The organism is Bacillus sp. FSL K6-1145 (assembly GCF_038003425.1).
Taxonomy (GTDB): domain Bacteria; phylum Bacillota; class Bacilli; order Bacillales; family Bacillaceae; genus Bacillus; species Bacillus pumilus.
This window is the reverse complement of sequence record NZ_JBBOPC010000001.1, coordinates 3,056,590-3,114,260: the sequence shown is the minus strand read 5'-3', so window position 1 is coordinate 3,114,260 and position 57,671 is coordinate 3,056,590. Positions and strand designations below refer to the sequence as shown.

The window sequence follows — 57,671 nt, the reverse complement described above, 5'->3', positions numbered from 1 at the left end:
CCAGTTGATCGGTTGCCTGGTGAGAATCACGATGATTTTGAACTAAAAAACGTCCGGATGATTTTATCGAATGGAACTCAAATTCCTCCAATCAATGCAAAGCCGGAAAAAGAATGGAGAATGGGAGACAGCGGTAACGCCAAAAAGGTCAGAACATTTCAATTTGAAATACCAAAAGAAGCTTATGTTTCAACGTTTATGAAGTGGGATACAAGAAGGTTGAAAGAGGGGCCGCACCTGATTGAGGCCAAAACCTCAGACGAGCATGCATCTGTACATGTGATGGTTGATAATACGGGTCCAAAAATTAAAACCAACGTCCAAACAAAGGATGCATATAAAGGAGCCTTTACGTTAAAAGCAAAGGTAACGGATCGTTGGAGTAGCATAGAAGAGATGAAAGCATATGTAGATGGCAAGCCAATTTCCTTGCCATACCAGACGTCCTCTAGCGAATTAAACCCGGGGGAGCACACGTTGATAATTAAAGCAAAGGATGCAGCGGGAAACATGTCAACGTTGAAAAAGGAATTCAAGACGGTACATGAACACCCTGAGCCACCAGAGCGTGTAGCAGATAAGACGAAAATGAAATCGTCAAAGCAAACTGTGCTCACCAAGGATCCAACGAATGATAAGCTGGATTATTCCTTTTACCGTGCGTATCAATATACATCGTTGCATCCATCAATGAACATTTTGAAATATGCAGCGGAGACAGAACCGCCAAAGAGCTTTAACGAAAAAGGAGAAATGATCTTTTCTCATGAAGAAAGGAATCGCATTGCATTTGCTGATGGTAAGTCAGTTGAAACGAAGGATTTACATCGTTTTCCCTATCATCGTTTTCAAATCAAGGTTCATCAAGATGTACGTGAAAAGGATGTCGTCGAAGCGATATGGAAAGGGAGTTCATTGACAGGGAGAAAGGTGACCATGTATGCATGGAATCATCAGCAAGAAAAGTGGGATAAAATTACTCATCATTTTGCTAAGGATCAAAAGGAATTTTACCTGAAAGGACTGCTGTCCGTCAGACAGTACATGAAGAATCATACGTTTGATTTGCTTGTACAGGATGAAATCAGTAAAGCGCAAAAGCCATATAAGATGGTTTGGATGTCTGACACACAATATTATGCAAAGAGCTATCCTCATATCTTTAAACAAATGGTCGAGTGGATCAGAGACCAGAGAGGAAAGTTAAACATTCAATATGTGTTCCATACAGGTGACATTGTGGATGATTCAAAAGATAAACAATGGCAACGAGCCGATACGTTTATGCGCGTGTTAGATGAGCATCAGATTCCTTATGGTGTTTTAGCAGGAAATCATGATGTTCGACATAAGGACGGTTTTTATGCGGAATATGGGAAATATTTCGGTGAGAAACGCTTTGCAAATAAACCGTACTATGGTGAATCCTATCAAAACAATCGAGGTCATTATGATCTCATCTCTGCCGGTGGCAATGATTATATGATGGTATACATGGGCTGGGGGATTAAGCAAGATGAAATTGATTGGTTGAACCGTGTGATTTCTGAGCATCCAGACCGTATCGTCATTTTAAATTTCCATGAGTATTTGTTGGTCAGTGGCAACCGCAGTCCGATTGGCGACCTCATCTTCCACCAGGTAGTGAAACGCCATCCCAATATAGTGGCGGTATTTAGCGGTCACTATCACGGAGCGAGCAGGAAAGTAGATGAGCTTGACGATGACAAGGATGGTAAAGTAGACCGGAAAGTATATCAAATACTCGCCGATTATCAGTCAGGGCCTGAAGGTGGACAAGGGTTTATGCGATTGATAACAGCCGATCAAGAAAAAAACCAGCTTCATTTTACGACATACTCACCTTACATGAATCAAGAGCATTTCTACGATCCTAAAACGTATGGAGATCAGGATGAATTTTCAATCGATGTGGATTTGACGCCGAAAATGAAATCTGTCAAAACCAACTATTTTGAACTCAATGTGTACACAAATGTTTTGTTAGGAGAGGCGCGCGGCGTAAAAAGCGGCAAAAAAGCAAGCTTTGAGTGGAAAGGCTTAAAGCCAAACGAAGATTATTATTGGTACACCGTAGCAAAAGATCGTTTTCAAGGAAAAGCGATTTCGCCAATATGGCAAATTCATACAAAAAATGATCGTGAAGAAACATTTCTTAGGAAATAAAAACAGTGCTCCTTTTATAAGGGCACTGTTTATCTTTCCATTGTATGAATGAGCTTGTAACGATCTCCTCTATAAACGGAAAGAACATATTCAAACGGAATATCATTCTGAAAATAAGTCGTTCTTGCGATTGAGAGCACGGGATCGCCTGTTGAAATAGACAGCACGTGTGCTTCTTCATTTGAAGCAACATTCGCTTCAAGCTCTTGTTTTGCATGAGCAATTGTAAGGCTTGTTTGAGTCTCTATATATTCATATATAGAGCCAGTTAAATGTTCCCTTGTTAAATCTCCTGCAAATGCTTCAGGGATATAGCTCGTTTCAATCGCCATCGGTTCATCATTTGCGAGGCGTATCCGTTTGAGTTCAAATATAGCATCGCCATTTGACAGTTGTAAGACAGGCAGCAAGTGATCTGGACAGACGGTTTTTTTGAAATCAATCAGCTGGCTTGAAGCTTTAAGACCACGCTGACGCATATCCTCTGTAAAGCTTGTTAAACCTTGAAGCGGCTGTTCAAATTTTTTTCGACTCACAAAGGTGCCTTTTCCTTTTAGTCGATACAAATATCCTTCGTTCACAAGGTTCGATAAGGCTTGTCTGACAGTCATTCGACTTATACCAAAGCGCTCGGCATATTCTCTTTCAGAAGGAATGAGTGTATCAGGTGCTAATGTTCCATCCTCAATCTGTTTTTTCAAGTTCTCCATAATCTGATGGTACATCGGAATAGGTGACTGCTTATCAATAAACATGTGAAAATCCTCTCGTGTTTAGCTTTAGCGTAGTGAACCAGCTTCTCGATCAATCAAAATCGTCACATCTTCATGAAGTTTCAGAGCAGATGCTGGGAAGTCTGGGTGTATCTCAGTCTGTTCTAAATATTGTATCACTTTCGCTTTTGATTTTCCTGATGCAAGAAGGAGAATCTTTTTACTAGAAAGAATGCTTGCAATGCCCATGGTGATGGCATGTGTAGGCACTTCATCAATAGAAGAAAAGTATCTTGCATTGGCCTGCCGTGTGTTTTCATCTAGTTGCACGACATGAGTCTTTGAGTTAAATGGGGTACCGGGCTCGTTAAACCCAATATGTCCATTTTGACCGATTCCAAGAAGCTGAAGGTCGATGCCGCCTATGTCTTGAATGAGCTGATCATATCTTAAGCATTCCTTTTCTAAATCAGGTGTAGCGCCATTTGGAAGGAAATACTGATTCTGTGGAAGATCAATATGATCAAATAAATGACGTTTCATATAGGTCATATAACTATTTTCATGATCTGGATCAAGGCCTGCATATTCATCTAAATTGACTGTTTTTGTTTGTTTGAAAGACAATTGTTGTGATTGATGAAGGTGAATTAACTCTTGATACGTATCAAGAGGTGTACCGCCCGTTGCCAGGCCGAGTACGGCATCTGGTTTAGAAGCGATTGTGCGCGCGATCAGGGCTGCTGCTTCTTTTCCTAATTGTTCTTTATCTTCAAATTCAATGATGTTCATTAGTGGTTGGCCTCCTTTTTCTCAAAGACGATTTGTCCATGGCAGATCGTCATCATTAGTTCACCTGACTCATCCCAGATCACAAGGTCTGCTTGTTTTCCAACTTCAATCGAACCAAGCTGCTGATCAAGTCCTAGCTGAATGGCTGCATTAGTTGAGGTCATCTTTGCGATCTCTGTCCATTCGCAATGTGTGATCTGTTTCATCCGTTTGACGCCATCTTTCATTCGCAGAATCGATCCTGCAAGTGTACCATCTGCCAGTAAAGCTTGTTCGCCGCTCACTGTGACTGTTTGACCCCCAAATTCATACGTGCCATTTCCAAGTCCTTTTGCGCGCATCGAGTCTGTGATCATCATTAAACGATCACTTCCTTTTGCCAAATACGCAAGCTTGATGGAAAGTGGGTGGGAGTGTATCCCATCCGTAATCAGCTCAGTATGGAGATCCTCGTTCGTAAGAGCAGCTCCTACAGCGTTTGGTTCACGATGCTGAAACGAACTCAGTGCATTATAAAGATGCGTGACATGGCGTGCACCATGCTTTGCTGCTAATTCAATCATGTCATGATGGGCATTCGTATGTCCAATAGAAGGAATAATGTTTTTTTCTTGCAACAAGGAAAGAAAAGCAAAATCAGGGTCTTCCTCAGGTGCGAACGTGACAATTCGAATAAGCCGTTCAGAAGCATCCAACCATTTTTCAAAAAGAGGGCGATCGGGCTGCTGTATCCATTGAACAGGCTGTGCCCCTGCTTTATCTTTAGAAATAAAAGGACCTTCAAGATGGATACCTAAACATTGTGCCTGAACGCCTGCTTGTTCTTCATTGTATTGTTTCCACTTGGCGACATTTTTAAGTGCTTGCTCTATCTCATGATGGTTTTGAGTGATGGTTGTGGCTAAAAAACTTGTCGTTCCTTCTGACGGTAAGTTGTCAGCGAGTGTATTCATGGCTTCTGATGTCGCATCCATCATATCTGCTCCATATCCGCCATGGATGTGAATATCAATCATTCCGGGAAGTAGATAAAAGTTTTCCCGGGAAATATATACTTTTTCATAATTTCCTGTCGGTGGTGTTGTTGAAATATAGTCAATCTTGCCGTCGCGTAAACCGACAAAACCGTTTGCAATCATTTCAGTCTTTGTCACAATATGAATATTGGAGAGCAATAAAGAGCTGCTCATGATTGTGCCCCCTTTAGTCATTGTCTTTGACTTAGTTTACCCTTTTTAAGTATAGTTGTCTATACCAGTAAATGAACGGAAACAGGATCAGGATAAAATACTGTTTTGGGATCATCATTGAAAGTGATAAAATAGAGCTGTATTTCTGAATCGCCTGTGATAAAAGGAGGAAGAAGCGTGCCGAAAGTTCGTACGAAGGACATAATGGAACAATTTCATCTTGAACTGGTAAGTGGGGAAGAAGGGATTAATCGTCCCATTACAATCAGTGATCTTTCCAGACCAGGTATTGAAATGGCTGGTTATTTTACATATTACCCAAAAGAAAGAGTTCAACTTTTAGGGAAAACAGAGCTTTCTTTTTTTGAACAGCTCCCAGAACGCGAACGAAAGCAGAGAATGATGTCTCTTTGTACTGATATTACCCCTGCAATTATTTTGTCACGAGATCGTGAAGTGCCGAAGGAATTAATTGAAGCTTCAAATGAAAATGGTGTACCTGTGTTACGTTCAAGCCTAAAAACGACAAGACTTTCGAGTCGTTTGACCAACTTTTTAGAAAGCAAGCTTGCACCTACGACCGCGATTCATGGCGTACTTGTTGATGTATATGGTGTAGGTGTATTGTTAATTGGAAAAAGCGGAGTAGGAAAAAGTGAAACAGCCTTAGAATTAGTGAAGAGAGGACACAGGCTGGTCGCAGATGATTGCGTGGAAATCCGTCAAGAAGATCAGGATACGCTAGTCGGAAGCGCACCAGAGCTGATTGAACATCTTTTAGAAATCCGCGGGTTAGGCATCATTAATGTGATGACCTTATTTGGAGCTGGGGCTGTCAGAAGCTATAAGAGAATTACGATTGTCATGAACCTTGAGCTTTGGGAACAAGGCAAACAGTACGATCGTTTAGGACTTGAAGAAGAGAAGATGCGAATCATCGATACAGATGTACCGAAGCTGACCATTCCTGTCCGCCCTGGTCGAAACTTAGCGGTTATCATTGAGGTGGCTGCGATGAACTTCAGGTTAAAACGCATGGGACATAATGCGGCGGAACAATTTACAAGTAAACTAGCCGATGTCATTGAAGACAATGGCCAAGATGAATAGGAGTTGTCTATATGAACGAAGCGATTCAGCCAATTGATCCGATTGCTTTTCAGCTCGGACCTCTTTCGGTTCATTGGTATGGTGTGATCATTGGGGTCGGAGCCTTACTAGGACTCTGGCTCGCACTGAGAGAATGTGAGAAAAGAGGAATCAATAAAGATACGTTTATTGATTTAATCTTATTTGCCATTCCAATAGCGATTATTTGTGCACGAATTTATTATGTATCCTTCGAATGGGATTACTATCAGCAGCACCCAAATGAAATCATTAAGATTTGGCATGGCGGAATTGCCATTCATGGCGGGCTGATAGGTGCTGTGCTGACAGCGATCGTCTTCACAAAAGTGAAAAAGGTGTCCTTCTGGAAAATAGCCGATGTAGCAGCACCTAGTATTTTACTAGCGCAGGCCATTGGACGCTGGGGGAACTTTATTAATCAGGAAGCGCATGGTGAGGCTGTTTCAAGAGCCTTTTTAGAGAATTTGCATTTGCCTGAGTTTATCATTAATCAAATGTATATTGATGGGACGTATTATCACCCAACGTTCTTATACGAATCATTATGGAATCTTGCCGGTGTTGTGATCTTGATTTTATTACGTAGAACAGCGATGCGCAGAGGCGAAATCTTCTTGTCTTATTTAATTTGGTATTCAATCGGTCGTTTCTTCATAGAAGGTATGAGAACGGACAGTTTGATGCTGACAGAACATCTTCGAATCGCTCAAATGATTTCGATTGCCATTTTTGTAGTGGCTGTTCTGCTGCTGATCTTTAGAAGAATAAAAGGTCACGCATCGATCCCGTATAAAGAGAACAACTCATCGAATTAAAGCAGGGGGGATCAAAAAGATGCAGGAGACATGGAAAAACGGCTTAAAAGCAGGGCTATCGACAACTTGGACACTTGGAAAAGTCATCTTTCCGGTTACCATTCTCGTCAGTATCTTGCAGCATACGCCTGTTATGGATTGGATCATTCAATTCATACGGCCATTTATGGGATTGTTTGGTCTTTCAGGAGAAGCAGCCATTCCGCTTGTGTTAGGAAATGTGCTGAACTTGTATGCGGGCATAGCGGCCATTTTGACTTTAGATCTTCCTGTGAAGGAAGTGTTTATTTTGGCCGTGATGCTGTCCTTTTGTCACAACCTGATCATCGAATCGACTGTGGCAGCAAAGGTTGGACTGAGAGTGTCTGTCATTTTGCTGGTCAGAATCAGTCTTGCTGTTGTTTCGGCTATTGTCATTCATCTCGTTTGGCAGGGAGGCCAGGAGCCGGCACAATATGGACTGCTGACAGCAGCCCAAACGGCTGATGTGCCTTCCAGCTGGTACATGATCGTCCTTGTCGCTTTACAAAAAGCCGTACTCGGTGTGCTCCAGCTCGCCTGTATCGTCATCCCTCTCATGATCATCATTCAATTCATGAGAGATTTAGGATGGCTCCATACGCTGTCTAAGTGGCTGTCTCCATTTACGAGAATGCTTGGAATGAAAGAAAATACGTCGATGACGATGGTCGCTGGGTTAACCATTGGTCTAGCATACGGAGCTGGCGTGATGATGAAGGCAGTGGAAGAGGACGGCGTGAGTAAAAAGGATTTAACCCTTGCTTTCATTTTCCTTGTTGCCTGCCATGCAGTAGTCGAAGACACGCTGATATTTATTCCACTTGGGATTCCTGTGTGGCCGCTTCTTGTCATCCGTCTGATATCTGCTATTTTATTAACAGCTGCCATTAGCTATATTTGGCGAAAGCGCGAGCTCGCAGTTGTTAGAAAGGAAGCCATATGAACGAATCAACTGTTAACACCGTGCTATTTGATTTAGATGGCACATTAATCAATACGAATGAATTAATTATTGCTTCATTTCAACATACGCTTGATCATTATTACCCTGATCAGTACAGCCGTGAAGAGATCCTCCATTTCATTGGTCCGTCATTATTTGATACATTCTCTGCGATGGACCCTAATCTAACGGATGACATGATTCAGATGTACCGTACGTTTAATCATGAACAGCATGATCTGCTCGTGACTGAATATGAGACTGTTATAGATACATTGAAGGTTTTGCAGGATCGAGGATTTAAGCTTGGAATTGTCACAACAAAGATACGTGACACAGTGTTAATGGGATTGAAGCTGACCGGTTTAGAGCCATTCTTTGAGGTGATTGTGACGCTCGATGATGTCCAAAATGAGAAGCCGCATCCGGAGCCAGTCCAGCTGGCATTATCCAAGCTTGGCAGTGATCCACATGAAGCGGTGATGGTCGGCGATAATTATCACGATATTTTGTCTGGTCAAGCGGCAGGGACAAAAACAGCAGGTGTTGCTTGGTCAATTAAGGGAGAAGAGGCCCTTTTAAAGCATCGCCCTGATTTTATGCTAAAGAAAATGAGTGATCTTCTGGCGATTGTTGGAGCTGATTGAGTTGAGAAAAACAGATCGATATCCTGTAAAAGGGGTCAATTCGTTACGACAAGTCTATCGGACGGTCCCCTTTTTCAAAGTGGTGAAAAACTTTATTTTCATTCAAATCGCACGGTACACGCCTTTTATGGGAATGAAAAATTGGATATACCGAACCTTTCTTCGTATGAAGGTTGGCGAAGATACAGCGTTTGCCTTAATGGTCATGGTGGATCTCATGTTTCCTGAGAAAATCACGGTCGGTCGAAATTCGGTGATTGGCTATAACACAACCATTTTGACCCATGAGTATTTGATTAAAGAATACAGACTTGGGGAAGTCTATATTGGGGATGAAGTCTTAATTGGAGCCAATTCCACCATTTTACCTGGTGTGACCATTGGGGATGGGGCGATCGTGTCGGCTGGTACACTTGTTCATAAGGATGTTCCAGCAGGCTCATTTGTTGGAGGAAATCCAATGCGCATGATTTATACGAAAGAAGAAATGAATGCACGTCAATCTACGTCTGCTGAGTAGCTCGGCAGACTTTTTTGTTGACAATATGTTATGGTGTAACTATAATGATTACAACAGAGGTGAGAAAACATGAAAATCAGCAGCAGATTTACTGTCGCTGTCCATATTCTGGCCTTGCTATCACTTGAAAAAGGATCATTACAGACATCGGAGGATATCGCGGGAAGTGTAAATACAAACCCAGTGGTCATCCGCCGTATTATGAGTAAATTAAAAAAAGCAGGCCTAATCTCAACGAGTCTTGGCAAAGGCGGTTCTCAGCTGAACCGCAGTGAAGACGATATCACGCTGCTTGATGTGTATAAAGCGGTTGAGGTGGTGGATGAGGGAGAATTGTTTCAAATCCATGAAAGCCCAAATCCTGACTGTCCGATCGGTGCAAATATCCAGGCTGTGCTTGAGTTAATCTTGTGCCGCGCTCAAAGTGCGATGGAGCAAGTGCTTGCTGAGATCAAATTAAGTGAACTAACGCAGGTGTTAATAAAAAAAATTGGATGATCTATTCAATTTTTTTTACCTCTGTTGTAACTAAAACGGTTACACCTTTGTTTATTAAATAAAATCATTTTACAGGAGGAATTCATATGAAAATCGGCATTATTGGCGCTACAGGTAAAGCAGGACAGGAAATTGTAAAAGAGGCTCAATCAAGAGGACATGAGGTAACAGCCATCGTTCGAGATGCGAAAAAAGTGACAGATTCATCCGTAGCTGTTATTGAGAAGGATGTGTTTCATTTACAAGCAGAAGACATCAAAGGCCTTGATGTCATCGTCAATGCATTTGGCGCACCTGCTGGACAAGAGCACCTTCACGTAGAGGCAGGGAAAAAGCTGATTGATATTTTGAAAGAGGTACCCGGTACCCGTTTAATCGTTGTGGGCGGAGCGGGCAGTCTATTTGTTGATGAAGCCAAAACAACAAGACTTGTTGACACACCGGAATTTCCAAAGGAGTATGTGCCTACTGCTTCACAGCAAGGTGAAAACTTAAAAGACCTTCAACAAACCGAAGGATTAAAATGGACTTTCCTCAGCCCTGCTGCATTCTTTGATCCAGCTGGCAAACGCACAGGTTCTTATGTGAAAGGGAAAGACCAACTGATTGTCAATTCTAAAGGTGACAGCTATGTGAGCTATGCCGACTACGCCATTGCGCTTGTCGATGAAATTGAGCAGGCTGCCCATGTTGGAGAACGTTTTACGGTTGTATCTGAAGCAGAATAAGCGATTCGTTGCCGCTAAAAACGATGAGTGAGGAGTTTAACGATCAAGAATTATCTCTCATTTTTATTAAAAAAGGGTTGAATGCTTCAGTGTAGGCGGAGGAGTAATGACAGCTGAAAAGCTTGAGAACAGTCTGAAGGAAATACTATCATCATGAAAAACCCATCCTCTATTCGGATAGAGGATGGGTTTTCATGTTTTCAAAGAGAAATTGTTCTATGCTTTAATGATAATCGCCTGCCTGCCCATCTGTTCCCAAGAATCTTCAAACTGATCGCGATCGACTTTTTGATTCTTTTCTCCGTATGGGTTATTTAAGTAGACATGCTCCTTGTCATAGCCTGTGATGACCACGCTATGCATATTAAAGCTTACATCTATTTTGCCATTTGGTGTATTCCATGTTTCGATGTTATCTATTTTGTCAAAGGTGGATGTGGTAATCACCCAAACAGGATACCCTTTTTCAAGTGATTGATAGATGGCCTTTTTGACAGGTTTTCCGCTTAAGTCGACGACTTGAGCGCCCGCATATTTTTTCGCAAGCTGATAAATAGGTTCATGGTATACACCAAGACCTGGTCCATTCTCCATATCGCCTACAAACCCGTCATGTGGGTCTCCTTTTAAGCCATTTTCATAATTGAGTGGAACACGTTTAATTTCATTTGCCAATGTGTCTTTCGTCACTTGCTCGTAGCCGCTGTAATGAAGAAGCATCGCTAAGCTTGTGACTTCGCATCCATTATAAAGCTTTGGGGCATCCATTTGATTGTAGAGGATGACATCCATGGCTTTTTTGCTTCCTTTTAAGGAAGAATAGGTGGTGTCTGTTTTTTTCGTTGATCGTGTTTCTTCAGCTGCGAGTGCCGTATCGTTTTCTTTTTCTTTGGCTGCTTCGTGTGGTGAAGCTGTTTTCTTGACTTGGTCGATTTGTGTCACGTATATAAAGCCGAAATAAACAAGGCATGCGCACAACAAAGTTAAGATTAATGTCTGAATGAACTTCATTGTAATCTCCTGTGTTAATCAATATTTTTAAGTATTATAGCACGTTCTTTTATCAAACATGTAGAAAAGAGATAGGTGTCACTTGAATGTAATAATTCCACAAATTTTTCATGAAAATAGAGAGAAAATAAAAATGATTGATTTAATTACTTTATTTTGTTAGCATATTATCATATTAGCGAACTAAAGGATTCGGAATTTTTTGTTTTAATGTGTTGGAGGTGCAGAAGAACATGTTTATGTTTGAGAAACCATATGGTATGCGGGATTCATTACCAGGATTGTATGAGACGAAGAAAAAAGTGAGACATTCCTTAACAGAGGTCATGAACGGTTGGGGTTACCGGTTGATGGAGACACCAACGCTTGAATTTTACGATACAGTCGGTGTTCAATCGGCGATTACAGATACACAGCTCTTTAAGCTTTTAGATCAGAACGGGCAAACCCTTGTACTCAGACCTGATATGACGGGACCTATTGCGAGAGTGGCAGCATCAAAGCTTCATGAACAGGCGTATCCGCTTCGCGTTGGGTATGCGGCCAATGTGTTCCGGGCACAGGAAAGAGAAGGCGGAAGACCATCAGAATTTGAGCAGGTCGGAATTGAGTTAATTGGAGACGATTCGATTAGTGCAGATGCTGAAGTGATCGCGCTTGTCGTATTCGCATTAAAAAATGCTGGGCTCAAATCCTTCAAAATCGCGATTGGGCATGTCGCTTTAGCAGAGACGTTATTTGTAGATGTACTGGGAAATACAGAGCGTGCCAACGTTCTTCGCCGATTCTTATATGAAAAGAATTATGTAGGGTACCGTCAGCATGTGAAGCAATTGCCACTCTCCTCCATCGATAAAACGAGGCTGTTACAGCTTTTAGAATTAAGAGGCGGCCAGGAAGTCACAGAGCGGGCAGAGGAAATCGTCGTTTCACAAGAAGGAAAAGAGGTGCTTACGCAGTTAAAGTCGCTTTGGGAGACACTTGAAGATTACGGCTGTACAGAATATATCCGTCTAGATTTAAGCATGGTGAGTCATATGAGCTACTACACGGGTATTTTGTTTGAAGTATTTGCAGATCATGTTGGGTCAGTCATCGGAAGTGGCGGCAGATATGACCAATTGCTTGCTCATTTTGATGCACCTGCACCAGCTACAGGATTCGGACTTCGATTAGACCGTCTGCTTGAAGCACTTGATGCAAAAGAAATCAATGAGCCGCAGGAGGCAGTGATTTTTAGTAAAGAACAACGGCTGGAGGCTTTTGCTTTTGCAGAAAAGGAGCGGTCAAAAGGGAAAAAGATCGTCTTGCAAGACTTAGCAGGGATTGAAAATATTGACGCGATGACCAAGGCATTTGAGCAGGTGACTTATTTTATCGGCGCTAGAAAGGGAGAACAAAATGGGTAAAGTATTGACGATGGCGATGCCAAAGGGCCGAATATTTGAAGAAGCCGCAGGGCTGTTAAGGCAGGCAGGATATCAACTGCCAGAGGAATTCGAGGATTCAAGAAAGTTAATCATCGATGTACCGGAAGAAAACCTCCGCTTTATTTTAGCGAAGCCAATGGATGTGACGACTTATGTAGAGCACGGTGTAGCAGATGTTGGCATTGCAGGAAAGGATGTCATGCTCGAAGAAGCTCGTGATGTGTACGAGGTGCTTGATTTAAACATCAGTAAATGCCATTTAGCGGTTGCCGGATTGCCGGGAGCTAGCTGGGGCGGTGTCGCACCGCGTGTGGCAACAAAGTACCCAAATGTTGCATCTTCCTATTTTAGAGAGCAAGGGGAGCAGGTGGAGATCATTAAGCTGAATGGTTCCATTGAATTAGCACCGCTCATCGGGCTCGCCGATCGTATTGTAGACATTGTCTCTACAGGTCAAACACTCAAGGAAAACGGACTTGTTGAAACGGAGCATATTTGTGATATTACGTCACGGTTTATTGTCAATCCTGTGAGCTATCGGATGAAGGATGCGGTGATCGATGAAATGGCGCAGCGCCTTGCAAGAATCATTGAAGGGGAGGAAACATCATGAACATCACCTATATACAAGAAGGTGAGACAGAGACACTCTCGCTCAAACGGACTTTAGATACAGGCACGGAAGAACAGCGCCTGGCTGTTCAGCGGATTATACAAGAAGTGAGGCTAAATGGTGATCAAGCGGTACAGTCTTTTACAAAGCAATTTGATGGGGTGCTGCTTGAAGATCCGCTTGTCACAGATGAGGAAATGACAAAAGCCTCCGAACGTTTGGACCCAGCCATGATTCAGGTGATCCAAACGGCTATCCGTCATATTCGCACATACCATGAGCGTCAGCTGACATCCTCTTGGTTTTATCACCAGCAGGATGGCTCGATGCTCGGACAAAAGGTGACACCACTTGAGGCAGTTGGTGTGTATGTCCCCGGCGGAACAGCTGCTTATCCATCATCTGTTTTAATGAATGTGATTCCCGCGCTTGTCGCTGGTGTTCAGCGAATTGTCCTTGTGACACCCCCAGGGAAAGACGGCTACCTCTCTGACGCTGTACTCGTTGCTGCGAAGGAGCTCGGCATTACAGAGATGTATAAAATGGGCGGTGCACAGGCGATTGCGGCACTTGCCTATGGAACAGAAAGCATCCAGCCTGTTGATAAAATCACAGGTCCAGGCAACATCTATGTCGCACTGGCAAAGCGGGAAGTATTTGGTCAGGTAGACATTGATATGATTGCCGGTCCTAGTGAAATTGCGGTTCTAGCAGATGACACGGCCATAGCATATGAGGTGGCGGCCGATCTACTTTCTCAGGCAGAGCATGATGCGCTAGCATCTAGTATTTTGGTGACCCCGTCTAAGACACTTGCTGAAAATGTGCGAGCTGAGGTGCAAGCGCAGCTGGACACCTTGCCAAGAAAATCAATCGCTGCACAATCCATACAACATCATGGCCGTATATACGTGACAGATTCCATGGATCGTGCAGTAGACATCGTCAATCAGTTAGCGCCAGAGCATTTAGAGGTGCTGACAGCATATCCAGAATCATTTCTTGGTCAAATCAAGCATGCAGGGGCGATTTTTTTAGGGCGTTATAGCCCTGAGCCGGTGGGAGATTATTTTGCAGGACCGAATCACGTGCTGCCAACCAACGGAACAGCTAGATTTTCTAGCCCGCTTGGTGTGACCGATTTTCAAAAGAAAACAAGCATTATTTCATATAGTCAAGAAGCCTTTGAGACACACAGGGATAGCATTGCGGCTTTTGCCAGGTTAGAGGGGCTCGAAGCACATGCAAGGTCGATTGAATCGAGAAAGCGGGGGAAATCGTCATGAGACAGGCGGAAACAGCGAGACAAACAAATGAAACGAATATTTCGTTATCGTTAGAGATTGATGGGGAAGGAAAAGCGGATATTCAAACAGATGTCCCTTTTATGACACACATGCTCGATCTATTTACGAAGCATGGACACTTTAATTTGACCGTCGATGCGAAAGGAGATACAGATGTTGATGATCACCACACAACAGAAGATATCGGCATCGTGCTTGGGCAAATGTTTAAGGAAGCGTTAGGTGATAAAAAGGGAATCAAGCGATATGGCTCCAGTTTTGTTCCAATGGATGAAACGCTTGCCCAGGTCGTGGTCGATTTAAGCAATCGTCCTCATTTAGAAATGAGAGCGGCCTTTCCAAGTCAAAAGGTCGGTACCTTTGATACAGAGCTCGTACATGAGTTTCTTTGGAAGTTTGCGTTAGAAGCTCGTATAAATCTTCATGTAATTGTTCACTATGGAACCAATACACACCATATAATTGAAGCTATTTTTAAAGCGATGGCACGTGCTTTAGATGAAGCAACAACCATTGATCCACGTGTGAAAGGGATTCCTTCGACAAAGGGGATGCTCTAATGATCGGAGTCATTGATTACGGAATGGGAAATTTGTTCAGCGTATCAAAAGCACTGGAACGAGCAGGTGCCCGTTATATCGTCTCCTCTGATGTGGAGGAGCTCAAAAAGGCAGATGCTTATATTTTGCCTGGGGTCGGTTCGTTTCGTGATGCGATGCAGCTGTTAAAACAGACAGGGCTTGAGGCGTTTATCCACCAAGTAGTGCAGGAAGGAAAGCTGCTATTTGGCATTTGTCTTGGGATGCAGCTGTTATTTAAAGAAAGTGAAGAGGCAGGGCGTACGAAAGGTTTGGGGCTGCTAAAAGGGCGTGTCGTTCTTCTAAAGGATCGTGACCAGAATGGGCAAAGGCTTAAGGTGCCTCATATGGGGTGGAATGAGCTCACATTTCATCAGCCCTCCCCATTGTTTGACGGGGTACCGGAAGGATTTGCGTACTTTGTTCACTCTTACTATGTGAGGGATATGAATCCAGAAGAACAATTAGCAAGCGCAGACTATGGCGTTCAAGTACCAGCAGTTGTTGGCAAGGGAAATGTGCTAGGCGCACAGTTTCACCCTGAAAAAAGCAGTACAACGGGCATGGCGCTGCTCAAACAATTTATTCAATTAGCAAACGAACAGAGGGTGAACAAATGAGTGAATTTACATTGTATCCAGCGATTGATATGAGAAATGGCAAATGTGTACGGCTCGTGCAAGGAGATTATGATCAAGAAACCATTTATGGAGATTCGCCGCTCGATATGGCGACGCGATTTGCAAATGAAGGAGCAAAGTGGATTCATCTCGTTGACCTAGATGGTGCGAAAGCGGGGAATCGCGTCAATCATGAGCATGTGCTGGCGATTGCTTCATCCTTAGATGTAAATGTACAAATTGGTGGCGGCATTCGGACAGAAGAAGACGTTGCCTTTTATATAAACAATGGTGTAGCTAGAGTCATCCTTGGCAGCTCGGCTGTTTCTAACCCTGCCTTTGTGAAAAAAATGCTTGCGCAATATGGGGAGAAAATAGCGATTGGCATCGATGCGCGAAATGGCTTTGTATCGACTGAGGGGTGGCTTGAAACGTCGAAAGTGAAGGCAGAGGATCTCGGCAAAGAATTGGCAAAGGAAGGCGCGGAGGTCTTTATTTTCACAGATATTCAAATGGATGGCATGCTGGCTGGGCCCAATGTGGAAAGTACAGTTCGCTTAGCAGAAGCTACTGGCAAACAAGTTATTGCCTCAGGCGGTATCAGTTCGGTAGCCGATCTCCAAAAGCTGTCATCACAAAAACAGTCAGGCGTTTCTGGTGCAATCATTGGAAAGGCACTTTATACGGAGCGGTTTACTTTAGCTGAAGCAATTGAAGGGCTTGACCGCGTATGATGACAAAACGAATCATCCCATGTCTCGATGTGAAGGAAGGTCGTGTGGTCAAAGGGGTGCAATTCCTCGGCTTAAAGGATGCTGGTGATCCAGTAGAATTAGCGCAGATATATGATGAGGAAGGGGCGGATGAACTCGTCTTTCTTGATATTTCTGCCTCTCATGAAGGCCGGAAAACGATGGTGGATGTGGTCAAGCAAGTGGCGTCCACTCTTGCCATTCCTTTTACGGTAGGCGGCGGAATTAACCACCTTGATGACATGAAGCGCATATTAAGAGCGGGTGCAGACAAAGTATCTGTGAATACAGCGGCAGTTTTAAGACCAGAACTCATTTCAGAAGGTGCCGATTTTTTTGGTTCCCAGTGCATCGTCGTCGCAATAGATGCAAAGTACGATGAAGAGAAAAAAGCGTACATGGTTTATACACACGGAGGGCGTCGTCAAACGGATATAGAGGTTAGCGATTGGGCAAAAGAAGCCGTGCTGAGGGGGGCAGGAGAGATCTTGCTGACAAGTATGGATGCCGACGGTGAGAAAAAGGGCTTTGATCATCAATTAACAAAGCTTGTGTCAGAAGCTGTCACCGTACCTGTCATTGCTTCAGGAGGCGCTGGCAATGCTCAGCATATGCTGGAGGCATTTACAAAAGGAGAAGCAGATGCAGCTTTAGCAGCTTCCATTTTTCATTATAAAGAGACTTCAATTCAAGAGGTAAAGACATACTTGAGAGAACATGGGGTGAAGGTCAGATGAAACAGGGAAACGAATTATCCTTTAATGAGGCAGGCCTGATACCTGCGATTGTACAGGATGCTCAAAGTAAGGAAGTATTGACATTGGCGTATATGAATCAAGAATCCTATGAAAAAACACTAGAAACAGGAGAAACATGGTTTTACAGCCGGTCAAGAAACGAGCTTTGGCACAAAGGCGCCACATCTGGACATACTCAGCGAGTCGCATCCATTCGATATGACTGTGACAAGGATGCTCTGCTTGTTCTTGTCACACCAAGTGGACCAGCGTGCCACACTGGCAGCTATAGCTGCTTTTCGGAAGAAGGCGTGAAGCGTCAAACGGAAGAGCAGGATCGTTTTGCTATTTTAAATGAACTTGAACAGGTGATTGCGAAACGTCAGGCAGAAATGCCAGAAGGCGCTTATACAACCTATCTATTTGAAAAAGGGGTCGATAAAATCCTGAAAAAGGTAGGGGAAGAAGCGTCAGAGGTCATCATTGCGGCAAAAAACCGGGATCAAGAAGAATTGAAATGGGAAACAGCTGATCTTCTGTATCACCTGCTTGTGTTATTACGTGAACAGCAATTGCCGCTTGATGATGTATTAAAAGTATTAAAAAAACGTCATCAAAGTGAGTGAAAAGCCGGGGGCACCTCCGGCTTTTTATTTCCCAAGTGAAAAACAAATCCTTCCTTTTCTTTTGTTCTATGTGACGACTCTTGAAGTATGTTATACTACACACGGTACACTGTTCGAAATGGAGGGTATCAGTGAGTAAATACACTTCTCAAAATAATCACACACAAGTCGTCCAGCTATTCCAAGATGGGCATTACTTTTTTCATAAAGGTCTAAAAGCTTATAGAGAAAGAAATCTATCTAAAGCGAGTAAGCTCATACAGCGGGCTATCGTACTTGAGCCTGAAAATGTAGAAATGCTGTCACAGCTTGCTATTATTTATACTGAAATGGGTCATTTCCAACAATCAAATGAACTGCTTGATTTCATCCTTGAACATATTGATGAAAATATGTCTGAGTGTCACTATTTTAAAGCCAATAATTATGCGAATCTAGGACTCTTTCAAGAGGCATATAAGTCAGCGACTGCCTATGCTTCATTAGAAGAGAACGGGGAATTTGCAGATGAAAATGATGACCTTCTCGACCTGCTCGATATGAGTGACGAAGAGGACGAAGATTTTCCTTACGATCAGGATGACCTGATTGTGAAGCAGGATCAAGCAAATCACTTACTGGAAAGCGGCAGGCTTGATGAAGCCATTGAGATGCTGGAACAGATGATTGTTGAGTATCCAGAATTTTGGTCAGCGTATAATAATCTCGCATTGGCCTATTTTTATTCTGGTCAAATCCATCAGGCAAAAGAGATGCTGAACCGGGTTCTACATGAAAATCCGGGTAATCTGCATGCCCTTTGCAACCAGCTAGTCTTCTATCATTATGAAAAAGAAGAAGAGAAGGTCAATACGTTAGCAAAGCAATTAACGCACGTGTATCCAATATTAAGTGAACAGCGTTATAAGCTTGGCGCAACATTTGCCCTAGTTGGAGAATTTGAATGGGCCTTTAAATGGCTTTATTCTTTGTACAAAACAGGCTTTCAAGGAGATAGTACATTTTTATACTGGCTCGCAAGCGCAGCTTATTATACAGGTCACAAAACGCTTGCACAGACGGTTTGGGATAAGATGGTCGAAGAAGATATCGATGCAGATGAAATCAAGCCGTGGCAGGATAAACCTGAGGAGACTGAGCCAATGGTCTCCATTGAGGAGCGGCTGACGGCGTACTATGTAAGCAAACAAAAAGGGGAACGTGACGTTCTTCAATCTGTCCTTGATGCACGCGCAGCGAAAACAGCTTTTGAACAGCAATTCATTGAACTGCTCTTATACGAAGATGAAATGGAAGAACGGTCTTTTTCAGAAGATGCGGTTTTCGCAAAACAGGCGGCATCCAGCTTGGAAGAAGCTGTTCAGCCTGACAGCCATATGCCTTATTTTTGGTTATTCCATATTATTCAGCAGGCACGTGCTTCTGGCGTAGATAAGAAAAATGCGCCTGCATGGGCAGCAGCATCCTATTATTTATGGATGCAGGAGCAAGAAGAATCTATGAGCAAAAAAGAGATTGCAGCCTCTTTTCAAATCAGTGTTCAAACACTGTCTAAATATGAACAAGTCATTTGTACATTAATTGATTAAATAGGTAAATAGATTTAGAAGATTGCAGCATGGCCGAAAAGGTCATGCTTTTTTCTTGGATAAAAAGGTGGGATTTGCAAGGATTTGGCGAAGTATGACAATCACGACATGTTTTTGAAACATAAATGTAATAAAAATATTAGCTCATTTTGTCGATGTCTCATGTATAATGAAAATCGTGGATTAAAACAAAGACATATATTTAGATATTTTACTATACATAATGAAACACCTAGTGATAGAAACAATCTGGTCAACATCTGACTGATCAATCAGGAAGAAAGACATAGATAGCACAGATTGGTCGCAGAGAATTTGCTGCTTTCTCATGTCGCTTGGAAATTGTCAAAGGAGGAACTATTCGTGAAAAAGTTTATTACTTTCGGTTTAGCTTCGGTCATCGGAGCGAGCAGTTTATTTATCCCATTTACTCATGAAGCAAACGCACAGAACTTTGAACAAAAGAAACAAGAGCTGGACAGCAAGCAATCTGAGGTCAACAAAAACCTTCAAAAGAAAAAAGATGAGCTTTCAAAGCTTGAAGCAAAACAAGAGGCACTTGCACTAAAGCTAAAAGAAATTGACGAGAAAGCTTTAAAAACAAGTGATCAAATCGAAGAAAAACAAAAAGAAAATGAACAAACGAAAAAAGAAATCAATGCACTGAAAAAAGACATTGCTGATACTGAAAAACGTATTGAAGATCGAAACAAATTCTTGAAAAAGCGTGTACGTGCGCTTCAAGAAAGCGGCGGTTCTACGAAATACATAGATGTATTACTAGGAGCGAAAAGCTTTAGCGATTTCATCAGCCGTGCAGGTGCAGTATCTACACTCATCAACGCAGACAGCGAAATCATTAAAGAGCAAGAAAAAGACAAAGCTGAGCTCCAAAAGTCTGAAAACGAATTAAACACAAAGCTTGAAGATGTTCAAAAGACACTTACAAAGCTTGAAACACTTCAAACAGACTTGAATAAACAGCTTGATGAAAAAGACAAGCTATTCAAGCAAGTGAAAAAGCAAAAAGGAAGTGCTTCTTCTCAAATTAGCGAGTTAAACAGTGAGGCTAACAGCATTGCATCTGAAAAAGACGCAACAATCACTGCTCAAAAACAAGCTGAAAAGGAAGCAAGAGAAGCAGCTCAAAAAGCAAAAGAAGAAAAAGTACAAAGACAACAGCAGCGTCAAGCTAGTGTTCAAGCAGAAGACAACAGCTCAACGAACGACAGCAGCTCGTCTTCAAATAACAGTAACAGTGGATCTTCAAACAACAACGATAATAACAACAGCAGTTCACCAAGCAAGAAGCCATCTACTGGCGGTGGATCACCTGTCAGCAGTAACGTAGGCGGAATCGAAGGTGCAATCAGCACAGGTTCTTCCATTGTTGGACAATCTCCATATAAATGGGCTGGTGGCAGATCACAAGCTGATATTGACGCACGTCGTTTTGACTGTTCTTCATTCGTTCGCTGGGCATTTGCATCAGCAGGCATCAACCTTGGACCAGTTGGCGGTACAACAACAGATACGCTTGTAGGTAAAGGAAGAGCTGTAAGTGCATCTGACATGAAACGCGGAGACCTTGTGTTCTTTGATACGTATAAAGTAAATGGACACGTTGGTATTTACTTAGGAAACGGTACATTCTTGAACGATAACAGCTCTCGCGGTGTTTCAGTTGACTCTATGAGCAATGTTTACTGGAAAAAAGCATTCAATGGCGTTGTAAGAAGAGTCGTTGAATAAATCATTACTTACTATATAACCGTAAACAGGCTTCCTTAAACAGCAGTTTAAGGAAGCTTTTTCTTTTTTTGAACATATGAGCAAATGATTCGCTTATTATCCGCAGATTTAATAGGATATGGGTAAGGAATAAAAATAAGAGTGGAATGGATGCTTTCTGTCATGAATGGAAGCATCACCCAAGGGCATTCTAATAAGAAATGCTAGCAGCAATTGAAGAGGGAGTGACAGTTGTGTCAGAAGAAAAAATCTACGATACGATCATCATTGGAGCGGGACCTGCCGGAATGACAGCCGCTGTTTATACATCTCGTGGAAATCTTTCAACATTGATGATTGAAAGAGGGATTCCAGGCGGTCAAATGGCTAATACGGAAGATGTCGAGAACTATCCTGGCTTTGAAAGCATTTTAGGGCCAGAACTTTCAAATAAAATGTTTGACCATGCGAAGAAATTCGGTGCTGAGTATGCATATGGCGATATCAAAGAAATCGTAGACGGTGAAGAGTACAAAATCGTCAAAGCCGGTTCAAAAGAATACAAAGGACGCTCTGTCATTATTGCAGCAGGTGCGGAATACAAAAAAATCGGTGCACCAGGTGAAAAAGAACTTGGCGGCCGAGGCGTCTCTTACTGTGCAGTATGTGACGGTGCTTTCTTTAAAAACAAAGAGCTCGTCGTCATTGGTGGAGGAGACTCTGCGGTAGAAGAGGGTGTGTACCTCACACGCTTTGCGTCAAAAGTAACGATCGTTCATAGACGCGACAAGCTTCGTGCCCAAAGCATTTTACAAGCACGTGCTTTTGATAATGAAAAAATCGACTTCATGTGGAACAAAACCGTTAAACAAATTAATGAAGAAAACGGTAAAGTCGGCAGTGTGACTTTGATTGATACGGTGACTGGTGAAGAAGAAGACTTTAAAACAGATGGCGCCTTTATCTATATCGGAATGCTGCCACTGTCTAAACCATTTGAAAATCTCGGCATTACAAATAAAGAAGGCTACATCGAAACAAACGAAAGAATGGAAACGAGAGTGGAAGGCATTTTCGCCGCTGGTGATATTCGTGAAAAAACACTCCGTCAAATTGTGACAGCAACAGGTGACGGAAGTATTGCCGCACAAAGCGCACAGCATTATGTAGAAGAGCTTGCTGAAAAACTTAAAGCAACGAAATAAAAGGCTGTCGTAAATCCTTAATATAGCGTCATGGGCTTTTAACTGGAATGTAACACGGGTGAAACAATTTTCCGTTATGATAAAACTAGTAATTGACCCCCTTTTATAAGGAATACATGTTTGGCACGGATGAGAATCCGTGTCCTTTTTTTTGCTTAAAATCAGAAAATTCATGAGATGTTCACAAATGACGCATGGAGAACCATTGATTGCTGTAAAATAAAGAGTAGAGAAAATGCCCGCCACTTCTTTCAGACGAAATTCGGTCTGTTTTCGGTGAAGAAGGGGCATGTTCATTGTGGGAGTCAGGATGAACCTGTATAATAAGTTAAAGACATAAAAGAGTAGGTGACAGCTGATGCAACGAGTAACCAATTGTGTGCTGCATCACGAAGATCAAGTTCTCTTGCTGCAAAAGCCAAGACGAGGCTGGTGGGTAGCGCCGGGCGGAAAAATGGAAAGCGGAGAATCGGTCAAGGATTCAGTCGTTCGAGAGTATAGAGAAGAAACAGGAATTTATATTTTAAATCCACAGTTAAAAGGTGTTTTTACCTTTATCATAAAAGAAGGCGATCAAATCGTTCAAGAGTGGATGATGTTCACCTTTATGGCAGATTCATTTACTGGAAAAAACGTGACAGAGTCAGAGGAAGGCATTTTAAAGTGGCATGAAGTAAAGGATGTGCCGCATTTACCGATGGCACCAGGGGATTCCCATATTCTTGATTTCATGCTAAAGGGAAAAGGACTTCTTCACGGTACTTTTACGTATACACCTGATTTTGAATTGATTGCTTATCGGTTAGATCCTCAAGGAGACTAATACATGAACCGTTTTTATAAAGAAGGAGAGGAAGCAGGCATGAATACGCACAAACAAGAAGATATTCAGCTTGTGATTATTACAGGAATGTCAGGTGCGGGGAAAACCGTTGCCATTCAAAGCTTTGAAGATTTAGGTTACTTCTGTGTAGATAACTTGCCGCCATCACTTTTACCAAAGTTCCTAGAACTCATGAAGGAATCGAATTCGAAGATGAGTAAGGTTGCCCTTGTGATGGATTTGCGCGGACGAGAATTCTTTGACAGCTTGATTGCAGCCTTAGATGAAATGAGTGATCTTGGCTGGATCACACCAAGAATATTATTTCTAGATGCAAACGATAAGGTGCTTGTCTCAAGATACAAAGAAACGAGACGTTCGCATCCTCTTGCGACTACAGGTTTGCCGCTCGAAGGAATCGCAATGGAACGCGATCTGTTAGAAGAGTTAAAAGGCCGGGCTCAAATGATTTTTGATACATCGGATTTAAAACCAAAACAGCTTCGAGAAAAAATTGTCGCGCACTTTGCCACGACCCAAGGACAGGTGTTTACAGTGAATGTGATGTCCTTCGGTTTTAAATACGGTCTGCCGATTGATGCTGATCTTGTATTTGATGTGAGATTTCTGCCGAATCCTTACTATATTGAGAGCATGCGTCCACAGACTGGAAATGATGAAGAAGTGAGTTCCTATGTAATGAAATGGAGCGAGACACAAAAATTCACAGAGAAATTAATTGACCTTCTCAGCTTTATGCTTCCGTCCTATAAACGAGAAGGAAAAAGCCAGCTTGTGATCGCTATTGGCTGTACAGGCGGACAGCACCGATCAGTGACGCTAGCGAACTACTTATCGGAGTATTTTAAAAATGACTACTACACTCATGTCACTCACCGGGACATTGAAAAGAGAAGCAGAAAATAGATGACGACACTTCCAAAGGTGGTCATTCTTGGCGGGGGCACTGGCTTATCTGTTTTGCTCAGAGGGCTAAAAACAAAGCCAGTGGACATTACCGCTATTGTAACGGTTGCTGATGACGGAGGCAGCTCAGGCAGACTGCGGCATGATTTGAATATTCCGCCTCCAGGCGATATTCGAAATGTCCTTGCAGCTCTCTCTGATGTTGAACCACTTGTAGAAGACTTATTTCAGCACCGTTTTAACAAAGGGAATGACTTAACAGGCCACTCTCTTGGCAACCTCATTCTTGCGGCCATGACAAATATAACCGGTGATTTTTTTCATGCCGTCACAGAAATGAGCAAGGTCTTAAATGTGAGAGGAAAAGTCTTGCCAGCAGCGAATTCAAGTGTTGTTCTACATGCTGAATTAGAAAATGGGCAAGTGGTAACAGGAGAATCAAAAATCCCAACCTATGGTGAGCGAATTAAACGAGTGTTCCTCACACCCAATACGATTGAGCCGCTCCCAGAATCGATTCAAGTCATTCGTGAAGCCGATTTGATCGTCATTGGACCTGGCAGCTTGTATACAAGTATCTTGCCAAACTTGCTTGTACCGCATATTGGCGAAGAAGTGATTCGTTCTAAGGCGAAAAAAGTGTATATTTGCAATGTCATGACGCAGCCAGGGGAAACGCTTTCCTACAGTGCAGCTGATCATGTGCAGGCATTAAACGATCATATGGTTCGTCCATTTATTGATACCATTTTTGTAAACAATAAAGAAATTCCAGAAGAGATCAAAGCAAAATATGCAGAAGAACAGGCACAGCCTGTACAGTTCGACACAGATGTACTCAAGGCAATGGGACTGGAAGTCATCCCAGGGGAAATCATTACATACGACCAGCATGTGATTCGTCACGACACGCTGAAAGTAGCCGCGCTGCTTGTCGACCTGCTGCATAAGAAAAAATAGGAATGGGGGTGGCAAGGATGTCATTTGCATCCGAAACAAAAAAAGAGCTGACTAATCTGGACGTGAAGGACTGCTGCACAAAAGCAGAGCTTTCTGCCCTCATCCGTATGAACGGTTCATTATCTTTCTCTAATCGAAAATTAATTCTAGATATACAAACAGAGAACGCAGCTATCGCAAGACGGATTTATACGCTGCTAAAAAAGAAATATGATGTCACAGTCGAGCTGCTCGTTCGTAAGAAAATGAGATTAAAAAAGAATAATGTGTATATTGTCAGACTGGTAGAACGAGCGAAAACCATTTTAGAGGATTTGAAAATATTAGGTGAGCAATTTGTATTTGAGCGTAATATTTCAGAAGAGCTTGTAAAGAAAAGATGCTGTAAGCGCTCCTATATGAGAGGTGCTTTTTTAGCAGGCGGTTCTGTAAATAATCCAGAAACGTCTTCCTATCACCTTGAGATTTTTTCACTATATAAAGAACACAATGATGCCCTTTGTGAGCTGATGAACCAATTTCATCTCAACAGTAAAACACTTGAGCGTAAAAAAGGCTACATCACATATATGAAAGAAGCCGAAAAAATTACTGAATTCTTAAGTGTTGTAGGTGCGCATAATTCACTTCTTCGCTTCGAAGACGTTCGGATCGTCCGTGATATGCGGAATTCCGTGAACCGGCTCGTCAATTGTGAAACAGCAAACTTGAATAAAACGATTGGTGCATCCCTGCGCCAGGTCGAGAACATTCAATTCATTGATGAAAAAATTGGACTTGATGCCCTGCCAGATAAGCTGCGAGAAATTGCAAAGCTGCGAGTCGACTATCAAGAGGTCACGCTAAAGGAATTGGGAGAAATGGTGGAAAGCGGCAAGATCAGCAAATCAGGCATTAATCACCGCTTAAGAAAGCTAGATCAAATTGCAGAACAATTACGAAACGGACAAGCTGTTACACTTAAATAGGAGAATGAAAAAGGGAGGCAGATCATATGGTGGAAAAAACGGTCACCATCCAGTTGAAAACAGGCTTGCAGGCACGTCCCGCTGCTTTGTTCGTACAGGAAGCGAATCGCTTTGGGGCTGAAATTTTTCTAGAGAAGGACGGAAAAAGAGTCAATGCGAAGAGCATTATGGGTCTCATGAGCCTTGCGATCAGCTCTGGGATCACTGTCAAACTGATAGCAGATGGTGCGGATGAACAAGAAGCCATTGATGCGTTAACTGATTTTATCAATCAAGAAAACTGAGTCTCTTCACAGACTCAGTTTTTTTAGAAGGGGAATGAACATGATGCAATCAGCATTTTTACAGAAGATCGGATACGAAGGACAGTCCATCACCTTTGATGACCTGCCTGCATTATTAAAAAAGATGGCCTACACCTTTCCATTTGAAAATAGATCTGTGCTGAACAAACAATCCTATGCCTTGAATCAAGAAGGATTGAAGCAGCACCTTCTTGAAGGAGGCAGAGGAGGTCTTTGTTACGATCTCAATCCTCTTTTATATTATGTGTTAAAAGAGGCAGGACTCGCTGTACAGCTCGTTCAAGGGACCGTGTATAACAAGGAAGCGGGCACATGGGCAATCGATGGCACGCACGTAGCCATGACGTTGAATCATCACAACGAACGGTATCTGATTGATGCGGGTTTTGGTGTGAATTTACCTCTTCAGCCTGTACCCTTTACTGAAGAATGGGTCGAAGGAGCGTCTATTCGGTTTCGAGTCAAAGAAGAGAAAACCGAAAAAGGTACGCATCTTGTCCAATTAGATAGAGGAGAAGGCGCTGAGACAGGCTATGCATTTACATTGGAAGAGGTGAGTGAGCCTACATTGGTCCAAATGAGAAAGCAGATTTATGAAAATGAAGCCTCTCCTTTTAACAAAAGACCGCTTGCTTCAAAGCTCACACCAACAGGACGTGTAATCGTCACCGAGGATCATGTCACCATACATGAACATGAAGAAGTGTCGAAAAAACCGCTGCCTCTGCCTTTTGAGGAATACGTGAAAACCCTGCTGCCATAAGTAGCATCAAAAAAACAGCCCTGCGTCAAATGGGGCTGTTTTTTGATTGATTATCGAATCCGTGTGAATGTCGCGTAATGGTCTGTTGTTTTGTAAATGAGCCAGTCACTTGAATACACGAGGCGGTCAGCATTGCGGAAGCCTGAGACGTAGTTGATATCTGCCTCACGCCATGTGCGGCCGCTTGCTGAAGGAAGACGTCCCTCCCGGTTAGAGAAAACATCTCCACCGATGCTTTTGCCTGGGGCAACCTCTGCTAGATTTCCCTTTGATGCCACCCATCCAAGAGCACTTGCTTGTGATTTTGTGATGTAGTTATCAGGCAGTCGTTTGTAGCGAATCAAATAATCGGCTACACCATCAAACGTATTAATGACGGCAAGGGTATGAACATCTGATGTCAGTTGAATAGAAGCTGTTTCATTTGTGGCGGTCGGTGTAAGTGGTGTTTCGGCATAGGCTTGCTGCGGAATAAAACCAGAAAACAGAATAGCAGCGATCAGAGCAAACATAGTAAAAACCGAACTGATTTTTTTCATCTTCATCCTCCTATTAAGGAAATCGGAAGCTGTCCTCTTGATGCTTGTCTACCTCATATTATAGCACCCGAATATGAAGGAAATGTAAAGAAACAGGATCTTTGCTAAAATGAGGCTTTTTTCCTGATATCCTTCTATTGAAATAAATAAAAAGACGCAGCTCTGAATCCTGCGTCTTTTCCGATTAAGATGAAGCAAGCTCCTTCACAATATCTACAGGGGCTTTGCCATCAATTCCATGAATCACATTATGAATGGCTCGTTTCAGCATAAGATCCCGTGTTGTTTCAGTAGCGGAACCGATGTGGGGAACAAGGGTGACATTGTTCATTTCTTTGAAAGGATGATTCTCCTGAAGCGGTTCCTGTTCAAACACATCAAGACCTGCGCCTTTGATCCATCCCTCTTGAAGCGCTTGAATGAGGCTTTTTTCGTCCACTGTTTTCCCGCGGGAGATGTTTACAAATAAAGCCGTTTGCTTCATTAACTTCAATTCTCGTTCGCCAATCATATGATACGTTTCATCGGTCAGCGGTGTAATCAACACAATGATATCAGCTTGCTTTAGCAGGTCATCAAGTGTGCAATATAAAGCGCCATATGCTGATTCAGCCTTTTCATTCCGGCTGCGGTTATGATACAGAACATTCATATCAAAACCATGTGCAGCTCGTTTGGCAACTTGCTCTCCGATTCGTCCCATGCCAATAATGCCAAGCGTTTGATGATGGACATCGATGCCAAAGATATCCTCTTCCTGTACAAATTTCGTCCATTTCCCCTCACGGATCAAACGATCAAGCTCGGCAATTCTTCGTGCAGAGGAAAGAATGAGTGAAAATGCAAGGTCAGCCACAGTATGGTCGAGTGTATGAGGCGTGTGCGTACCAATTACGCCTCTTTGCCTCATCAATTCTATATCGAAATTGTCATAGCCGACAGAGTTATTGCTCACTACTTTGAGTTTTGGTGCGTGATCTAATAGCTCTTGATCGATTTTCGTTCCAGACGTTAAAAGACCATCAGCATGCTGCAATTTTTGAAACAAAATATCTTTTGGAATGGGGTCCTTGGATTGCCACACCTCGTATGTACAATGTTCCTTTAGTATTTCCTCAAATGAAGCAGGTAATGGTTTGGCGACAAAAATGTGTGGTTTCATTGTCAACTCGCTCCTTTCACATGATCATCTTGCTCCTTTTATTATAAAGCAACCATTTCGGCTGAACACGTTTGAAGGTTATCTGCTCAATATTTAATATACTAAAATAACGGAAAAGAGAGACATTTTCTTAGTGAAAAAGGGTATTCATATGCCATCTGATTCATTTTTTACTTAGATGAAAATCAGCTAATGGGAGTTGTGATATATGAAAAAGCCGGTTTTTCTGAGAGATTATCTGACAAACTGGAAAATAGATCGAGATTTTTTGATAGAAAAATGATTATATTTGAAACATATTAAACGGGAAGGTCGTTTTCTACTAAACCATTTCATCGTCTTTTGGCGAGTAGAGAACGATAGATTGAAAGGAAGACCGCGTCCCCCTTGCGATGAAGCGTAAATGAGAGAAAATGATCACATTTCTTCTCATCGTTTTCTCATTTTTTTCTTTTTTTTCTATCATTTTTCATCTTTATGCTTGAGAACACACGAAAGAAAAGGAGGACAGGCAGGAGCTTACGTGACTTATAAAAAGATGGGAGATGGCAGGATGGGATCAAAATTAGAACAGATTCTTCAGCACAATTCAAAGTTCGTACAAGAGAGACATTATGAGCCTTACAAAGCGGGGAAATTTCCTGAAAAGAAACTCGTCATATTAACTTGTATGGATACACGTCTTTTGGAATTATTGCCGCAATCCATGGGGCTACGTAACGGTGATGCGAAGATCATTAAAAATGCGGGCGCCATCGTCACACATCCTTTTGGCAGTGTGATGCGGAGTATTCTGCTAGCAATCTATGAGCTAAAGGCAGAAGAGGTATGCATTGTAGGACATCATGAATGCGGAATGGCAGGTCTTGCGGCAGATCCTTTACTTGAAAAGGCGAAAGCGCGTGGCATTGAAGAGAAATGTTTGAGCATTGTGAAAAACTCAGGAGTTGATTTAAAGGGATGGCTGACAGGCTTTGATTCGGTTGAAGAGAGTGTGTCCCAAAGTGTGAAATTGGTCAAAGAGCATCCATTGATGCCAAGTGATGTGGCTGTTCATGGACTTGTCATTCATCCAGCAACGGGAAAGCTGGATGTCGTTGTGAAAGATAATCAGATTGATGCGCAGTATACCTAAATCATCTACACATACTTGAAGGAGGCCAACACATACCATGCGTTTTTATGGAAGATTTGAAGGATATGATTCATCAAAATTTAGACGTGATTTAATCGCTGGGCTTGTCGTGGGCGTTGTGGCAATTCCTTTAGGCATGGCTTTTGCCATTGCATCTGGTGTCGGACCAGAATATGGATTATACACAGTCATCGTTGCCGGCATTTTGATTTCATTGTTTGGTGGTTCAAAGTATCAGATCGGCGGGCCGACTGGGGCGTTTGTTCCGATTTTATTTGGTATCGTCAGCCAATATGGTATCGAAAACTTACTCATTGCCGGTTTTATGGCAGGGTGTATGCTTGTATTATTCGGGATATTCAAACTAGGGAAGCTCATGAAATTTATTCCTCGTCCGGTTATCATCGGCTTTACTGCTGGCATTGCTGTCATTATTTTTTCAGGACAGATTGCCAATTTCCTCGGATTAAAGGGTGTTGAAAAGCATGAAAGCTTTTTCCTCAATATGAGAGAAATTGTGGTCCATCTCGGTACCGCAAACAGTCTTGCCATCATCACAGCTGTTATTGGGCTTATTGTGATTTTGGTGGCACAAAAATACATTCCCAAAATACCTGGTGCTCTATTAGGTCTATTGGCTTCAACGTTTCTAGCTGTTCTCTTTTTCCAAGGACAAGTTGAAACGATCGGCTCGGCATATGGGGAAATTCCTCGTCAGCTGCCAAGCTTTGCTTTTCCTGAATTAACGATTGAAAAAATGATCTATCTCCTCCCTCCAGCGATTGTCATTGCGCTTTTAGGCGGAGTAGAATCGATCTTGTCCGCAATGGTTGCTGATAATATGAAAGGCTCTAAGCATGATAGCAACAAGGAGCTTGTCGGACAAGGGATCGCCAATATGGCGGCACCGCTGTTCGGAGGAATTCCGGCGACTGGGGCGATTGCCCGTACGGCAACAAACATCAAAAATGGCGGAGCAAGCCCGATTTCAGGTGTTGTGCATGGCGTCGTCGTGCTGCTCATCTTAATGCTCTTTGCGCCATATGCGTCTATGATTCCACTTGCTGCGATGGCACCGATTTTAATGTTTGTGGCTTGGAATATGAGTGAGAAAAAAGAGTTTATCAATATTGTAAAAGTGAAAAATGCGGATTCCCTTGTACTTGTTGTGACCTTCCTGCTGACGGTCATCGGTGATTTGATTATTGGCGTCACCGCAGGTCTCATTTTAGCCTTTATCGCGTTCATCAAAAAAATGAGCCAGACGACCAGCATTCATCCAAACGTTGCGGTTCCCCAGATGGAAACAGCAGCTGCTTTAGAAAAACAGACAGACCAGCAAGGCATCAGTATGTACGCCATTGAAGGGCCGCTGTTTTTCGGAACAACAGATTCACTCGAAAATTCGATTCTTGACCATGTTCAGACAAAGCCGAAAACGCTCATTCTGCTCATGAATAAAGTCAACTATATGGACACATCAGCAGAAGCGGTGCTGATGAATATCTCCAATCGGTTAAAGCATCATAATGGTAAGCTGATGATTGTCGGACTTCAATCACAGCCGAAAGAGCTTTTGCGCAGAACAGGTCTTTTCCATCATATTGGAAAACAGCATTTCTTTGAACGAACAGATGATATCTCACCACAGCAGCTATAAAGGTGGAAAAAAGCACGTGACGATGTGGTCACGTGCTTTTCAGTTCTGAAAAACGCTTTGTGAGTTTCTGTTGATGAGAGGAGAAAATCTCTTCTACTGTGACATCATAGAGATCGGCTAAAATAAGTAGATTCGCTAACACATCTCCCATTTCTTCAACGAGTTCTTTCTTCAACTCAGCTGATTTTTGTTTTTGCTCGTCAGGCCGGTCACGTCCGATCTCGATGGCTCTAACAGCGCGAGCGAGTTCTCCTGTTTCTTCCATCAGGAACCCTAACCGGATAAACGGTCCGTATTCTGTCCAATTTCTCTTTTTGTAAAAATCCTTGATCCATTTCTCCATCTCATTTGTTTGCATTCTCTTTATACAGCTCCTTATATGGTGTGTACCTTTTGATTTTACACTATATATAGATGAAGCGGCTGTTTTTTTAAAAACAATTATAGTAGAATGAGTGGGTGAAGAAATCATAGAGAGAGATGGAGCTGTTTTGATGAAAACGATTTGTGTGTTTGCTGGTTCAAATCCAGGTGTGAAGGACGTCTACAAAGAAAAGGCTGTAGAGCTGGGGACTTATATGGCAGAGCATGACATCCGTCTTGTATACGGCGGTTCACGAATTGGATTGATGGGTGCCATTGCAGATGAGGTCTTAAGACATGGCGGGCAAGTCATTGGAGTTATGCCTAAGGGGCTTTTTAGAGGAGAAGTTGTACATCAAGAGCTGACAGAATTAATCGAGGTAACAGGAATGCATGAACGAAAAGCGAAAATGAGTGAGCTGGCTGATGGATTTATTGCGATGCCAGGCGGCTTTGGTACATATGAAGAATTATTTGAGGTGCTATGCTGGGCACAAATCGGCATTCACCAAAAGCCAATCGGCTTGTATCAAGTGAATGACTATTTCAATCCGCTCATTGACATGGTGAAGTTTAGTGTACAGGAAGGTTTCTCGAATGAATCACACCTCCAATTGTTACATGCCTCCAGCGAACCGGAGGAATTAATCACGCAGATGGCTTCTTATCAAACACCATCTCTTCAGCAGAAATGGACGGAGCTGTCTTAAAGTAAAGCGTATTTCAACCACAAAAAACCGTCTGTTCAAGGAGCAGACGGTTTGTTTTGTCATATTATTTTTGTTCTTCTGAATTACGGGTCAAGACTTTGTCAATGAGTCCGTATTGAAGTGCTTCTTCTGCTGTTTTGAAGTTGTCACGATCTGTATCGCGCTCAATGACTTCGATTGGCTGACCAGTACGTTCAGCAAGTACTTGGTTCAGTTTATCGCGTAAAGAAAGGATTCGTTTTGCCGCAATTTCAATTTCTGTTGCTTGACCTTGGGCACCACCTAGTGGTTGGTGAATCATGACTTCACTGTTTGGAAGAGCATAACGCTTACCTTTTTCACCAGCAGCAAGCAGGAACGCACCCATAGATGCAGCCATACCAATACAAATGGTTGATACCTTTGGTTTAATAAATTGCATCGTATCGTAAATGGCCATACCAGCTGTGATTGAACCGCCAGGGCTGTTAATGTAGATAGAAATATCTTTTTCTGGATCTTCAGCTTCTAAGAAAAGCAGCTGTGACACGATGGAGTTGGCAACATTGTCATCGATCGCAGAACCAAGCATGATAATACGGTCTTTTAAAAGACGAGAATAAATGTCGTAAGCTCTTTCCCCACGATTTGTTTGTTCAATGACTGTAGGTATTAAATTCATAATGTTCCTCCTTCACCTTTTAGGTAAGTATGTAATTCAATGATACATTTTTGGTCAATAAAGGTCAAACAAAACGCAATCAAAAAATTCGACAGCCACATGTTATTTTTCCCAAAATTTATTTTTCTTAAACCATGGAAAAGTTTTAAAAAAATATGGTAAAACTTTCTGTTATGAGGTAATATTACCTATGTTATTATTATATATAGTCAGAAAGAAGGAAGAATAGTGGATAATCTTTTGGAGAAAAGTAGTTTGACTGATCAACAGCGTATTGTTGTATCAACTGAACTTCAAGCCAAAAAAAAGTCGAAATTAGTTGTATTTATTTTGTGGTGGTTCCTTGGAGCTATTGCCGTTCATCGTTTTTATCTTGATGAAAAGAAAGGCTATGCAGTGACCATGCTTCTACTAGGATGGTTGACATTGTTCATTTGGCCATTTATTGATGGGATCATTTGTCTTGTCAAAACAGTGGATGAAGTAAATGAAAACATGGAACGAAAAATTATTGCATCTGTTAAAAGTGCATAAGTCGACATGTCTGCATCTTTTCGGTGCAGGCTTCTTCTTTGAAGTCATCAGAATATCATTGCTTTCTTGCAGCATTTCCCTTATAATTTGATATGCTGACGTTCAAAAACATATCGTGCGCTCGTAGCTCAGTTGGATAGAGCGGTGGTTTCCGGTACCACGTCTGCCGGGGGTTCGAATCCCTCCGAGCGCGTCTATAGTATCCGATAGGATTCGATTTATCATTTGTGAAAAAGCTTGAAAACCCTTTGAAATAAAAGGTTTTCAAGCTTTTTTATGTTTCTTGTGAAGTCAATTTGAATAATTCCTTCTTAGTTTTAAACCCCTTTTCGGATGGGTTTTTGTTTAGCACACTAGTATTCAAGTTTATTGTAGGGGTTTAACATCCGTTTACTACGAGATGCCTAATGCTTATTTTCGATTTATCTTTTTTTAAGCAGCGCGTCTTTTTTATAAAGTAAAGATAAACTTATGAAAAGCATAACAATCCCTAGTGTTAAGACATATAATGGCATTGCAAGGACTGTTCCGTTATGAAAAATGCTCATACCATAGACTGTAGCACTGACGAGTAAGTAATAACCTAAGCTAAATATCGCACCCGCAGAACCAATGACGTCTTGAAAGTCATTAAGCGCTAAGCTTAAACAGTTTGGTAACGCGGTACCTGTACCAAATAAAATAATGAACACACTAACAATCATGGCCGGCATTTGTAATGAAATTGGTAAAAAATGTACCGATGTAGCAAACAATGTACCGATGAGCATAATGACCAACCCGTGTACAATAATCTTCTCAGGTTTTGTATGGCTAACGAGTCTTTTGGATAGCATCGCACCTGCGATAGAAGCTAACGCAACGGTAATGCCTAAAAAGCCATACATCGCACTTGTTAGAGTAAAGTATTGCGTAAAAATAAACGGTGCTTCGGCATAATAACTAAATAATACACCGTTAATACCGCCAATTAATACACCGTAGCGCCATAGACGGGCATTTGTAATCATGCGCTTTACTATAGGTAGTAAAGGCTTCTTTTCTATTGTAGTAAGCGATGTTTCAGGTAAGCGTAGCAACGCATAACAAAATACAATAGCGCTCATAGTAACTAACACCAAAAATACAACTTTAAAACCTAAATAATAATCGGTGAAGCCACCGATTAATGGGCCAATTGCAGGTGTGAAGGCAAGAGTAGCTGAAATTTGAGCAAATAGTTTATGACGTTCAACACCAGAAAAACTTTCACGTAAAATCGTTTGTGTCACGATAGAGCCGACACTTATACCAAATGCTTGAATAAAGCGCGCGACTAATAAAACCGCCATTCCATTTGCTATTAAACAAAGTGTGTTACCAACAAAATATAAAATAAGCCCATAAAGCATTGCTTTGCGACGACCGATGTTATCGGATAAACGCCCAAAGAAAAATACCCCGAAGGCAAAAGCGATAAAATACACACTCATCGTAAGCTGTGTATGACTCATAGAAGTTTCAAACGCTTCTGCGATAGAAGGTAATGATGGGCTAAAAATAGTTTCACTAATTTGTGGTACGCCGATTAATACAATTAGTAATAATAGGCTAGGTGTTTTGTTTTCGATGTTTTTTTTCAAATAATCCTCTCCTAGATAATAATAGGTTTGAAAGAAAAACATCGTAGCTCGGGAAATGGTGGCTTCACGAGTTTGATTCTTTCTAAAGCACTCATGAATTCACTTCCTTCCAATTAAAGATACACTGAAGATTATAACATTCAAAAAAATAAAGTGGTGCAACTCTATTATAAACAGCCCTTGTAAGTAGCTTCTAAGAAGTCATCTAATGGCTCTACCAGTTCCAATAAATCCAAAGAAACCAATCAATCATCTAGTCCTAAAAAGTCATATAGTCATGCGTAAGTTCCTATAAAATAACACCAAAACGTTCAACTGGTGTGTCCATAATACAAAGCCCTTTATACTATCTCTTTCCGTATCAGTCTTGGTTATTTTTTCGCCATTCATTTCTAAATATCTGTCATGGTTAACCCCGTTGTACATCTAGCATAATGAGCTGCTGCATTCAAAAAAATTGCTGATCAAATCATCATCTAAAAAAGACAAAGCACTTAACAGGAGGCTTTGACTTTTTTTCTTATACCCTCTTAAAATACTAGCCATAAGACTCATTTCTTCCCTTTACAGGCGTATTTGTTGAGCCTGCTGGCTGTATATGATTAACATGGAAGAGAATTGACAATGAGGAGGGATTTCTTGTGGCGAAGATTTTATTGATTACATTTCCCGCTGAAGGGCATGTGAATCCTATGTTAGGGATCATCAAAGCTTGGGCGGATCGTGGAGATGAAGTGCATGCGGTCACAACTGTACATTATGAGGAACGAATCAAACGCTTAGGCGCTCACGTACATAAACATCCAGACTATATTCGGACATTACATGTGGATGAAGGAAATCTCGATTCCATGCAGCCATTCTTTCATGCCATGCTGCAAACATCATTTGATATTTTAGAGGTGGTGGAAATACTTTCTCAGCAGCATTCATTTGATTTTGTCTATTTTGATATGTTTGGGGCAGGGGAGCTTGTTCGAGATTATTTACAAATTCCAGGGATCGGTTCAAACCCATCCTTTGTGCTGCAAGAGGCGCATTTTGATACACCGCTATACAGAAAAGATGAGAAAGCCGATCATCTGTTAGAAAGCATACAAGAGCGTTTTGGCGTTCAGCCAACGCGTTTGATGCAATTCATGAAAAATCGCGGAGAACTGAATATCGTGTATACAAGTGAGTATTTTCAGCCGTCTGTCGATGCAGTGAACGATTCATTTGTTTTCATTGGACCGAGCTTTCTAAAAAGGGCAGATCAGCATGATTTCCTGCTGGAAGCACTTGAGCAAGATAAAGTCGTCTTTATTTCGATGGGCACCGTTCTTGGGGATACAGAGGCATTTTTTAATATGTGTATAGATGCCTTTGCCGATTTTGATGGAAAAGTGGTGCTCGCAACAGGTGAAAAAGTGGATCGGTCTCTTTTGAAAGAAGCACCTTCTCATTTTCTGATTGAGCCTTATGTGCCGCAGCTTGAAGTGCTTGAGCTGACAGATGTGTTTGTGACGCATGGCGGAATGAACAGTGTCAATGAAGGCATTCATTATCACGTTCCGATGGTTGTCATTCCTGTCGACAAAGATCAGCCGATGGTCGCACAAAGACTGACCGAGCTATCTGCTGCCCGTGCACTTGATAAAGAACAGCTGACAGCAAAGCAGCTAAGAGAAACCGTGGAATCTGTTCTGGGAAGTAACACGTACCGTGCTGGAATCGAAAAAATTGAAGAAAGCTTCCAAACAGCAGGAGGAACAGATAAAGCATTGCGGACGATTGATCAATGGATGCAGACGAAACAGACTCAATCATGAGTCTGTTTTTTGATGAAAAAAAGGGATTGTATTCCCTATTCCTGTATGCTATTATTCATTTCGTAATCATTTCGATTAATAATCGTAATGATTACGATAATATAAGATTTGGGGGAAGTACATATGAGTGATCAGCCTGTTTACATAAAGAAAAAGCAATCCTATGTGACATACACCTTGATGCTGTTTTCAGTCATGGCTTGTTTTTTATTGGCATCATGCTCTGATAACAAAGCGTCTTCCGGTATGAATGACAGAGAAGAAGATGAGCTAGTGTATGCAAGTACAAAAGATATAAGGGATATCAATCCCCATTTATATGCTGGAGAAATGGCCGCTCAAAATATGGTGTTTGAATCGCTTGTTGTCAATACTGAGAAGGGCGTTCAGCCTGCCTTAGCGAAAAGCTGGGACATTTCAAAGGATGGGAGAACCTATACCTTTCACCTTCGAAAAGACGTAACTTTTTCAGACGGTGAGCCTTTTAATGCAAAAGCAGTGAAAATGAATATGGACGCCGTCGTTAAAAACATTGAAAAGAATGCTTGGCTGAATCTTGTATCCGAAATCAAATCCACAAAGGCGGTGGATGACGATACATTTGTTCTTACGTTAAAAGAGCCATATTACCCTACGTTAGAAGAACTGGGCTTAACACGTCCCTTCCGTTTTATTTCTCCAAAAAGCTTCATTGATGGAACGACTGCCAAAGGAGTTCAAAGCTATGCAGGCACAGGTCCTTACGTGCTAAAGGAACATAAAAAAAATCAATATGCCGTTTTTGAAGTGAATGACCACTACTGGGGGGAAAAGCCAAAAATCTCAACAGTGAAGTGGAAAGTCATGCCGGATCACCAAACGATTTTACTTGCCCTGCAAAAAGGAGAAATTGATCTCTTATTCGGTGCAGATGGTGACATGATTGACGGAGACTCATTCCAGGCTTTAAAGGAAGCAGGTCAATACGGTGTGACCGTGAGTCCACCTGTTGGTTCGAGGTCAATCGTCATCAATTCAAATCAGCCAATGACAAAAGATCCGAAAGTCAGAGAAGCGTTTCAATATGCCATTCAAAAAGAGATGATCACAAAAGGCATTTTAAATGGAACGGAACAGGTGGCACATACGCTGCTTGCCCCGTCAGTCCCTTACGCAGATATCCCGCTGAAAAAGAAAACCTATCAAAAAGAGAAAGCAGAGGCATTACTGGATGAGGCAGGCTGGAAGCTGAAAAAAGACGGCTACCGCTATCAAAATGGCAAAAGGCTGAGTGTCGCCATTTACTATAATTCCGATAATGCAGGCGAAAGAACGATAAGTGAATCGATCCAACAAGATTTCAAGCAAGTTGGGATCAAACTGGATATTAGAGGAGAAGAAAAACAGGCATTTTTAGACCGCCAGAAAACAGGGAAATTCGACCTGATGTACTCGCTATCGTGGGGACTTCCTTATGATCCACAAACCTATGTTTCTTCGTTCCGCGTAGCATCACATGCTGATTATCAAGCTCAACTAGGGTTGAAGAAGAAAAAGTGGCTGGACGAGACGATTACGAAAGTATTGGTAGAACGAGATGAGCAAAAGCGGAAACAAATGTATCGAGACATCTTGACGTATATTCATGATGAAAATATCTATATCCCAATCTCTTATTCTGTGACAAAGGCCGTCTATAATAAGCGCCTGAAAGGTATTGGTTTTCATGTGTCACAGTATGAAATTCCCTTTGACCGTATGTATTTTTCGTCATAAAGAGGGGACGGAGACATGACACGCTATCTCTTAAAACGAATATTGCTGCTTTTTCCGCTCATGATGTTCATTACTTTCTTTGCCTTTGTCCTGCTGACGATGCGGGCAAGTGATCCAGCTGAGGTTGCTTTGCGGGTGAATCAAGTGACGCCAACAGAAGACATGATTGAATCGATGCGGCAGGAGCTAGGCTTAGATCAGCCATTTCTTATACGATATGTCACATGGCTCAAAGATGGACTAACAGGGGATTTTGGCAGGAGTTATGTTACACAGGAGCCAGTTTTTGATCTTATCATGGAGGCGCTGCCTGCCACATTGCAGCTTGCAGGAGCAGCGCTCTTTATCATCATTGTATTGAGTTTGTTACTCGGAGTGATCTGTGCATATGCTGCGCATACATGGGTGGATCGAGTACTGCGCGCTTTTGTATTTATCGCTGCTTCAATGCCTAGTTTTTGGTTAGGGATTTTGTTTATTTGGCTTTTTTCTGTCAAATTCAATTGGGTCAATACGAGTGGAATGGAAGGGTTCAAATCAATTATTCTCCCAGCTGTCACACTATCGCTGGGCTACTTATCGACCTATGTGAGACTCATTCGCAATCAAATTCTGAAATTTCAGCATGAGCCATTTGTTTTTTATGCAAGAGCTCGCGGATTAAAGGAACGGGCTGTTCAATTGAAAGTGATGAGACATGCGCTTCAATTAGCGGTGACAGCACTTGGTATGTCTATCCCGAAACTCATTGCTGGCACGGTTATTATTGAAAATCTTTTTGCTTGGCCAGGGGTTGGCCGGTTGTGTGTAACAGCTATTTTCCATGCCGATTTCCCTATTATTCAAGCCTATTTATTTGTGATGGGGTTCCTTTTTGTTGTGTGTAACCTCATGGCTGATGTTGTGCAAATGACCATGAATCCGCAGCTGCGAAAGGAGGCCTGAGAACGATGATAGGGTGGAGTCAATTAAAAAAAGACCGCATGGCGGTTCTTTCTATCTGGCTGTTAGTACTTGTCGTTTTAGCAGGACTGTTTGCACCAGTATTAGCACCACATGATCCAACAGAAACAAACATTCTTCAAAAATATGCCGGCATCAGCCTGACTTATCCGCTCGGAACGGATCAGCTCGGAAGATGCGTATTATCACGGCTTTTATATGGGATTCGGACCACAATGCTTGCGGCCATGCTGACGATGTGTCTGACGATGCTCATTGGCACCTCACTTGGACTCATGGCGGGCTTTTTCCGAGGAAAGGTGGACGGCTTGTTGATGAGGGCGTGTGATGTCATGCTCTCCTTCCCAGCAGAAGTGATGATTCTAGCGGTTGTCGGGATACTGGGGCCTGGACTGTTCAATATTATTTTGGCAAATGTCCTAGCGAAATGGGCCTGGTATACAAGGATGATTCGTTCATCTGTTCTGCAATATGCGAATGAACCATCTGTTCAGTTTGTAAAAGTATCTGGCGGCTCCCCATTTTACATCCTGAGAAAGCATTTATTTCCTCGCATTTCAGGAGAAATAGCTGTTTTTGCGACACTTGATGCGGGTTGGGTCATTTTAAATATATCGGCCCTGTCTTTTCTGGGATTAGGTGTGAGCGCACCTACCCCGGAATGGGGGATGATGCTCAACGAAGCGAAAAATGTCATGGTGACCCATCCAGCCCATATGCTTGCGCCTGGGCTCGCCATTTTATTTGTGGTCATGGCGCTGAACTTTTTAGGAGACAGCCTGCAGCAGGCTACGACCCCTGCGATGTATTATCACAATAAGAAGGGAGCGAGACCATTTGCCTTTCATCGACGTAAAAAACCTGTCCGTACATGATCCAGTCCAGCAAAAGAGTATCGTGGCGAACATGACATTCTCCCTACAGCAGCAACGCTGTTTAGCCATAATTGGAGAAAGTGGAAGCGGAAAATCAACCGTCGCAAAAGCGTTAATTGGCTTGATTCCACCTTCGTTAGAAGTGGAGGGAGCGATCATGTTGGATGGCGAGTTATTGACAACTCAGACAGCTGAGCAGTGGAGAGGCAAGCGGATTGGCTTCATCTCACAGGATGCGATGAATGCGTTCAATCCTATCGAAACCATTGGTCATCAAATGATGGAAACGTTCCAGCGGCATTTGGGCTTACGTGGAAATGAGGGGAAAGCACATGCCATCGCTGGACTGGAGCGTGTTCATTTGAAAAATCCAAATGAATTGTTGAAGCAATATCCTCATGAATTATCTGGCGGTATGCTTCAGCGAGTGATGATTGCGATCACGATGATGCTTTCTCCTGATGTGATCATTGCCGATGAACCAACTGCGTCGCTTGATGCGTATAATCGGCGTGAAGTCATCATTCAATTACAGAGCCTAAAAGAAGAAACAAGTGCCGCTTTGATCATCATTTCGCATGATTTAGGCGTTGTTCAGGCGATCGCTGACGAGGTGTTGGTGATGCATCAAGGGGAGATGCTTGAACATCGCCCAGCTGATAAGATATTCACAGCAACTGAGCATCCACAAACGAAGCATTTACTTGAGACGAGGCGCCGATTATCTGCGCCCCTAGAAACGCTGCGGCAGCAGAGAGTGAGGGCATTTCCATGTTGATCACAGCTGATAGCCTCATCAAACATGGAGAGAAGAAAGGTTTCTTTTCTCGGCAGATGCGGTCAAAACCACGCATTTCAAACGTCTCGTTTGAAATCGATAAGGGACAATGTGCTGGGTTAGTTGGTGAAAGCGGCAGTGGTAAAAGTACATTGGCACGAATCCTGCTTGGTTTAGAAAAAATAAATAGCGGCAAGGTGCAGATTGATGGGAAGTCAGCTGACATATGGCGGAAAATGAACCGTGGAAAAATGAGTGTGGTCTTTCAGGATTATCGATCTTCAGTTCACCCTTCCTTTACGGTGAAAGAGATCGTTGCGGAGCCTATGCGATTGTTAAAGCAGGAAAAAAATGTGGATCAGAAGATTTTATCGTTGCTTGAACAAGTCAGACTACCCTCTTCTTTACTATATCAGTATGCTCATCAGCTAAGCGGCGGTCAGCTCCAGCGAGTGTGTATCGCACGAGCCATATCAACGCACCCATCCATTCTCATACTAGACGAAGTCCTGAGCTCACTAGATGTCTCTGTTCAGGTGCAAATATTGGAGCTGCTCGAGACATTAAAACAAGAGCTAGACATGACCATCCTTATGATTACTCATGATATAGAAGCGGCAGTGTATCTATGTGATCGTCTCCTTTTTTTACATGAAGGAAGCATAGTGGAAGAATGCAAAAAGGATGAACTGCTTGATGCGGTCCATCCATTTACGCTGAAATTAATGGATTCACTTATGCCATTTCAGCTTGACAAAAAATAACCAATCTTTTATTGTAAACGTAATAAACGACGGAAGGGTGACCCAATGCAATGAAGTACTAATCCTATGACCTGTAAGCAAAATGAAAAAACGAAGGCAGTGAGCAAACGATTGGTTTGCCATGTTTGCTGCGTTTTCATTTTTTAGCTTCGGAATAGGATGGTACAGCTTGGGAATCAAAGAATGAGGAGATTGATACGGGGGATGTGTGTGTTCAGATAGGAACGGCACGTCATCTGGAATTGATCCGCTTATTTTTGTACACCATTTTGCCTCCTATTCTGAGAATGGGAGGCTTTTTCATGTCTCCTGATACGAAAGGAGAGGGTTGGATGTTAGTAAAAGCCAATCAGTTAAAGGTTTTTCGAAAAGATCGATTGTTATTTGATATCGAGGAGCTTGCCATCCATCAAAGTGACCGCATTGGACTTGTCGGGGCAAATGGAAGCGGGAAAACGACGTTATTGCATGTGCTCGCGGGGCAAGAGACACCAGACAGTGGCACGTTTGCCGCCACAACGACCTGCACACTGCTTCCTCAGCTAAAACAAGCGGATGGCACACGGAGTGGTGGTGAGATGACCCAGACGTATATTGAAAGCGCGTTAAACCGTCCTTCTGCCCTTTTATTAGCAGATGAACCAACGACTCATTTAGATACAGAGCACATTGAGTGGCTGGAAGAGAAGCTGAACAATTATCAAGGAGCCCTCATTGTCGTTTCACATGATCGTGCTTTTTTAGATGCGGTATGTACGGAGATTTGGGAGCTGGATCATGGACAGCTCAATCAATACAAAGGCAACTACACGCAATTTGCACAGCAAAAAGAGCTGGCGCATCGTCAGCAGGTGGAAGCGTACGAAGCTTATACTCAAAAGAAAAAACAGTTAGAGCATGCGCTAGAAAAGAAAAAGAAAAAAGCCGACAAAGCGACAAAGCCATCCCAAAAGCTGAAATCCTCAGGGCCAAAAATTGCAAAGCCCTACTATGCAAATAAGCAAAAAAAGCTGCAAAAAACAGCCAAATCGATTGAAACAAGGATGGAGAAATTAGAAAAGGTTGAGAAAGTAAAAGACATTCAGCCCATTCAAATGACGCAGCACACAATGAAGGAAGTAGCGAGCCGTACCATTTTGCGAGTGAAAAATGTAGATGGCAAGGCGGGCGATCAATTGCTTTGGAAGCAGGCGAATGTGGAAGTGAGAGGCGGGGACAAGGTCGCCATCATTGGCAAGAATGGGAGCGGGAAAACGACATTTCTCCGAATGCTGGTAAATGGACATCCCGGAGTTTCTCGCTCAGAAGCTGTCAAGCTCGGCTATTTTCGTCAGGATCTTTCAGGATTAAAGGTAGATGAATCGATTTTACAAAATGCGCTGAAAGAGGCAGTTCAAGATGAGACAGTGGTACGAACGATTTTAGCGAGACTTGGGTTTCGAGGGGATGACGTGTATAAACCTGTCGGGGTGTTAAGCGGAGGAGAACGGGTGAAGACCATGCTGGCGTCCTTGCTTGTCAGCGATGCCAATGTTCTCATGCTGGATGAACCGACGAACTTTCTAGATCTGGCGGCAGTTGAAGCGCTTGAAGGTCTATTGAAGGATTACTCGGGTACGGTTGTGTTCGTTTCCCATGATCGCAGACTGATTGAGAATGTGGCGACTCGCATTTTCCATGTTCATGAAAAGCGTATTGAAGCTTTTTGTGGAACATATGAAGCGTATAAACAAAAAGGCGACAAACCAGCTGTGACCCAAAGAGAAGAGGAGCTTCTGTTAATTGATTTACAGCTGTCTGAAGTGCTCAGCCGGTTAAGTATTGAGCCGTCTCAGGAGCTGGAGGAGACATTTCAAGCATTATTGAAACAAAAGAAATCTTTGGAGTCATAAAGAAAACCCCTGTGTTTATTGCACAGGGGCTTGTTCATGTCGTTCTTTTTTTAATTGATCAAGCTCACTGACGGTGACGAGCTGATAGCCTTGTTTGGTGAGTTCATGAATGATCTTCACTGCTGCTTGAGCTGAGCTGTCATAAATATCGTGCATTAACACCGTTCTGCCATCTGCTGCATGTGAAAGAACGTGGTTTGTGATCTGCTGGCTGTTGCGAATTTTCCAATCCTCAGGATCAACATCCCATAAAGAGACCTTCATCCCAACTGCTTGATTGATGTCTTGATTTGTCCCACCATATGGCGGTCTAAAGTGCGTAGGTGTATACCCGCTCGCTTTCTCAATCAGCTTCTGAGTATCCTTCACTTGTTTTACCGCCTCCTTTAAAGGCAGTCTTGTTAATAAAGGATGACTGTAAGAATGGTTTCCGATTTCATTCCCGCCTTTTAGAATATCGGCAAGCATACTAGGATAATACTGCACCCTGCTGCCTAATACGAAAAAGGTCGCATGTCCTTTATTTTCCTTCAGTGCTTCTAAAATCTTTGAGGTGGTCGCTGGGTTCGGACCATCATCAAATGTGAGGGCGATGGCTTTTTTATTTGGATCAAGCTTTGATTTTTGCGGCAGCTTGACGGCTTTTCTTTTCGGATTTGGTTCTTTCATTTCATTTTGATTTTTGGTTTTATTCATATATTCTGGCTTCATTATATCTTTCAGTAGCGTTTTTTTAATCGCAAGTGTTTGGGGACCAAGATCCTCGCCGGCTACTTGAGATGCTGGGAAATAAAATTCTACATATTTCTCTTTCAAGGCAAATTGACTGAAGTTTTGGGCAGTAGGGGCTGTTCCTTTCTGAAGGAGCGTCTGATCCTTAGATAAGGTTTTGTCCTTTTGAAGCTCTGAATATGTAATGTAGGATAATTTCTTTAAAAAGTTGGTTTTAGGTAGAAATAAATCTTTTGTGTCAAGAAAGGTTTTTTTCTGAAAATCATAGTTGATTGTGAGATGATTGGTGGTCCCATTTTGCTGACCTGTATAGGTATAAGTCGTAAAGCGAATAGCAGCCGACTGCTTCGCATAATGCACCATATCATAATCAATATTCAGTTCAAAGCGTTTGTTTTCATCGACGTCCTTGGCTTCACTAAACGTCTTTTTGAAATGCTCTAAAGCTGAATTTGCGTAGCTTTGAATCTTGTCATCTAGCTCTTTTTGATGAAAAAGAGGATAGTTGACTGCATATCTCATAAATTTCCCGTCATTTACGAGAGTAACGATTTCGACGTTTTTATAGTTCGTATCCTGCTTTACATTTTTCTTCTCGGTCCCACTTGCTTGTTGATTCTGAAAGAAAGCAACGACTCCAATGACGATCGCAAGTGCAAATAGGCCGATACTCCATTTTCCCTTTAATGACACAACGTTCAAATCTCCTCTCAAGACGGGTCATTCTTTATCAGTTTGACATCTGTTTGTAATATTTTTATAACATTTGACTTACTTTTGTCATTTTAGAGGATGTTCAGGCGGAATGTCAACTATTTTCCTATTAAACTATGAGAAAAAATGATAGGCCATTTCAAACGAGCAAAGACACTGTATGACACTGTCACCTGCATACCTTCATTAATTAAAAAATGAGGTGTACATTGATTTTTGAGAGGCAGGCAGATATAATTTTGATGATTATGATTCTCATTTTCAAACAGACTTTTAATGAAGAAAAGGATGACACCGATTTTGCAGGATAAGCGAACACCTCAACAAAAACGATCATCATATATTCTGTTCTTTTTGATATTTTTTCTCGCCGTCCTTAGTTTGGCTGTTGCCATGTTTTTGGCTGTGTCATATGGTGCCAAAACATTGTCTCTGCAAACGGTTTGGACAGCTGTATTTGACTATCAGTCAGATGTCACAGAGCAGCAGATCATCCATGAGTTAAGACTTCCTCGTGTTTTAGGAGCAGCTCTTGTTGGAGCGGCATTTGCCGTAGCGGGTGCGCTCATGCAGGGGATTACAAGAAACCCGCTGGCCGATGCGGGAATTTTGGGCATCAATGGCGGTGCGATGTTTGTGGTCGCTCTTTGTTTTGCTTTTTTCCCAGGCATCCCTTATTCGGCACTTATGTTGTCTTCCTTTTTTGGTGCAGTGCTCAGTACGCTGCTGATCTTTGCGATTGGTGCGGCAGGCGGCGTTTTGACACCGCTGCGCTTAACTGTAGCAGGAGCCGTTGTGGCTGCATTGCTTCATGCACTTAGCTCTGGAATCGCGATTTATTTTGACTTAAGTCAGGATCTTGCGTTTTGGTATGCAGGCGGAGTGGCTGGTGTGAAATGGCCGCAGCTGACAATTCTTGCTCCGGTCATTCTCATAGTGATCGTATGGGCGATGCTATTAGGACGGTCATTGTCGCTACTGTCGCTTGGTGAAGATGTAGCGGCAAATTTAGGGGTGAAAACGCGACAAGTGCGAATACTAGGAATGGTAGCTGCTGTATTATTAGCAGGGGTTTCTGTGTCAGCAGTCGGCTCCATTGGGTTTGTCGGTCTTGTCATCCCGCATATCGCACGAAAGCTGGTTGGTGTAAACTATCGTTTCGTCATTCCGATGTCAGCGATATTAGGCGCGGTGCTGCTTGTCTTTGCTGACCTTGCCAGCCGCACCGTTAATCCGCCGCGAGAGCTTGCCATTGGCGTGATGGTGGCACTTGTCGGTGTTCCTTTCTTCTTGTATATTGCCAGAAAAGAAGGGAGGAACCTGTCATGAGAGAGAAACAGCGGGCTCTTGTTGTGACAGTCGTTTTGCTTTGTTTAAGTGTGGCTGTTGTGCTGTATAGCTTAAATACCGGTACGCTAAAACTAAATCCTCTTGTGGTCGTCAAAACGTTATTCGGCTTTGGAGATTTTCAAAGTGAAACGGTGCTGTTTGACTATCGTCTGCCTCGAATCGTGGTAACGATGCTAGCGGGAATTGGTCTTGGTATTGCGGGAGGCATTTTGCAAAGTTTATCTCGTAACCCGCTGGCCGATCCAGGGATTATTGGACTGAATGCAGGCGCCGCATTTGGCTTAATCGTGTTTGTGACGTATTTCCACGCACTAGAAGGCAATCCCTCTCTTCTGATTCCGCTCTTTACATTTGGCGGAGGGCTTCTTGCGGCAGCGGTCATTGTGCTTCTGGCGTATGACCGGCAGGAAGGGCTCGTTCCCATCCGGCTGATTTTAGTAGGAATTGCAGTTGCAGCGGGATTCAGTGCTTTGACATTATTTTTGTCATTGAAGCTAGATGAAGATACTTACACATTTGCTTCAAGATGGCTTGTCGGAAATGTCTGGGGGAGAGATTGGATTCATGTGTTAGCGCTTCTGCCTTGGATTGTATGCCTTGTGCCGCTTACGCTGATGCAGTCAAGCACGCTCAATGCGTTGACATTAGGAGATGCTGTCGCCTCAAGTGTAGGTGTACGTGTTCAGCGTCAGCGTCTCCTTTTGCTGACCTTAGCTGTTGGTTTGGCGAGTGCAAGTGTTTCGATGACAGGCGGTATTGGTTTTATTGGACTTGTCGCCCCGCATTTGGCAAGGCGACTTGTCGGCTCGCTTCATCAATACTTTTTACCGGTTAGTGCGCTGCTTGGCTTGTTGATTTTGGTCAGTGCCGATACAATTGGACGTTCCATCTTTGCCCCAAATGCCATACCAGCGGGTGTCGTTGTGGCTTTTATCGGCGCTCCTTATTTTCTCTATTTATTAACAAAAACGAAATAAACAAGAAAGAGGAACTCATCATGAAAAAATTACTTGTGCTTGGTTTAACGCTCTGTTTTATTTTGCTTGCCGCTTGTGGTCAACAGGAAACAAAGAATAAAGCAACTCAAAATGATCATGGAACACCGAAAATTGCTTCCTTGTCTATTCATTTAACGAATGACTTATTAGCTCTCGGTATCAAGCCAGCAGGCTCTGTTGTAGGAGGGGATTTAAAAGATTTTCTTCCACATGCCAAAAAGCAGCTGAGTGGTACGAAGAAGCTGGGCATCGCAGCCGATCCTGATATGGAGTCGTTGCTTGCATTACAACCAGATGTTATTTACATTGATGAAGAACTAGCTGGACAAGATTTATCGAAATATAAAAAAATTGCCAAAACAGAAGTGTTTAATTTAAATAACGGCACTTGGCGCGATCATTTGAAAAAAATCGGCAAGTTCGTCAATAAAGAGAAAGAAGCAGATCAATATATTCAGGATTACAATCAAGAAGCAAAAGAAGTCAAATCGCTCATCAAACAAAAGATTGGAAACGGAAAAGTAATGGCGATCCGTGTGACGGCAAAGGAGCTTCGAGTATTTAGCATGAAGCGCCCAATGGGTCCAATTTTGTACGAGGATTTAGGCCTCACACCTGTCGATGGTGTGAAGAAACTGGACAGCAAGCGGCCATTTGAAGTGATTTCTCAAGAGGTTCTTCCTGACTATGATGCAGATGCTATCTTTGTCGTTGTGAACCGTGATGATAAAGCGCAGCAGGCATTCAAGCAATTAGAAAAGACGCCGATTTGGAAGGGTCTAAAAGCTGTGAAGAACAATCAAGTCTATCCGATTGCCGATCAGCCATGGCTCGATTACTCAGCACTAGGCAATAAAATGGCATTGGATGAAGCGAAAGAGATGTTTTCTACATCAAAATAAGATGAAATCAGGCATCATTCCTTATATAGGCATGATGTCTCTTTTTTTGATCCGGTCTTCTATTCTTTCGGTTTTTGCATACATATGAGAGAGAACGAGCCGTACCGCCCGTGAAGGGGAAGAAAGGGAGGGGTTACAGTTGGAAGTTCAAAAAATTAGTGCAGGTACAATCGCAAGGCTTGTGCTGCTTTTGCTCGCGCTTGTCAACAGTGCGCTAACCGCTGCGGGAAAAAGCCCAATACCTATTGATGAAGAAGGTATTCAGCAATTCATCACGTTAGTCTTTCTTGGAATTACATCTCTCTGGGCCTATTGGAAAAACAATGATATAACGAAAAAAGCACGAACAAAAAAAGCAGAATAAGAGGAAAAAGAGCCTTTTCATGATAAAAGGCTCTTTTTCAGCGAAGCGTCAAACGCCTCTCCCCGCAATTTGACTCTTCCTGAAAGGCTTACGCCCGTCGTTCTCCCATGTTGGCGAGGAATGCTTTTACTTCCTCAATGCTTAAGCCGATAGCTTTCGCCTCACTCATCAGACGCTTCCACTCTGTTATATTCGAATCCGTCAACTTTCTATGAGTGACATGTAACGTCTTTTCTTCCTGCTCCTTTCGGTACGTTTGGAGCAGCTGATAGAGTTCTTCTTTTGGCATGCCGGATTGGACGGCATTGACGATATGCTCCCGCCATTCGTGTTCACCACTCTCAGACTCATGAAACATCAACGTCTCTGCATCAAATAGCTCTTGTAAATCAATCTCTAGCGAAGAGGATACCTTTTTTAAAAACTGGACAGATGGATTTCTGTGGACACCACGCTCTATCTTACTCAAATACGATTTAGAAACATGGGCATCTTCAGCCAGCTGCTGAATGGAGTATCCCTTCCTCTTTCGGTAAATGCGTATCACCTTTCCTATCATTCGATCATCCCTTCTTCCTGGCGAATCGTACTGCGACCTTTTCGTTCATTATAAGAAATAAATTGTTCTTTATAAAATTCAAAAACGTAAGAATTAGGAAGTAAACAAAAGAAAACGAACGATTTCGTTCTTTAAAAAGAACTATAAGACCTATTATGACATTTTTCTTTGCGGGTATTATCTTTTATAATCCAATCATTAACAAAAAGAAACCATATATAACCTTTTTATGATGAAATCGGGAGGTATCTATGAATGAGAATATAGGTTTTAAGCAGCTGTTTTCTGTCATTAAAGAGAAAATGGCCCTTCTGATCCTGATTGTCCTGATCGTAACGGGCATTTCAGCCTACTATCAGTTCTATGTCTCGACTCCTGTATATCAGGCAACCACTCAAATTCTTGTTCATAAACGCAGCAATGACGCACAAGCGAACTTAAACGATATTCAGATGAACCTTCAATATACACGTACCTTTCAAGTTTTATTAAAAAGTCCGATCGTCATTGAAAAAGTAAAAGAAACACTCAATCTCACAGAATCAGCTGAAGGATTAAAACACAAAATTGCCACAAGTACAGAAAATGAGTCTGAGGTCATCAATATTTCTGTGCAAGATGAGGATCGCGCAAAGGCAGTTGCCATCGCGAATACTGCAACAGAGGTGCTGCAAGAAGAAATCAAAAAAACGATGAATATGGATCGCATTAATGTTTTGTCTGAAGCCAAGCTGTCCAATACGATTCTCATGAATTCAAGAAAATTCGTTCATATCGTACTGGCACTAGGCGCCTCTTTATTAGGGGGGGTAACACTCATTTTCTTAATGAACCTACTCGATGATACTGTAAAACGAACACATCAAATAAGAGAAGAGATCGGATTGCCGTCGCTCGGCAGCGTCTATCAGATGCAGGCAGACAGGAGGGCAAAAAAAGACAAGCAGTCCGTCATAACGGGAGGACAGAACATTGATCTTTAAGAGAAAGAAAAGAGAAAAGAGAGATTTATCCTGTATTTCTGTATTAGATCCTCACTCTGTCATAGCAGAACAATTTCGTACGATCCGAACGAACATCGAATTCACATCAATCCAAACAAGGCTGAAATCCATATTGGTGACATCCTCCTTGCCGAAGGAAGGGAAATCATTTACGGCTGCAAATCTAGCAGCTGTTTTTGCACAGCAGAAAAAGCGGGTGCTGCTAATGGATGCTGATTTGCGAAAGCCGGCTGTTCATGAATATTTTGACCTGAGTCATCACACGGGCTTGACCAATGTGCTATTAAATAATTGCAGCTTGGAGGAAGCTATTTTACCCACACCTATTGAACATTTAGAGCTACTTCCGAGCGGAACCATTCCGCCGAATCCAGCTGAGCTGCTCTCCTCATCTGTCATGAAGCAGCTGTTTTATGAAATTGAACAGCAATATGACATGGTGATTGTTGATTCTGCGCCGCTTCTGCCAGTAGCCGATGCAAAGATCCTGGCGAACCGGACAGATGGAAGCATTCTTGTTGTCTTAAGCGGCAAAACCAAGATAGCTGCGGTCAAGAAATCAAAAGAAGTGTTAGACGGGACAACAGGTAAACTGCTTGGGGCTATGCTAAATGGCAAGAAAGAGAAAAAGGGAAGGCTGTATATGTATTAACAAGATTGATAGGTGATGTCTCCTAATCTTTAACAATGGAGGCACTCGATCCTGCTGTGGGCATGACCAATGCCTTAGATGCTCGTCATCAATAGTGGGATGTGAGGACGGGTTTGATGCCCATTTTACGTAAGAATAGTGATGTTTTAAAAAGGGGGAGGAGCGTTGACTTACGCCCAAAGATTATCAATCATCGTGGCACTAGATTCATATCTCATCTTAGTGGCTGTCTTTTTTGGTTTTCAATTTGTCCAAGAAGCGGCGTTAACTGTTTATACATTTGAAATGCTCGTCATTTCTTCGCTCAGTCTACTCATTGGGCACCATTTGTTTTCGTATATTTTTCACGTGTACAAGCAAGTATGGGCTTATACAGGGGTAAGAGAGCTATTTTCTTTAATGAAGACCTTTGTATGTTCTTTTTTATTTTCAATGGCAATACTGTACCTTTTCGTGCAGACATGGCCCTTCCGTTTTTTATTCATCGTGTGGCTTTTTCACGTATTATTCATCGGTGCATCTCGAATGGCGTCCCGGCTATTACATGATGGGGCAAAGCGGCTGCAGGTAGAAAAGGAGCGGGCCTTAATCATTGGCGCCGGATCAGCTGGAACCATCATCGTTCGTCAGCTTCAGCAATCGAGTGATGTACATATTGAGCCAGTCGCCTTCATAGATGATGACAAGACGAAGCATAGGCTTGAAATCATGGGACTGCCTGTTCTAGGGGGAAAAGAACAGATTCAAACAGCTGTTGTGATGATGGATATTCAAAAGATCATCATCGCCATTCCGTCCAAAAGCAGCCATACGTTAAAAGGACTGTATAAGGAATGCGTAGCGACTGGGATCAAGACACAGATCATGCCGGAGATGGAGCAGATTTTAAAAGGAACCCATGCGCTGAATCAATTACGAGATGTACAGCCAGAGGATTTATTAGGTAGAGAACCGATTCAATTAGATTCGAGCCGTCTATCTGTCCATTTAAAGGGGAAAACCATCATGGTCACAGGGGCAGGCGGATCGATTGGGTCAGAAATCTGTCGTCAAATTTGTGTGTTTGCTCCTCAAGCGATTGTGCTTGTGGGACATGGAGAATTTAGCATTCATTCTATTTTACTAGAGCTGAAAGAAATCTATGGGGACACCATCAGTCTCTATCCGCAAATTGCGGATATCCAAGATAAACAGAAAATGAGTGAAATCGTTGGTCAGTTTCAGCCGGATATGATTTATCATGCTGCGGCACATAAGCACGTCCCGCTCATGGAGATCAGTCCAAAAGAAGCAGTGAAAAACAATATTATCGGGACAAAAAATGTCGCAGAAGCTGCACATGAGCATGGCATTGAAACATTCGTCCTCATTTCCTCTGACAAAGCGGTCAATCCTGCCAATGTGATGGGCGCCACAAAGCGATTTGCTGAAATGCTGATCATGCAAATGGGGGCAAGCAGTGACACAAAATTTGTCGCGGTTCGGTTTGGAAATGTACTCGGAAGCAGGGGAAGCGTCATTCCAATTTTTAAGAAACAGATCGAACAAGGCGGGCCGGTCACGGTCACGCACCCAGCCATGACAAGATATTTTATGACCATTCCAGAAGCATCGAGACTTGTCATTCAGGCGGGTGCCTTGGCAGAAGGAAGACAGATTTTTGTATTAGATATGGGGGAGCCAGTGAAAATTGTTGACCTCGCAGAAAACCTCATTCACCTCTCAGGCTACACCACAGACCAGATTCCGATTACGTTCACAGGCATTCGCCCTGGGGAGAAAATGTATGAGGAACTACTCAACCAGCATGAAAAAGCACAGGAACAAATTTTCCCGAAAATTCATATCGGCCATGCGCTGGATGGAGACCCATATGTGCTGAACCGCTTTATCCATGAATTTGACATGATGAGTGAAGAGCAAATGAGAGAAGCATTGTTTGCTGCCATCGAATCGCATGATTTGTTGTCTGAACAGATGACAAGAGAGGGGGAAGCACTTGCTGATGAAGAAAAAAATCTTGTTTTGCGCAACGGTTGACTATCATTTTAAGGCATTTCACCTTCCGTATTTCCGGTGGTTTCAAGAACAAGGATGGGAAGTGCATACAGCGGCAAATGGTCAGCTGGAGCTTCCCTATGTGGATCAAGCGCACTCGATTCCGATTCAGCGATCTCCTTTTCATGTGCACAACCGGTTTGCGTATGTGGAGCTGAAGAAGCTGTTAGCGAAAGAGCACTACGACTTTATCCATTGCCACACACCAATGGGAAGTGTGATTGGCAGACTAGCAGCCAAAAGCACGCGCAAAAAAGGGACGAAGGTTCTTTACACAGCACATGGCTTTCACTTTTGGCAAGGAGCACCGCTTCAAAACTGGCTGCTCTATTATCCGATTGAGCGATGGCTCGCCCGCCATACAGACGCTCTGATCACCATTAATGGAGAGGATTTTAAAAGAGCAGATCGTCTATCAAAAGAGCGGGCATCTGTTTATTACGTTCCTGGTATGGGTGTGGATATGAAACGATTTGCACCAGTTACTGCAAAAGAGAAGCAGCGTCTTCGTGCAGTCCATGGCTTTTCTTCAGAAGATTTTATTGTGCTGTGCGCTGGCGAATTAAATGCGAATAAAAACCAAGGGATGCTCATCAAAGCATGTGCCCAGCTATATAGGAAAATACCAAATGTGAAGGTCGTGTTTGCCGGTGAAGGGTCAATGAGGCCGATGTATGAAAAGTTGGTTCACGAGCTCCATCTTGAAAAGCATGTCCACTTTGCTGGTTTTTGCAAACAAATTGAGGAATGGATGCATTTGAGTGATGTATGTGTGTCGACTAGTTTGAGAGAAGGGCTCGGCATGAATCTGCTTGAAGCGATGTCTGCGGAAAAGCCGGTCATTGCAACAGAGAATAGAGGACACTGTGAGTTGATCAGACATGGCGTGAATGGTTTTTTAGTCAAACCGCATGATGTGAATGACTTGGCTGAATATTTGCACCAGCTTTATCACAAAAGAGATCAGCTGCCCCTCATGGGAAAAGCGGGGCGCTCCTTAGCCCATGCATTTGCACAGGAGCAGACGGTGAGTGCTATGGAAGAAATTTATACAACTTATATGGATCAAGCAGAGAAGGTGATGTGAGCATGCATAAGCCAAAGGTGTCTATCATCATGGGCGTCTACAATTGCCAAGACACAGTAGAAGAAAGTATTGAATCTATTCTTCATCAAACATATGACAACTGGGAGTTCATCATATGTGATGACGCATCAACAGACGGCACCTATGAAAAAGTGCTGTCCTATACAAAACGAGAACCTGAAAGAATTCGCCTTATCCGCAATGAGCATAATCAAAGGCTCGCTGCCAGTCTGAATCGCTGTCTAGCTGAAGCGAGGGGAGACTTGATTGCAAGGCAGGATGGCGACGATATATCAGTACCTGATCGTTTAGAAAAACAGGTGCATTTCCTTGAATCACATCCTGAATATGATGTGGTCGGGACGGCGATGACCGTGTTTGATGAATCGGGTACAAAAGGGGTACGTGCACTGATTTCAGAGCCTGATCGAAAAGTGCTGGCAAGAGGGACGCCTTTTTGTCATGGAACCATTATGATGAGGGCTGCTGCGTACAAGGCTTTAAATGGATATCGCTCTGTGAAAACAACGAGGCGGATGGAAGATATTGATCTGTGGATCCGTTTTTTTGCTACGGGGAGAAAAGGCTTTAATTTACAAGAGCCGTTATACCTTGTGAGAGAGGATGAAGCGGCTTTTCAGCGTCGTAGGTTTCAATATTCGATAGATAATGCTTGGCTCGTTTTAAAAGCATGCTGGTTATTAAAATTGCCGCCGGTTCATTATTTGTTTGCGCTAAAGCCGGTGATCCGCGCCTGTTTATCACCGAAGATCATGAAATTTTATCACCAGCGGAAGCTGGAGGCGTCTTTGTTGAAAAGGAGGACGATTCGGGATGAGTGAGCCAAAGCGTGTACTTCATATTGTAGGCGGGATGAACCGCGGCGGAGCTGAAACGATGATCATGAACATCTATCGTGCACTTGATAGAAATGTCCTCCAATTTGACTTTATTACCCACCGGAAGGATGTCTGTGATTATGATGAGGAAATTCAGAGGCTCGGAGGACGTATCTTTTACGTCCCGAGTATTGGGGCATCCTCTCCTTTGGCATTTGTCAGAACATTGACAAAGACGATCAAACGAACAGGACCGTATCAAGCAGTGCATGCACATACAGATTTTCAAACAGGCTTCTCTGCTCTTGCTGCGAAATTGGCGGGTGTAAAGGTGCGGATTTGTCATTCGCATAATACAGCTTGGAAACAGTCGCCAAATTGGGTAGACCATATGATGCTCAAAGGGTTTCGCCGGCTGATTTTTGCATTTTCTACAAAGCTTGTTGCATGCGGTGAGGATGCCGGCTCCTTTTTATTTGGGCAGAAAAAAATGAAGAATAGACAGGTTGAGGTGCTGCCGAATGGGATTGATTTATCCCTTTTCTTTCAGCCTGATCCAGAAGAAAAGGTGAAGATCAAAAAGCAGCTTGGTCTTCAGGAAAAGAGTATGGTGATAGGTCATATTGGTCGTTTTCATGAACAAAAAAATCACGTTTTTTTTATGGAATTGGCACAGACCTTAAAGAAGCAGGGGGTCTCATTTCAGCTTGTCCTTGTAGGGGATGGACCGCTGAGGCAGGTGGTTGAATCATATGCGGAAAAGGCCGGTTTGTTAGACAACATTGTCTTTACAGGCGTTGTATCGGACGTTCCAGACTATATGAAAGCATTTGATGTATTTGTGATGCCTTCCTTGTTTGAAGGCCTTCCGCTTGTTTTAGTGGAAGCACAGGCATCTGGATTGCCTTGTGTGATTTCAGATCATATTACAGAGGAAGTAGATTTAGGCTGCGGTCTTGTGAAAAGAATGTCGCTGCGGGATTCCGCGCATGAATGGATGAAGGCGGTGCTTGAAGCGTATCATGCAGAGCCTCCTCTTCAAGAGACCATTACGTACCAGCTTGAACAAAGAGGATTTGATGTCAAACAGAACATCACACGTGTGATGAAAGGATATGGACTGTAAGGAAGGAATGGCAGATGGCGGTATATTTGGTGAACATGATCATGGTCTATTTATGGTCGAGCTTTGCCGCATTTTACGGCAGGCGTGATGATACCATTCAAAGCGGATGGCGGCCTAACAAGATTCTCGTGTTATTTCCGTTTTTGTTTCTTTGTATTGTCGCTGGTATTCGTTACAAAGTAGGAACCGATTTTGTCACATATGGACAGATGTATGAGTTCTCCATCAATTATGAAAAACCTTGGCACATATTCGGATTTGGTGTGGACAAGGCGGCCACTGACCCAGGATTTACGTTTATTTTATGGATGCTCAATCAACTGTCCCATGATCCGCAAATCATGTATATCTCGGTTGGGGCGATCACTTATTTTTTTATCATCAAGACGCTCATTCAATATGGTCGTCCCTTTGAGCTGAGTATGCTGCTTTTTCTCGGCACCTTTCATTATTACGCTTCGTTTAATGGCATGCGTCAGTATATGGTGGCGGCGGTTCTTTTTTATGCCATCCGTCTTGTGATCAATGGTCAGTGGAAATTGTATTTTCCGCTCGTCCTCGTATGTTCATTGTTTCATTCATCGGCTCTCATCATGATTCCTGTGTATTTTATCGTGAGAACAAAATCGTGGTCTTGGATGATGCTGGTCTTATGCATGATTTTCTTAGGGTTAACCGCTCTTTATGACCGCTTTATTTCCGTGTTTGTCGTAATGCTGCAAGGCAGTTCATATGGGCATTACGAGGAATGGCTCACAACGAATACAAATGGAATGAATGTGACAAAAATCGGTGTATTGATTTTGCCGCTTTTGCTTGCGTTCTTTTATCGAAAACGGCTTCGTGAGCTGACGCCTGAGAGTGATTACGTTGTGAACTTTTGTTTGCTCGGTTTCTTGTTTGGCATCCTTGCCACCAAGGATGTCATTTAT

58 protein-coding genes and 1 tRNA gene (2 of these 59 only partly in view) are annotated in these 57,671 nt (G+C 42.7%); 48 read left to right on the top strand and 11 right to left on the bottom strand.

What is annotated here, in order from left to right; all coding sequences use genetic code 11:
- Window positions 1-2,187, top strand: partial view of a metallophosphoesterase gene (locus MHH41_RS15895; protein ID WP_340866545.1) — the 3' portion only. It extends 1,671 nt beyond the left edge of the window; only the last 2,187 of its 3,858 coding nucleotides appear in the window; its start codon lies beyond the left edge, outside the window; it ends in the stop codon at window positions 2,185-2,187.
- Window positions 2,188-2,216: 29 nt separating this feature from the next.
- Here MHH41_RS15895 and MHH41_RS15890 read toward each other — a convergent pair whose 3' ends face one another.
- Genes MHH41_RS15890 through nagA form a run of 3 tightly spaced genes read right to left on the bottom strand, consistent with a single transcriptional unit; the run spans window position 2,217 to window position 4,882 of the window.
- Window positions 2,217-2,942 carry a GntR family transcriptional regulator gene (locus tag MHH41_RS15890; RefSeq protein ID WP_340866544.1) on the bottom strand — a complete coding sequence of 242 codons (726 nt, stop codon included), beginning with the start codon at window positions 2,940-2,942 and terminating at the stop codon, window positions 2,217-2,219.
- 24 nt (window positions 2,943-2,966) lie between these two features.
- Window positions 2,967-3,692: a glucosamine-6-phosphate deaminase gene (gene nagB, locus MHH41_RS15885; RefSeq protein WP_340866543.1), complete on the bottom strand. Its 726-nt coding sequence runs from the start codon at window positions 3,690-3,692 to the stop codon at window positions 2,967-2,969.
- Window positions 3,692-4,882 carry an N-acetylglucosamine-6-phosphate deacetylase gene (nagA, locus tag MHH41_RS15880; protein WP_310425607.1) on the bottom strand — a complete coding sequence of 397 codons (1,191 nt, stop codon included), beginning with the start codon at window positions 4,880-4,882 and terminating at the stop codon, window positions 3,692-3,694. The genes nagB and nagA overlap by 1 nt, the downstream gene beginning before the upstream one ends.
- A gap of 177 nt (window positions 4,883-5,059) precedes the next feature.
- Here nagA and hprK point away from each other — a divergent pair, with 177 nt between their 5' ends.
- The 7 genes from hprK (at window position 5,060) to MHH41_RS15845 (ending at window position 10,185) form a co-directional block, all read left to right on the top strand.
- Window positions 5,060-5,992 carry an HPr(Ser) kinase/phosphatase gene (gene hprK / locus MHH41_RS15875; protein ID WP_003212943.1) on the top strand — a complete coding sequence of 311 codons (933 nt, stop codon included), beginning with the start codon at window positions 5,060-5,062 and terminating at the stop codon, window positions 5,990-5,992.
- 11 nt (window positions 5,993-6,003) lie between these two features.
- Entirely contained in the window at window positions 6,004-6,828 is an 825-nt protein-coding gene (gene lgt / locus MHH41_RS15870) for a prolipoprotein diacylglyceryl transferase (protein ID WP_050944287.1), read from the top strand.
- 19 nt (window positions 6,829-6,847) lie between these two features.
- Window positions 6,848-7,792: a nucleoside recognition domain-containing protein gene (locus MHH41_RS15865; RefSeq protein WP_003213258.1), complete on the top strand. Its 945-nt coding sequence runs from the start codon at window positions 6,848-6,850 to the stop codon at window positions 7,790-7,792.
- Window positions 7,789-8,439, top strand: a complete 651-nt coding sequence (gene ppaX / locus MHH41_RS15860; RefSeq protein ID WP_212045572.1) for a pyrophosphatase PpaX — start codon at window positions 7,789-7,791, stop codon at window positions 8,437-8,439. The genes MHH41_RS15865 and ppaX overlap by 4 nt, the downstream gene beginning before the upstream one ends.
- Window position 8,440: 1 nt before the next feature.
- Window positions 8,441-8,959, top strand: coding sequence for an acyltransferase (locus MHH41_RS15855; RefSeq protein ID WP_003213425.1), 519 nt, complete (start codon window positions 8,441-8,443; stop codon window positions 8,957-8,959).
- Window positions 8,960-9,028: 69 nt separating this feature from the next.
- Window positions 9,029-9,457: an Rrf2 family transcriptional regulator gene (locus MHH41_RS15850; RefSeq protein ID WP_003213266.1), complete on the top strand. Its 429-nt coding sequence runs from the start codon at window positions 9,029-9,031 to the stop codon at window positions 9,455-9,457.
- 86 nt (window positions 9,458-9,543) lie between these two features.
- Window positions 9,544-10,185, top strand: coding sequence for an NAD(P)-dependent oxidoreductase (locus MHH41_RS15845; protein ID WP_212045570.1), 642 nt, complete (start codon window positions 9,544-9,546; stop codon window positions 10,183-10,185).
- A gap of 216 nt (window positions 10,186-10,401) precedes the next feature.
- Here MHH41_RS15845 and MHH41_RS15840 read toward each other — a convergent pair whose 3' ends face one another.
- Window positions 10,402-11,196, bottom strand: a complete 795-nt coding sequence (locus tag MHH41_RS15840) for a C39 family peptidase (protein ID WP_137054360.1) — start codon at window positions 11,194-11,196, stop codon at window positions 10,402-10,404.
- 233 nt (window positions 11,197-11,429) lie between these two features.
- Between MHH41_RS15840 and MHH41_RS15835 the strand changes: the two genes are divergently transcribed.
- The 17 genes from MHH41_RS15835 to MHH41_RS15755 all read left to right on the top strand — a co-directional run bounded on the left by MHH41_RS15835 (window position 11,430) and on the right by MHH41_RS15755 (window position 27,130).
- Window positions 11,430-12,605, top strand: a complete 1,176-nt coding sequence (locus MHH41_RS15835; protein ID WP_340866542.1) for an ATP phosphoribosyltransferase regulatory subunit — start codon at window positions 11,430-11,432, stop codon at window positions 12,603-12,605.
- The gene (gene hisG / locus MHH41_RS15830) at window positions 12,598-13,239 is read left to right on the top strand and encodes an ATP phosphoribosyltransferase (RefSeq protein ID WP_003213329.1); all 642 of its coding nucleotides are present in this window, start codon (window positions 12,598-12,600) and stop codon (window positions 13,237-13,239) included. Before MHH41_RS15835 ends, hisG begins: the two co-directional genes overlap by 8 nt.
- A complete protein-coding gene (gene hisD, locus MHH41_RS15825) occupies window positions 13,236-14,525 on the top strand; it encodes a histidinol dehydrogenase (protein ID WP_340866541.1) in 1,290 nt (429 codons plus the stop codon). The genes hisG and hisD overlap by 4 nt, the downstream gene beginning before the upstream one ends.
- A complete protein-coding gene (gene hisB, locus MHH41_RS15820) occupies window positions 14,522-15,106 on the top strand; it encodes an imidazoleglycerol-phosphate dehydratase HisB (protein ID WP_113387401.1) in 585 nt (194 codons plus the stop codon). Before hisD ends, hisB begins: the two co-directional genes overlap by 4 nt.
- On the top strand, window positions 15,106-15,744 hold the full coding sequence (gene hisH, locus MHH41_RS15815) for an imidazole glycerol phosphate synthase subunit HisH (protein WP_050944272.1): 639 nt from the start codon (window positions 15,106-15,108) through the stop codon (window positions 15,742-15,744). The genes hisB and hisH overlap by 1 nt, the downstream gene beginning before the upstream one ends.
- Window positions 15,741-16,478 carry a 1-(5-phosphoribosyl)-5-[(5-phosphoribosylamino)methylideneamino]imidazole-4-carboxamide isomerase gene (gene hisA, locus MHH41_RS15810; protein WP_050944269.1) on the top strand — a complete coding sequence of 246 codons (738 nt, stop codon included), beginning with the start codon at window positions 15,741-15,743 and terminating at the stop codon, window positions 16,476-16,478. Before hisH ends, hisA begins: the two co-directional genes overlap by 4 nt.
- The gene (gene hisF / locus MHH41_RS15805; RefSeq protein WP_050944267.1) at window positions 16,475-17,233 is read left to right on the top strand and encodes an imidazole glycerol phosphate synthase subunit HisF; all 759 of its coding nucleotides are present in this window, start codon (window positions 16,475-16,477) and stop codon (window positions 17,231-17,233) included. Before hisA ends, hisF begins: the two co-directional genes overlap by 4 nt.
- Window positions 17,230-17,859 carry a bifunctional phosphoribosyl-AMP cyclohydrolase/phosphoribosyl-ATP diphosphatase HisIE gene (hisIE, locus tag MHH41_RS15800; protein ID WP_137054364.1) on the top strand — a complete coding sequence of 210 codons (630 nt, stop codon included), beginning with the start codon at window positions 17,230-17,232 and terminating at the stop codon, window positions 17,857-17,859. Before hisF ends, hisIE begins: the two co-directional genes overlap by 4 nt.
- A gap of 131 nt (window positions 17,860-17,990) precedes the next feature.
- Entirely contained in the window at window positions 17,991-19,448 is a 1,458-nt protein-coding gene (locus MHH41_RS15795) for a tetratricopeptide repeat protein (protein WP_050944263.1), read from the top strand.
- A gap of 363 nt (window positions 19,449-19,811) precedes the next feature.
- Window positions 19,812-21,200, top strand: a complete 1,389-nt coding sequence (locus MHH41_RS15790; protein WP_106029364.1) for a C40 family peptidase — start codon at window positions 19,812-19,814, stop codon at window positions 21,198-21,200.
- A 233-nt stretch (window positions 21,201-21,433) separates the two neighbouring features.
- Window positions 21,434-22,384 (top strand): thioredoxin-disulfide reductase, encoded by a 951-nt coding sequence (gene trxB, locus MHH41_RS15785; RefSeq protein WP_034620189.1) that lies wholly within the window; start codon window positions 21,434-21,436, stop codon window positions 22,382-22,384.
- Between the two features lie 358 nt (window positions 22,385-22,742).
- The gene (locus tag MHH41_RS15780) at window positions 22,743-23,207 is read left to right on the top strand and encodes an 8-oxo-dGTP diphosphatase (protein ID WP_003213484.1); all 465 of its coding nucleotides are present in this window, start codon (window positions 22,743-22,745) and stop codon (window positions 23,205-23,207) included.
- Window positions 23,208-23,246: 39 nt separating this feature from the next.
- Window positions 23,247-24,134 carry an RNase adapter RapZ gene (gene rapZ / locus MHH41_RS15775; RefSeq protein ID WP_050944694.1) on the top strand — a complete coding sequence of 296 codons (888 nt, stop codon included), beginning with the start codon at window positions 23,247-23,249 and terminating at the stop codon, window positions 24,132-24,134.
- Complete coding sequence (locus tag MHH41_RS15770) at window positions 24,135-25,094, top strand: gluconeogenesis factor YvcK family protein (RefSeq protein WP_044139390.1); 960 nt, start codon at window positions 24,135-24,137, stop codon at window positions 25,092-25,094. It abuts the gene before it with no gap.
- Window positions 25,095-25,111: 17 nt separating this feature from the next.
- A complete protein-coding gene (gene whiA / locus MHH41_RS15765) occupies window positions 25,112-26,062 on the top strand; it encodes a DNA-binding protein WhiA (RefSeq protein ID WP_003213321.1) in 951 nt (316 codons plus the stop codon).
- A 26-nt stretch (window positions 26,063-26,088) separates the two neighbouring features.
- Window positions 26,089-26,346 (top strand): HPr family phosphocarrier protein, encoded by a 258-nt coding sequence (locus tag MHH41_RS15760; protein ID WP_003212821.1) that lies wholly within the window; start codon window positions 26,089-26,091, stop codon window positions 26,344-26,346.
- Window positions 26,347-26,386: 40 nt separating this feature from the next.
- Complete coding sequence (locus tag MHH41_RS15755) at window positions 26,387-27,130, top strand: arylamine N-acetyltransferase family protein (RefSeq protein WP_050944257.1); 744 nt, start codon at window positions 26,387-26,389, stop codon at window positions 27,128-27,130.
- 50 nt (window positions 27,131-27,180) lie between these two features.
- On the opposite strand, the gene MHH41_RS15750 is transcribed toward MHH41_RS15755, so the two are convergent.
- Window positions 27,181-27,621, bottom strand: coding sequence for a ribonuclease (locus tag MHH41_RS15750; protein ID WP_371869438.1), 441 nt, complete (start codon window positions 27,619-27,621; stop codon window positions 27,181-27,183).
- 232 nt (window positions 27,622-27,853) lie between these two features.
- Window positions 27,854-28,831: a 2-hydroxyacid dehydrogenase gene (locus MHH41_RS15745; protein WP_050944255.1), complete on the bottom strand. Its 978-nt coding sequence runs from the start codon at window positions 28,829-28,831 to the stop codon at window positions 27,854-27,856.
- 553 nt (window positions 28,832-29,384) lie between these two features.
- Between MHH41_RS15745 and MHH41_RS15740 the strand changes: the two genes are divergently transcribed.
- Window positions 29,385-29,966 carry a beta-class carbonic anhydrase gene (locus MHH41_RS15740; protein ID WP_003213318.1) on the top strand — a complete coding sequence of 194 codons (582 nt, stop codon included), beginning with the start codon at window positions 29,385-29,387 and terminating at the stop codon, window positions 29,964-29,966.
- A 37-nt stretch (window positions 29,967-30,003) separates the two neighbouring features.
- Window positions 30,004-31,626: a SulP family inorganic anion transporter gene (locus tag MHH41_RS15735; RefSeq protein WP_050944252.1), complete on the top strand. Its 1,623-nt coding sequence runs from the start codon at window positions 30,004-30,006 to the stop codon at window positions 31,624-31,626.
- A gap of 28 nt (window positions 31,627-31,654) precedes the next feature.
- Here MHH41_RS15735 and MHH41_RS15730 read toward each other — a convergent pair whose 3' ends face one another.
- On the bottom strand, window positions 31,655-31,984 hold the full coding sequence (locus tag MHH41_RS15730) for a MazG nucleotide pyrophosphohydrolase domain-containing protein (protein WP_050944249.1): 330 nt from the start codon (window positions 31,982-31,984) through the stop codon (window positions 31,655-31,657).
- A gap of 136 nt (window positions 31,985-32,120) precedes the next feature.
- On the opposite strand from MHH41_RS15730, the gene MHH41_RS15725 reads away from it, so the two are divergent.
- Window positions 32,121-32,699 (top strand): LOG family protein, encoded by a 579-nt coding sequence (locus MHH41_RS15725; protein ID WP_034620142.1) that lies wholly within the window; start codon window positions 32,121-32,123, stop codon window positions 32,697-32,699.
- Window positions 32,700-32,763: 64 nt separating this feature from the next.
- On the opposite strand, the gene clpP is transcribed toward MHH41_RS15725, so the two are convergent.
- Window positions 32,764-33,360, bottom strand: a complete 597-nt coding sequence (gene clpP, locus MHH41_RS15720; protein WP_024719872.1) for an ATP-dependent Clp endopeptidase proteolytic subunit ClpP — start codon at window positions 33,358-33,360, stop codon at window positions 32,764-32,766.
- A gap of 228 nt (window positions 33,361-33,588) precedes the next feature.
- Between clpP and MHH41_RS15715 the strand changes: the two genes are divergently transcribed.
- Entirely contained in the window at window positions 33,589-33,894 is a 306-nt protein-coding gene (locus MHH41_RS15715) for a TM2 domain-containing protein (protein ID WP_050944247.1), read from the top strand.
- A 117-nt stretch (window positions 33,895-34,011) separates the two neighbouring features.
- A tRNA-Arg gene (locus MHH41_RS15710) sits at window positions 34,012-34,087 on the top strand.
- A gap of 229 nt (window positions 34,088-34,316) precedes the next feature.
- Here MHH41_RS15710 and MHH41_RS15705 read toward each other — a convergent pair.
- On the bottom strand, window positions 34,317-35,516 hold the full coding sequence (locus MHH41_RS15705) for a multidrug effflux MFS transporter (protein WP_340866540.1): 1,200 nt from the start codon (window positions 35,514-35,516) through the stop codon (window positions 34,317-34,319).
- A 641-nt stretch (window positions 35,517-36,157) separates the two neighbouring features.
- Between MHH41_RS15705 and MHH41_RS15700 the strand changes: the two genes are divergently transcribed.
- The 7 genes from MHH41_RS15700 to abc-f all read left to right on the top strand — a co-directional run bounded on the left by MHH41_RS15700 (window position 36,158) and on the right by abc-f (window position 44,354).
- A complete protein-coding gene (locus MHH41_RS15700; RefSeq protein ID WP_340866539.1) occupies window positions 36,158-37,327 on the top strand; it encodes a macrolide family glycosyltransferase in 1,170 nt (389 codons plus the stop codon).
- Window positions 37,328-37,450: 123 nt separating this feature from the next.
- Window positions 37,451-39,082, top strand: coding sequence for a nickel ABC transporter substrate-binding protein (gene nikA, locus MHH41_RS15695; RefSeq protein WP_310425635.1), 1,632 nt, complete (start codon window positions 37,451-37,453; stop codon window positions 39,080-39,082).
- A gap of 15 nt (window positions 39,083-39,097) precedes the next feature.
- Complete coding sequence (gene opp1B / locus MHH41_RS15690; protein WP_339160516.1) at window positions 39,098-40,027, top strand: nickel/cobalt ABC transporter permease; 930 nt, start codon at window positions 39,098-39,100, stop codon at window positions 40,025-40,027.
- A 5-nt stretch (window positions 40,028-40,032) separates the two neighbouring features.
- Window positions 40,033-40,920 carry a nickel/cobalt ABC transporter permease gene (opp1C, locus tag MHH41_RS15685; RefSeq protein ID WP_310425637.1) on the top strand — a complete coding sequence of 296 codons (888 nt, stop codon included), beginning with the start codon at window positions 40,033-40,035 and terminating at the stop codon, window positions 40,918-40,920.
- Window positions 40,883-41,698 (top strand): ABC transporter ATP-binding protein, encoded by an 816-nt coding sequence (locus MHH41_RS15680; RefSeq protein ID WP_310425639.1) that lies wholly within the window; start codon window positions 40,883-40,885, stop codon window positions 41,696-41,698. Before opp1C ends, MHH41_RS15680 begins: the two co-directional genes overlap by 38 nt.
- Window positions 41,692-42,462 (top strand): ABC transporter ATP-binding protein, encoded by a 771-nt coding sequence (locus MHH41_RS15675; RefSeq protein ID WP_340866538.1) that lies wholly within the window; start codon window positions 41,692-41,694, stop codon window positions 42,460-42,462. The genes MHH41_RS15680 and MHH41_RS15675 overlap by 7 nt, the downstream gene beginning before the upstream one ends.
- A gap of 332 nt (window positions 42,463-42,794) precedes the next feature.
- On the top strand, window positions 42,795-44,354 hold the full coding sequence (gene abc-f, locus MHH41_RS15670) for a ribosomal protection-like ABC-F family protein (RefSeq protein ID WP_340866686.1): 1,560 nt from the start codon (window positions 42,795-42,797) through the stop codon (window positions 44,352-44,354).
- A 15-nt stretch (window positions 44,355-44,369) separates the two neighbouring features.
- Here the strand turns inward: abc-f and MHH41_RS15665 are convergent, their stop codons facing one another.
- On the bottom strand, window positions 44,370-45,779 hold the full coding sequence (locus MHH41_RS15665; protein WP_050944242.1) for a polysaccharide deacetylase family protein: 1,410 nt from the start codon (window positions 45,777-45,779) through the stop codon (window positions 44,370-44,372).
- A gap of 321 nt (window positions 45,780-46,100) precedes the next feature.
- Here MHH41_RS15665 and MHH41_RS15660 point away from each other — a divergent pair, with 321 nt between their 5' ends.
- From MHH41_RS15660 to MHH41_RS15645, 4 genes are all read left to right on the top strand, one after another.
- Entirely contained in the window at window positions 46,101-47,129 is a 1,029-nt protein-coding gene (locus MHH41_RS15660) for a FecCD family ABC transporter permease (RefSeq protein ID WP_170965969.1), read from the top strand.
- Window positions 47,126-48,127 carry a FecCD family ABC transporter permease gene (locus MHH41_RS15655; RefSeq protein WP_113387389.1) on the top strand — a complete coding sequence of 334 codons (1,002 nt, stop codon included), beginning with the start codon at window positions 47,126-47,128 and terminating at the stop codon, window positions 48,125-48,127. Before MHH41_RS15660 ends, MHH41_RS15655 begins: the two co-directional genes overlap by 4 nt.
- Window positions 48,128-48,144: 17 nt before the next feature.
- Window positions 48,145-49,050, top strand: a complete 906-nt coding sequence (locus MHH41_RS15650) for an iron-hydroxamate ABC transporter substrate-binding protein (protein ID WP_340866685.1) — start codon at window positions 48,145-48,147, stop codon at window positions 49,048-49,050.
- 139 nt (window positions 49,051-49,189) lie between these two features.
- Window positions 49,190-49,414 (top strand): phage holin, encoded by a 225-nt coding sequence (locus MHH41_RS15645; protein ID WP_003212682.1) that lies wholly within the window; start codon window positions 49,190-49,192, stop codon window positions 49,412-49,414.
- A gap of 88 nt (window positions 49,415-49,502) precedes the next feature.
- Here MHH41_RS15645 and slrR read toward each other — a convergent pair whose 3' ends face one another.
- Window positions 49,503-49,973: an HTH-type transcriptional regulator SlrR gene (gene slrR / locus MHH41_RS15640; protein WP_050944236.1), complete on the bottom strand. Its 471-nt coding sequence runs from the start codon at window positions 49,971-49,973 to the stop codon at window positions 49,503-49,505.
- Between the two features lie 251 nt (window positions 49,974-50,224).
- Here slrR and MHH41_RS15635 point away from each other — a divergent pair, with 251 nt between their 5' ends.
- The 7 genes from MHH41_RS15635 to MHH41_RS15605 form a co-directional block, all read left to right on the top strand.
- Complete coding sequence (locus MHH41_RS15635) at window positions 50,225-50,956, top strand: YveK family protein (protein WP_003213148.1); 732 nt, start codon at window positions 50,225-50,227, stop codon at window positions 50,954-50,956.
- Window positions 50,946-51,629, top strand: coding sequence for a CpsD/CapB family tyrosine-protein kinase (locus MHH41_RS15630; protein ID WP_003212774.1), 684 nt, complete (start codon window positions 50,946-50,948; stop codon window positions 51,627-51,629). Before MHH41_RS15635 ends, MHH41_RS15630 begins: the two co-directional genes overlap by 11 nt.
- A gap of 165 nt (window positions 51,630-51,794) precedes the next feature.
- Window positions 51,795-53,669: a polysaccharide biosynthesis protein gene (locus MHH41_RS15625; protein WP_050944234.1), complete on the top strand. Its 1,875-nt coding sequence runs from the start codon at window positions 51,795-51,797 to the stop codon at window positions 53,667-53,669.
- The gene (locus tag MHH41_RS15620) at window positions 53,635-54,774 is read left to right on the top strand and encodes a glycosyltransferase family 4 protein (RefSeq protein WP_340866537.1); all 1,140 of its coding nucleotides are present in this window, start codon (window positions 53,635-53,637) and stop codon (window positions 54,772-54,774) included. The genes MHH41_RS15625 and MHH41_RS15620 overlap by 35 nt, the downstream gene beginning before the upstream one ends.
- 2 nt (window positions 54,775-54,776) lie before the next feature.
- Complete coding sequence (locus tag MHH41_RS15615) at window positions 54,777-55,616, top strand: glycosyltransferase family 2 protein (protein WP_226804117.1); 840 nt, start codon at window positions 54,777-54,779, stop codon at window positions 55,614-55,616.
- Complete coding sequence (locus MHH41_RS15610; RefSeq protein ID WP_321999519.1) at window positions 55,609-56,739, top strand: glycosyltransferase family 1 protein; 1,131 nt, start codon at window positions 55,609-55,611, stop codon at window positions 56,737-56,739. The genes MHH41_RS15615 and MHH41_RS15610 overlap by 8 nt, the downstream gene beginning before the upstream one ends.
- Before the next feature lie 14 nt (window positions 56,740-56,753).
- Window positions 56,754-57,671, top strand: the 5' portion of a protein-coding gene (locus tag MHH41_RS15605; protein ID WP_003213102.1) for an EpsG family protein. The gene runs 186 nt beyond the window's last position; the window shows 918 of its 1,104 coding nt (coding positions 1-918); its start codon is at window positions 56,754-56,756; its stop codon lies beyond the right edge, outside the window.

Excerpts from the sequence above, each read along its gene's own strand:
- MHH41_RS15890 (WP_340866544.1), bottom strand. The coding sequence starts at position 2,942 with ATGTTTATTGATAAGCAGTCACCTATTCCGATGTACCATCAGATTATG.
- nagB (WP_340866543.1), bottom strand. The coding sequence starts at position 3,692 with ATGAACATCATTGAATTTGAAGATAAAGAACAATTAGGAAAAGAAGCA.
- nagA (WP_310425607.1), bottom strand. The coding sequence starts at position 4,882 with ATGAGCAGCTCTTTATTGCTCTCCAATATTCATATTGTGACAAAGACT.
- lgt (WP_050944287.1), top strand. The coding sequence starts at position 6,004 with ATGAACGAAGCGATTCAGCCAATTGATCCGATTGCTTTTCAGCTCGGA.
- MHH41_RS15865 (WP_003213258.1), top strand. The coding sequence starts at position 6,848 with ATGCAGGAGACATGGAAAAACGGCTTAAAAGCAGGGCTATCGACAACT.
- ppaX (WP_212045572.1), top strand. The coding sequence starts at position 7,789 with ATGAACGAATCAACTGTTAACACCGTGCTATTTGATTTAGATGGCACA.
- MHH41_RS15850 (WP_003213266.1), top strand. The coding sequence starts at position 9,029 with ATGAAAATCAGCAGCAGATTTACTGTCGCTGTCCATATTCTGGCCTTG.
- MHH41_RS15845 (WP_212045570.1), top strand. The coding sequence starts at position 9,544 with ATGAAAATCGGCATTATTGGCGCTACAGGTAAAGCAGGACAGGAAATT.
- MHH41_RS15840 (WP_137054360.1), bottom strand. The coding sequence starts at position 11,196 with ATGAAGTTCATTCAGACATTAATCTTAACTTTGTTGTGCGCATGCCTT.
- MHH41_RS15835 (WP_340866542.1), top strand. The coding sequence starts at position 11,430 with ATGTTTATGTTTGAGAAACCATATGGTATGCGGGATTCATTACCAGGA.
- hisG (WP_003213329.1), top strand. The coding sequence starts at position 12,598 with ATGGGTAAAGTATTGACGATGGCGATGCCAAAGGGCCGAATATTTGAA.
- hisD (WP_340866541.1), top strand. The coding sequence starts at position 13,236 with ATGAACATCACCTATATACAAGAAGGTGAGACAGAGACACTCTCGCTC.
- hisB (WP_113387401.1), top strand. The coding sequence starts at position 14,522 with ATGAGACAGGCGGAAACAGCGAGACAAACAAATGAAACGAATATTTCG.
- hisH (WP_050944272.1), top strand. The coding sequence starts at position 15,106 with ATGATCGGAGTCATTGATTACGGAATGGGAAATTTGTTCAGCGTATCA.
- hisA (WP_050944269.1), top strand. The coding sequence starts at position 15,741 with ATGAGTGAATTTACATTGTATCCAGCGATTGATATGAGAAATGGCAAA.
- hisF (WP_050944267.1), top strand. The coding sequence starts at position 16,475 with ATGATGACAAAACGAATCATCCCATGTCTCGATGTGAAGGAAGGTCGT.
- hisIE (WP_137054364.1), top strand. The coding sequence starts at position 17,230 with ATGAAACAGGGAAACGAATTATCCTTTAATGAGGCAGGCCTGATACCT.
- MHH41_RS15780 (WP_003213484.1), top strand. The coding sequence starts at position 22,743 with ATGCAACGAGTAACCAATTGTGTGCTGCATCACGAAGATCAAGTTCTC.
- rapZ (WP_050944694.1), top strand. The coding sequence starts at position 23,247 with ATGAATACGCACAAACAAGAAGATATTCAGCTTGTGATTATTACAGGA.
- MHH41_RS15770 (WP_044139390.1), top strand. The coding sequence starts at position 24,135 with ATGACGACACTTCCAAAGGTGGTCATTCTTGGCGGGGGCACTGGCTTA.
- whiA (WP_003213321.1), top strand. The coding sequence starts at position 25,112 with ATGTCATTTGCATCCGAAACAAAAAAAGAGCTGACTAATCTGGACGTG.
- MHH41_RS15760 (WP_003212821.1), top strand. The coding sequence starts at position 26,089 with ATGGTGGAAAAAACGGTCACCATCCAGTTGAAAACAGGCTTGCAGGCA.
- MHH41_RS15755 (WP_050944257.1), top strand. The coding sequence starts at position 26,387 with ATGATGCAATCAGCATTTTTACAGAAGATCGGATACGAAGGACAGTCC.
- MHH41_RS15745 (WP_050944255.1), bottom strand. The coding sequence starts at position 28,831 with ATGAAACCACACATTTTTGTCGCCAAACCATTACCTGCTTCATTTGAG.
- MHH41_RS15740 (WP_003213318.1), top strand. The coding sequence starts at position 29,385 with ATGGGATCAAAATTAGAACAGATTCTTCAGCACAATTCAAAGTTCGTA.
- MHH41_RS15735 (WP_050944252.1), top strand. The coding sequence starts at position 30,004 with ATGCGTTTTTATGGAAGATTTGAAGGATATGATTCATCAAAATTTAGA.
- MHH41_RS15730 (WP_050944249.1), bottom strand. The coding sequence starts at position 31,984 with ATGCAAACAAATGAGATGGAGAAATGGATCAAGGATTTTTACAAAAAG.
- MHH41_RS15725 (WP_034620142.1), top strand. The coding sequence starts at position 32,121 with ATGAAAACGATTTGTGTGTTTGCTGGTTCAAATCCAGGTGTGAAGGAC.
- clpP (WP_024719872.1), bottom strand. The coding sequence starts at position 33,360 with ATGAATTTAATACCTACAGTCATTGAACAAACAAATCGTGGGGAAAGA.
- nikA (WP_310425635.1), top strand. The coding sequence starts at position 37,451 with ATGAGTGATCAGCCTGTTTACATAAAGAAAAAGCAATCCTATGTGACA.
- opp1B (WP_339160516.1), top strand. The coding sequence starts at position 39,098 with ATGACACGCTATCTCTTAAAACGAATATTGCTGCTTTTTCCGCTCATG.
- opp1C (WP_310425637.1), top strand. The coding sequence starts at position 40,033 with ATGATAGGGTGGAGTCAATTAAAAAAAGACCGCATGGCGGTTCTTTCT.
- MHH41_RS15675 (WP_340866538.1), top strand. The coding sequence starts at position 41,692 with ATGTTGATCACAGCTGATAGCCTCATCAAACATGGAGAGAAGAAAGGT.
- abc-f (WP_340866686.1), top strand. The coding sequence starts at position 42,795 with ATGTTAGTAAAAGCCAATCAGTTAAAGGTTTTTCGAAAAGATCGATTG.
- MHH41_RS15655 (WP_113387389.1), top strand. The coding sequence starts at position 47,126 with ATGAGAGAGAAACAGCGGGCTCTTGTTGTGACAGTCGTTTTGCTTTGT.
- slrR (WP_050944236.1), bottom strand. The coding sequence starts at position 49,973 with ATGATAGGAAAGGTGATACGCATTTACCGAAAGAGGAAGGGATACTCC.
- MHH41_RS15635 (WP_003213148.1), top strand. The coding sequence starts at position 50,225 with ATGAATGAGAATATAGGTTTTAAGCAGCTGTTTTCTGTCATTAAAGAG.
- MHH41_RS15620 (WP_340866537.1), top strand. The coding sequence starts at position 53,635 with ATGAAGAAAAAAATCTTGTTTTGCGCAACGGTTGACTATCATTTTAAG.
- MHH41_RS15615 (WP_226804117.1), top strand. The coding sequence starts at position 54,777 with ATGCATAAGCCAAAGGTGTCTATCATCATGGGCGTCTACAATTGCCAA.
- MHH41_RS15610 (WP_321999519.1), top strand. The coding sequence starts at position 55,609 with ATGAGTGAGCCAAAGCGTGTACTTCATATTGTAGGCGGGATGAACCGC.